General features: G+C 47.6%; 35 protein-coding genes and 1 tRNA gene (1 of these 36 cut by a window edge). 21 read left to right on the top strand and 15 right to left on the bottom strand.

The genetic code is table 11. The features are described 5' to 3' along the window. Both F3I09_RS14320 and F3I09_RS14315 read right to left on the bottom strand, forming a co-directional pair. Positions 1–258, bottom strand: a 258-nt coding sequence (locus tag F3I09_RS14320) for a transposase (protein ID WP_149695705.1), incomplete at its 3' end; no start/stop codon positions are given. Between the two features lie 118 nt (positions 259–376). Next, a tRNA-Arg gene (locus F3I09_RS14315) sits at positions 377–450 on the bottom strand. 100 nt (positions 451–550) lie between these two features. On the opposite strand from F3I09_RS14315, the gene ung reads away from it, so the two are divergent. Next, positions 551–1,225 (top strand): uracil-DNA glycosylase, encoded by a 675-nt coding sequence (gene ung, locus F3I09_RS14310; protein WP_149695704.1) that lies wholly within the window; start codon positions 551–553, stop codon positions 1,223–1,225. A gap of 62 nt (positions 1,226–1,287) precedes the next feature. On the opposite strand, the gene F3I09_RS14305 is transcribed toward ung, so the two are convergent. From F3I09_RS14305 to F3I09_RS14295, 3 genes are all read right to left on the bottom strand, one after another. Continuing rightward, positions 1,288–2,415, bottom strand: coding sequence for an efflux RND transporter periplasmic adaptor subunit (locus tag F3I09_RS14305; RefSeq protein ID WP_149695703.1), 1,128 nt, complete (start codon positions 2,413–2,415; stop codon positions 1,288–1,290). 11 nt (positions 2,416–2,426) lie between these two features. Next, complete coding sequence (locus F3I09_RS14300) at positions 2,427–6,776, bottom strand: CusA/CzcA family heavy metal efflux RND transporter (protein WP_149695702.1); 4,350 nt, start codon at positions 6,774–6,776, stop codon at positions 2,427–2,429. A gap of 103 nt (positions 6,777–6,879) precedes the next feature. After that, entirely contained in the window at positions 6,880–7,221 is a 342-nt protein-coding gene (locus F3I09_RS14295) for a hypothetical protein (protein ID WP_149695701.1), read from the bottom strand. Positions 7,222–7,438: 217 nt separating this feature from the next. Here F3I09_RS14295 and F3I09_RS14290 point away from each other — a divergent pair, with 217 nt between their 5' ends. The 7 genes from F3I09_RS14290 to F3I09_RS14260 all read left to right on the top strand — a co-directional run bounded on the left by F3I09_RS14290 (position 7,439) and on the right by F3I09_RS14260 (position 20,485). Continuing rightward, complete coding sequence (locus tag F3I09_RS14290; protein WP_149695700.1) at positions 7,439–10,210, top strand: glycoside hydrolase family 2 TIM barrel-domain containing protein; 2,772 nt, start codon at positions 7,439–7,441, stop codon at positions 10,208–10,210. Positions 10,211–10,271: 61 nt separating this feature from the next. Continuing rightward, positions 10,272–11,666 carry a S9 family peptidase gene (locus F3I09_RS14285; RefSeq protein ID WP_149695699.1) on the top strand — a complete coding sequence of 465 codons (1,395 nt, stop codon included), beginning with the start codon at positions 10,272–10,274 and terminating at the stop codon, positions 11,664–11,666. Next, positions 11,663–11,851, top strand: a complete 189-nt coding sequence (locus F3I09_RS14280) for a hypothetical protein (protein WP_149695698.1) — start codon at positions 11,663–11,665, stop codon at positions 11,849–11,851. The genes F3I09_RS14285 and F3I09_RS14280 overlap by 4 nt, the downstream gene beginning before the upstream one ends. Positions 11,852–11,895: 44 nt before the next feature. Further along, positions 11,896–12,096 (top strand): hypothetical protein, encoded by a 201-nt coding sequence (locus F3I09_RS14275; RefSeq protein ID WP_149695697.1) that lies wholly within the window; start codon positions 11,896–11,898, stop codon positions 12,094–12,096. After that, positions 12,093–14,273 (top strand): alpha-L-rhamnosidase C-terminal domain-containing protein, encoded by a 2,181-nt coding sequence (locus tag F3I09_RS14270; protein ID WP_149695696.1) that lies wholly within the window; start codon positions 12,093–12,095, stop codon positions 14,271–14,273. The genes F3I09_RS14275 and F3I09_RS14270 overlap by 4 nt, the downstream gene beginning before the upstream one ends. Before the next feature lie 7 nt (positions 14,274–14,280). Further along, positions 14,281–16,380, top strand: coding sequence for a glycoside hydrolase family 127 protein (locus F3I09_RS14265; protein WP_223233241.1), 2,100 nt, complete (start codon positions 14,281–14,283; stop codon positions 16,378–16,380). An 880-nt stretch (positions 16,381–17,260) separates the two neighbouring features. Continuing rightward, positions 17,261–20,485 (top strand): carboxypeptidase regulatory-like domain-containing protein, encoded by a 3,225-nt coding sequence (locus F3I09_RS14260; RefSeq protein WP_149695695.1) that lies wholly within the window; start codon positions 17,261–17,263, stop codon positions 20,483–20,485. A gap of 99 nt (positions 20,486–20,584) precedes the next feature. Here F3I09_RS14260 and F3I09_RS34055 read toward each other — a convergent pair whose 3' ends face one another. Genes F3I09_RS34055 through F3I09_RS14245 form a run of 4 tightly spaced genes read right to left on the bottom strand, consistent with a single transcriptional unit; the run spans position 20,585 to position 24,609 of the window. After that, positions 20,585–20,758, bottom strand: coding sequence for a hypothetical protein (locus tag F3I09_RS34055; RefSeq protein ID WP_188133807.1), 174 nt, complete (start codon positions 20,756–20,758; stop codon positions 20,585–20,587). A 15-nt stretch (positions 20,759–20,773) separates the two neighbouring features. Then, complete coding sequence (locus F3I09_RS14255) at positions 20,774–21,202, bottom strand: helix-turn-helix domain-containing protein (RefSeq protein ID WP_149695694.1); 429 nt, start codon at positions 21,200–21,202, stop codon at positions 20,774–20,776. A 46-nt stretch (positions 21,203–21,248) separates the two neighbouring features. Beyond that, on the bottom strand, positions 21,249–22,238 hold the full coding sequence (locus F3I09_RS14250; RefSeq protein ID WP_149695693.1) for a hypothetical protein: 990 nt from the start codon (positions 22,236–22,238) through the stop codon (positions 21,249–21,251). Positions 22,239–22,260: 22 nt separating this feature from the next. Beyond that, a complete protein-coding gene (locus F3I09_RS14245; protein WP_149695692.1) occupies positions 22,261–24,609 on the bottom strand; it encodes an ABC transporter permease in 2,349 nt (782 codons plus the stop codon). 651 nt (positions 24,610–25,260) lie between these two features. Here F3I09_RS14245 and F3I09_RS14240 point away from each other — a divergent pair. Together F3I09_RS14240 and F3I09_RS14235 are read left to right on the top strand one after the other, a co-directional pair. Continuing rightward, positions 25,261–26,709, top strand: a complete 1,449-nt coding sequence (locus F3I09_RS14240; protein WP_149695691.1) for an amino acid permease — start codon at positions 25,261–25,263, stop codon at positions 26,707–26,709. A gap of 93 nt (positions 26,710–26,802) precedes the next feature. Then, positions 26,803–30,042: a S41 family peptidase gene (locus F3I09_RS14235; protein WP_149695690.1), complete on the top strand. Its 3,240-nt coding sequence runs from the start codon at positions 26,803–26,805 to the stop codon at positions 30,040–30,042. A 148-nt stretch (positions 30,043–30,190) separates the two neighbouring features. On the opposite strand, the gene F3I09_RS14230 is transcribed toward F3I09_RS14235, so the two are convergent. The 5 genes from F3I09_RS14230 to F3I09_RS14210 all read right to left on the bottom strand — a co-directional run bounded on the left by F3I09_RS14230 (position 30,191) and on the right by F3I09_RS14210 (position 35,587). Then, entirely contained in the window at positions 30,191–31,060 is an 870-nt protein-coding gene (locus tag F3I09_RS14230; RefSeq protein WP_149695689.1) for a hypothetical protein, read from the bottom strand. A 255-nt stretch (positions 31,061–31,315) separates the two neighbouring features. Beyond that, the gene (locus tag F3I09_RS14225) at positions 31,316–33,121 is read right to left on the bottom strand and encodes a M56 family metallopeptidase (RefSeq protein ID WP_149695688.1); all 1,806 of its coding nucleotides are present in this window, start codon (positions 33,119–33,121) and stop codon (positions 31,316–31,318) included. A gap of 15 nt (positions 33,122–33,136) precedes the next feature. Next, entirely contained in the window at positions 33,137–33,538 is a 402-nt protein-coding gene (locus F3I09_RS14220; protein WP_149695687.1) for a BlaI/MecI/CopY family transcriptional regulator, read from the bottom strand. 131 nt (positions 33,539–33,669) lie between these two features. Further along, positions 33,670–34,737: an alginate lyase family protein gene (locus tag F3I09_RS14215; protein WP_223233240.1), complete on the bottom strand. Its 1,068-nt coding sequence runs from the start codon at positions 34,735–34,737 to the stop codon at positions 33,670–33,672. A 460-nt stretch (positions 34,738–35,197) separates the two neighbouring features. Further along, positions 35,198–35,587 (bottom strand): VOC family protein, encoded by a 390-nt coding sequence (locus F3I09_RS14210; RefSeq protein WP_149695685.1) that lies wholly within the window; start codon positions 35,585–35,587, stop codon positions 35,198–35,200. Between the two features lie 136 nt (positions 35,588–35,723). Here F3I09_RS14210 and F3I09_RS14205 point away from each other — a divergent pair, with 136 nt between their 5' ends. From F3I09_RS14205 to F3I09_RS14170, 8 genes are all read left to right on the top strand, one after another. After that, positions 35,724–36,728 carry a GlxA family transcriptional regulator gene (locus tag F3I09_RS14205; protein WP_149695684.1) on the top strand — a complete coding sequence of 335 codons (1,005 nt, stop codon included), beginning with the start codon at positions 35,724–35,726 and terminating at the stop codon, positions 36,726–36,728. 102 nt (positions 36,729–36,830) lie between these two features. After that, positions 36,831–38,159: an ethanolamine permease gene (eat, locus tag F3I09_RS14200; protein ID WP_149695683.1), complete on the top strand. Its 1,329-nt coding sequence runs from the start codon at positions 36,831–36,833 to the stop codon at positions 38,157–38,159. A gap of 73 nt (positions 38,160–38,232) precedes the next feature. Next, positions 38,233–39,609 carry an ethanolamine ammonia-lyase subunit EutB gene (locus F3I09_RS14195; protein WP_149695682.1) on the top strand — a complete coding sequence of 459 codons (1,377 nt, stop codon included), beginning with the start codon at positions 38,233–38,235 and terminating at the stop codon, positions 39,607–39,609. Between the two features lie 286 nt (positions 39,610–39,895). Next, entirely contained in the window at positions 39,896–40,681 is a 786-nt protein-coding gene (gene eutC / locus F3I09_RS14190; RefSeq protein ID WP_149695681.1) for an ethanolamine ammonia-lyase subunit EutC, read from the top strand. Between the two features lie 126 nt (positions 40,682–40,807). Further along, positions 40,808–41,368 (top strand): RNA polymerase sigma-70 factor, encoded by a 561-nt coding sequence (locus tag F3I09_RS14185; RefSeq protein ID WP_149695680.1) that lies wholly within the window; start codon positions 40,808–40,810, stop codon positions 41,366–41,368. A gap of 44 nt (positions 41,369–41,412) precedes the next feature. After that, positions 41,413–42,327: a FecR domain-containing protein gene (locus tag F3I09_RS14180; RefSeq protein ID WP_149695679.1), complete on the top strand. Its 915-nt coding sequence runs from the start codon at positions 41,413–41,415 to the stop codon at positions 42,325–42,327. Positions 42,328–42,382: 55 nt separating this feature from the next. Beyond that, the gene (locus tag F3I09_RS14175) at positions 42,383–45,547 is read left to right on the top strand and encodes a SusC/RagA family TonB-linked outer membrane protein (RefSeq protein ID WP_188133806.1); all 3,165 of its coding nucleotides are present in this window, start codon (positions 42,383–42,385) and stop codon (positions 45,545–45,547) included. A 9-nt stretch (positions 45,548–45,556) separates the two neighbouring features. Beyond that, the gene (locus F3I09_RS14170; protein WP_188133805.1) at positions 45,557–47,083 is read left to right on the top strand and encodes a SusD/RagB family nutrient-binding outer membrane lipoprotein; all 1,527 of its coding nucleotides are present in this window, start codon (positions 45,557–45,559) and stop codon (positions 47,081–47,083) included. A 5-nt stretch (positions 47,084–47,088) separates the two neighbouring features. Here F3I09_RS14170 and F3I09_RS14165 read toward each other — a convergent pair whose 3' ends face one another. Further along, a complete protein-coding gene (locus tag F3I09_RS14165; protein ID WP_223233239.1) occupies positions 47,089–47,490 on the bottom strand; it encodes a hypothetical protein in 402 nt (133 codons plus the stop codon). Between the two features lie 92 nt (positions 47,491–47,582). On the opposite strand from F3I09_RS14165, the gene F3I09_RS14160 reads away from it, so the two are divergent. The 3 genes from F3I09_RS14160 to F3I09_RS14150 all read left to right on the top strand — a co-directional run. Then, the gene (locus F3I09_RS14160) at positions 47,583–47,786 is read left to right on the top strand and encodes a hypothetical protein (RefSeq protein ID WP_149695676.1); all 204 of its coding nucleotides are present in this window, start codon (positions 47,583–47,585) and stop codon (positions 47,784–47,786) included. 394 nt (positions 47,787–48,180) lie between these two features. Beyond that, the gene (locus F3I09_RS14155) at positions 48,181–52,593 is read left to right on the top strand and encodes a hypothetical protein (RefSeq protein ID WP_149695675.1); all 4,413 of its coding nucleotides are present in this window, start codon (positions 48,181–48,183) and stop codon (positions 52,591–52,593) included. A 5-nt stretch (positions 52,594–52,598) separates the two neighbouring features. Further along, a protein-coding gene (locus F3I09_RS14150) for a fibronectin type III domain-containing protein (RefSeq protein WP_149695674.1) crosses the window boundary here: on the top strand, positions 52,599–53,717 show its 5' portion. The gene runs 954 nt beyond the window's last position; the window shows 1,119 of its 2,073 coding nt (coding positions 1–1,119); it begins with the start codon at positions 52,599–52,601; its stop codon lies off the right edge, out of view.

Below are 53,717 nucleotides of genomic sequence, written 5' to 3'. Positions count from 1 at the left end.
TATTTTACGACTGCTATATATATTATTAATGTAGGAATAGACCAGGACCTTTAACAACATACGTGGGTGATAGCTACTGGTTCCCCCTGGCTTATATTGTTGGATTAACTTTGTGATATCAACTTTATCCAAAATATCGTTGACTGTTCTGACTGGATGATTAGCTGTAATCAGATCATTCAAATCTGGTGGTAACAGCATCCCCTGGTTCTGGTGATTGCTCTTAAATACAACTGATAATGTTTTGCCTCTTGCCATACTCCCTATAACACAATAAACATTATATGGTTAACAAAACGGCTCCTTTTATTTAAAAAACTGTATAAAAAGAAGAAGCCGTCCCAAATTACTTTTGAGACGGCTTCTTTGGCTTTCGTGAACCGGATTGGATTCGAACCAATGACCTGCTGCTTAGAAGGCAGCTGCTCTATCCAGCTGAGCTACCGGTCCGTTTTCCCAAATTTCCCCTATATTTAACGTTTAATTTGGGAGTGCAAATCTATGGAAAATTCCCTTAATAATTCAAAATAAATCAAAAAAAATAGACGCTATGGAGGTTAAAATCGAGCCTAGCTGGAGAGAAATCTTAAAAGATGAGTTTCAGAAAGCCTATTTCGAACAGGTTGTCATGGCCCTCAAACATGAAAAAGCTGTCGGAAATACCATCTATCCTCCCGGAAACCTGATCTTCAACGCCTTTGATAAAACCCCGTTCGACAAAGTCAAGGTCGTATTATTGGGCCAGGACCCTTATCATGGCGTCGGACAGGCCCATGGATTGTGTTTTTCCGTGCAGGACGGCATAAAGCCCCCACCTTCCCTGGTCAATATCTACAAGGAAATGAAGCAGGACCTGGGATTGCCCATCCCACAGGGGGGCAACCTGACAAAATGGGCGGATCATGGGGTATTATTACTCAACGCCATGCTGACGGTGAGGGCTAACGAGCCGGCTTCTCATAGCAAAATAGGCTGGGAGAACTTCACCGATGCCGTGATCCGGAAGGTATCCGAACTGAAAAAGGACGTGGTGTTCATATTATGGGGCCGCTTTGCCCAGGACAAGCAGGTCCTGATCGACGCCACGAAACATCACATATTGAAAGCTGCCCATCCCTCGCCGTTCAGTGCGGACAAGGGCTTCTTCGGTTGCAAACATTTCTCAAAAACTAACGAATTACTGGCCAAAGCTGGCATCGAACCTGTCGACTGGAGCCTGCAATAAGAAATAGCAAAGGCCCTGAAAAAGGGCCTTTGACGTCTGTTTACGATCTGGTATAGTTAGGCTTATTCCTCTTCAGCGCTGTTTTTCATCTTCATCAGCAGCGCATAAGCATTTTTAGTCACTAGTTTAGTACCCGTATCCACCCCCGGCGCAGAAAACTGCTCCTGCCCGTTATTCACATTCCCTGGAGTAACCCGCATCATCCGGAAACTATTCCCCCCTTTATCGGCAAACACATAAAAATTATTCTGCCAGCGAACGATCGCCGCTTCATTGACAGTTAATGCTGTCGTATTGTTGACCGCCACTTCTGCATTCATAAACATCCCCGGCAGGAGGGAGGCATCAAACTGGTGGAAATGACAATGTACCGTCGCCATCCGGTCCTCATTCAGGTTTTTACTGATCAGCAGGATCTCGGCATTATATTTCTTCTCCGGATGCTCGTTGTTATAGGCCACCACCTTCTGCCCAACAGACAGCTGATTCACATCCCTCTCAAATACACTTAAGGCCAGGTGAATATCACTCGGATTCACCAGCTCAAACAGTACATCAGTGGGAGAGGTGTACTTCCCGATATTCACATTCACCTTAGACACAAACCCACTAATAGGCGATAGAATATTAACACTCTTGGAAATATTACCCGCATTCAGGCGCTCAGGATTAATCCCGATCAGCTCTAACTTTCGCGCTAAAGCCTGCATGGTAATATGCTGACTTTCCATTTCCGCCTTACTCTGCTGCAGGACCTTGTCACTACTGGCCTTACTGGCATTCAGCTCCTGCTGGCGTTTGTATTCCGTATCCGCAAAGGTGAATTTCTCTTTTGCCAGCAGATAATCCTGTTGCAGCTGGATGAACTGCATATCTTCCAGTACCCCCAGCACCTGTCCTCTGTTGACATGAGCACCTGGCAGGAGGTCAGTTCTTTTCAGGTAACCGCCCAGCGGAAAACTCACGCTCACGGTACTCTGCGGCGGTACGTCGATGGTACCTTGCAAACGCAGGGCACCGCTGACCGCCATAGTAGCCGGATATCCGGTTTCGATACCGGCATTTTTGATCTGATCGCTGGTAAGTGTTACCATGCTGCTGTCTGCGGATGGCGCTGCCGCCGGCTCCTGGGCAGGAGTATGGCTCTTACAGGCAACGAACAGAAGATATAAAAAAAGATATTGTCGCATGAATGATTGAATTAAAGGTTTTGCAATTTCAGTACCTGGATGGCGGCCTGATTGTAATTGTTCAACATATCAAGGTATTCGTTCCTGATACCTATCGCCTGATCAACCAGGATGACCCATTGCAGGTAGTCGATCTCTCCGCCAACAAACTGTTTGTCGGCAGTAAAGATGATCGCCGCAGCATTTTCCAGTCCTTTTCCCTGGTAATATTGCAGGCTGGCAGCATACTTCTGCACCTGTGTCAATGCATTCTGCCATTCTGTACGCGTTTGCAGCAGTGCATAATCCGCCCGCTGCTGTGATAGTTGCCAATCCAGCTGTGCGGCCGAAGCCCTGGAACGTTGTGCACCAAAGAACAACGGAATACTGATCCCTGCATTCACATAGTTGAACCGTTTGCTGTTGCTGAAGTAAGTCTCCTGCCCATCCACATTCTGCATCCCTGAAATACTCTGGTTATTATACCCAATAAAGAAGTCAGGCAATAATTTGGACTTCTCCGTACGCCAGCGCCAATGGGCAGCGGCCGACTCATGCTGCAGTGAACGTATCTGTGGCAGTTGTCCCAGCGTAGTATCCAGCGTGGAATAAGCAATACGGATACTGTCCGTCTGCGGCTGATAAAAGACGCTGTCCCCCAGTAAAACATTAAACTGCTTCAGCATGATCAGCATATCCGCAGAAAGCATCTCCAGCTGATTGGTAATCTGCTGCCGGTGAGATTCCGCAGTGGTCTTCTCCAGTATATTGGTTTCCCCGGTCTTGAAACGGAGATTGGTCTTTTCTTCGAATAACCGGTAGATGCTGTCAGCGTACTGCAACAGCCGCTGCTTCTCGTGCAGCCAGACCCAGTCATAGAACATGCGCCGTACATTCGTCCTGATATCCTGCTCCATCAGCTGCGTTTTAGCCTGCGCTGCCAGATAGTTCTCCTGTAATACCTTTTTCTGATGACTATACACCGTCGGAAAACTTAGTGACTGCGTAACACCAAAGCGGTTATCCTTCCGGATACTGTTGATCTGTCCATAGTCGGCGCTGAACTGCGTTTTCGGAATATCAAACCCTGTCTTCTGCCGCAGGTTTTCCGCCCGCTCATTCAGCCGGGCGCTTGTAGCCTGCAGGTTATGACTCAAGGCAATATTGATAGCCTGGTTGAGATTTACAGGGCTGTTCTGGGCTTTAAGGGAAGAAATGGAGATGAATACTAATCCCGCGATCATTACCGCTTTATTCGGTCTTATTGTAGCCTTTCCGTCGAATAAAAGATAAAGAGCCGGCAACACAAATAAAGTCAGCAGGGTAGCTGTTAATAATCCACCAATTACAACGGTCGCCAGCGGGCGTTGTACTTCCGCGCCGGCGCCGTTGCTTAGGGCCATAGGTAGGAATCCCAGTGATGCCACCGCAGCTGTCATCAATACCGGCCGCAGACGGTTACGCGTACCCATCATTACCAGTTGCAGCGCATCAGTTATTTTTCCTTCTTTTTTGATACGATTGAATTCAGAAATAAGTACAATACCATTCAATACCGCCACACCAAACAACGCAATAAACCCTACACCGGCTGAGATACTGAATGGCATGCCACGCAGTGCTAATGCAAAGACGCCACCTATGGCAGATAAAGGGATCGCAGTGTAAATGAGCGCTCCCTCTTTCACAGAGGAAAAGGCAAAATACAACATGACAAAAATGAGCAGTAAGGCCACAGGCACCGCAATGCTCAACCGTTTCTTCGCCTGCTGCAGGTTCTCGAACGTACCGCCATATGTGATGGTATAACCCGGTTCGAGTTTTATTTTCCGGTGAATCTTTTGCTGCAATTCCTCGACGATCGACTGCACATCGCGCCCTCTCACATTGAAGCCGACAGTGATCCTGCGTTTGGCGTCCTCACGTTGTATCTGATTCGGACCTTCTATTTCATCAATAGCCGCCACCTGGTATAGTGGTATCTGGCTACCGGTAGAAGTGGCGATCATCAGGTTGCGCACATCTTCAATATTCCTCCTGCCTTCATTCCCCACTCTCACCACCAGGTCAAAGCGTTTCTCTCCCTCATATACCTTCCCCGCAGCAGCACCGGCAAATGCGGCATTAACAGTACGGTTGATCTCATCAATGTTAAGCCCGTATTTCGCTATTTCATTCCTGTTATAACGGATCACCACCTGCGGCATCCCCGTCATCTTTTCCACATACCAGTCGGCCGTACCGGATACCGTTTTGCTGATAGCGCCAATCTGTTCCGCATATTTCGCCAGCAGATCCAGGTCTTCACCAAATATCTTACATACCACATCCTGCTTGGCGCCCGTCATCAGTTCATTGAAACGCATCTGCACCGGGAACTGGAAACTTAATGTTACACCAGGTATCGCATGCTGCACCACTTCCGACATCTTCGACGCCAGCTCCTCAAAACTTTCCCCACTCGTCCATTCCGATTTATCTTTCAACACAATGATCATATCGCCCGCATCTATCGGCATAGGATCTGTCGGGATCTCCGAACTGCCAATACGGGATACGATCCGCTCCACTTCAGGGAACTTGTCTTTTAAAATCCCCGAGATCTGCTGAAAAGTGGCGACCGTCGTACTGAGGTTCGTTCCCATCAGCAATCTTGTCTCCACGGCAAAGTCGCCTTCCTCCAATTGCGGAATAAACTCTCCGCCCATCCTGCTGAAGATGAAAATCGCCAGGGCAAACAATCCGAATGCAACAGCTACCACGCTCTTACGGAAACGTAATGCCCGCCCCAGCACCCGCTGATAAAACCCTTCGATCCTGTCCATGACACGATCGGAAATATTCGGTTGATGTGTGATCTTTTTGCTGATGAATAATGAACTCACCATCGGCACATAAGTGAGGGAAAGTATAAATGCACCCATGATCGCAAAGGCTACCGTCTGCGCCATCGGCCTGAACATCTTGCCTTCTATACCCTGCAGTGAAAGAATAGGTAGATACACGATCAGGATGATGATCTGTCCAAATACGGCGGCGTTCATCATACGGGAAGAAGATCCCGCTACCTCCGCGTTCATATCCTCCTGCGAAAGCCTGTCTTTCTGTTGATACTCCCTGGAGTAATGCAAATGATGCAGGATCGCCTCCACGATGATCACCGCGCCATCTACGATCAGGCCAAAGTCGAGCGCACCAAGGCTCATCAGGTTGCCACTTACGCCGAAGGTATTCATCATGATAACGGCGAAAAGCATAGATAGCGGAATCACAGAAGCCACGATCAGCCCCGCACGCAGGTTCCCCAGGAAGATCACCAGCACAAACACTACTATCAGCGCACCTTCCAGCAGATTATGCTCTACCGTACCAATAGCGTTGTTTACCATTTTGGTACGGTCAAGGAATGGCTCTATCAGCAGGCCTTCCGGCAATGTTTTTTGAATCTCCGCGATTCGCGCTTTTATATTCTTAATAACCTGGGAAGAGTTTTCCCCTTTCAGCATCAATACAATAGCTCCCGCCACTTCACCGGTATTGTTATAGTTCAGGGCGCCATAGCGGGTAGCCGCGCCCATCCTGACACTGGCTACATGCCGGATCAATACAGGAATACCTCCCGCTGTATTTTTGACAACAATATTTTCTATATCGGCAATACTACCCGCCAGCCCTTCACTGCGGATGTACATAACAGTCGGACCTTTTTCAATATAAGCCCCGCCCGTATTCTGATTGTTATTATGTAAGGCAGTGAAAACATCACCGATTGTTAATCCCAACGACTTCAACTGGTACGGATTAATAGCCACCTCATACTGCTTCAGCTCTCCGCCGAAAGTAGATACCTCCGCAACACCTTTGGTGCCCAGTAGTTGCCGCCGCACGATCCAATCCTGTATAGTGCGCAGATCGGCCAGACTATACCTGTCTTCATATCCCTTTACAGGCCTGAGCACATACTGGTATATCTCCCCGAGACCAGTAGATACGGCGGCCAGTTCAGGCTTACTGGCATTTTCACTGATCTCCACCTGTTGCAGCCGCTCACTTACCTGCTGGCGGGCCCAATAGATATCGGCATCATCTTCAAACACGACCGTGATGATAGACAATCCGAACCGCGACAAACTCCGGCTCTCCTTCAGATGCGGAATATTACTGAGGGCCTGTTCAACGGGAAAAGTGATCAGCCGCTCTACATCCTGTGCTCCTAATGCCGGTGCTGTCGTAATAATTTGAACCTGGTTGTTGGTGATGTCCGGCACCGCATCAATTGGCAGACGGGTTACTTCGAAGATGCCGTAAATAACCCATAGCAACATGAAGAGGCCAATCACCAGTTTATTCCTAACTGAGAATTGAATGATCTTATCAAGCATGATTTGCTGTTAAATGAATTGCAGGATAGATCTATGAAATGACATATGTGCAATGGAATGCCATTGCATTGTCAGCACAGATCAATAAATAACAAGGTGCAATTCACACACAGGGGGGCCTGAAAGGAGAGGTAAGATTAGGGTCGGGATGATATTGATCCTTATAAATGGTAAAAGTCTGTAATACAGTCTGTTCAGTGGCAATGATGCGGGGGGCCTGGGTAAATCGTGCAAAAAGGATATAGTGAGTATTGATATTCACCTTCTTAAAGGGAAGCTGCATATCCCGGTCATTATCAGTGTCGTCCATATCCTGCCCCCAGTAGTGCATGGATATGAATTCCAGCAAGTCCACATTCGGGTTCTTGAGCTGGTGTTCTTTGAAATGTTCAAATAACACAGGCAGCTTTAATAACTGATCGAATGAGGTACTCTCTGCCCACATAAAAATAACCAATATGTAAAGGCATACTTTTCTCACAAGGCAAAAATAAGCTATAAGCTGGTTTAAGCAAGCCGCTATGGAAAAAAATATAACTCACAGATAGGTGTCGTGCCTACATTTATTGTGCCTGATATCCTTTGTGGTAAGCAAAAAGGTTTTAAATATCAGGATACATTTATGTAACTTACTCCCGCTTGGCATCCAAAAGCGTACCCGGATGATGAAACGAATTCCACTGAAATGTCTTACCGCACTGCTGGTATTAATCACATTTATATATACAGCCTCTGCTCAGTCTACTGAAATTAGTTATCTGTCAGGTACCGGTGGCGATCACACTGTGAACTGGCAGTTCTATTGCACTGGTGGCAGCCAGTCAGGTAAATGGACCACCATTCCCGTACCATCCTGCTGGGAACTGCAGGGCTTTGGTAAATATGACTACGGATTTGCGAAAGACAGTCTCCGCGGTAAAGAAAGTGGCCTGTACAGGCATCCTTTTCAGGTACCGGCCAGCTGGAAAGGCAAAATGGTGAACATCGTTTTCGAGGGAGCGATGACCGACGCCACTGTAAAGATCAACGGCCAGTCCGCCGGCCCCATACACCAGGGCGCCTTCTATACCTTTAAATATGACATCTCCGCCTTATTAAAATATGGAAGCAGGAACCTGCTGGAAGTAACCGTGGCTAAACATTCTGCTAATTTCTCTGTAAATGAAGCTGAACGTAAGGCTGACTTCTGGCTCTTCGGCGGCATCTTCCGGCCCGTATTCCTGGAAACCCTGCCTGCAGAACACATCGCCAGTGTAGCTATCAATGCCCGGGCCGATGGTGCTTTTCGTGCCATTGTAAAGGTGAATGCAGCACAACACCGGGAGGTAACCCTGCAACTCTACGACAAAGATCACCAGCAAGTAGGCGAACCAATTATAAGAACGGTCGATACGCCTGAAATTCATATAGATACGCTCTATCAACATATGCAGTTATGGTCATCCGAATTTCCTAATCTCTACTATGCCGAAATATCCCTGCGGAATAAGGGCCAGGTGTTACATACCCTCCAACAGCGCATTGGCTTCCGTACTGTGGAAGTGAAACAGCGTGATGGTATTTATGTGAACGGTGTAAAGATGAAATTCAAAGGCGTGAACCGTCATTCTTTCCGCCCGGAAACAGGACGTACCACCAGTAAAGCTATCAGCATAGAAGATGTACTGCTCATCAAAGAGATGAACATGAATGCGGTGCGTATGTCGCATTACCCACCCGACGGCCACTTCCTGGATGTCTGTGATTCCCTGGGATTATACGTAATGGATGAACTGGCCGGCTGGCACGGCAATTACAATACGGAAACAGGTACCCGCCTGGTAAAGGAAATGCTGGAACACGATGTAAATCATCCCAGCATCATCTTCTGGGCGAATGGCAATGAAGGCGGTCATAACAAAGAACTGGATCATCTCTTCCCTGAACTGGACCCTCAACAGCGCCCTGTGGTTCATCCCTGGCAGTTATTCAATGGTATTGAAACCCAACACTACCGGGAGTATAACTATGGTATCGGCAACTACGAAAACGGTAGGGAAATCGTTATGCCAACTGAGTTCCTGCACGGGCAGTTCGACGGTGGTCATGGCGCCGGACTGGAAGACTACTGGGACAAGATGTGGCACAACCCGCTCAGCGCTGGTGGCTTCCTCTGGGACTTTGCAGACCAGGGTGTAGTAAGAAAGGACATGCACGAGTCTCTCGATACTGATCACCACAGAGCGGCCGACGGTATAGTAGGTCCGCATCACGAAAAAGAAGGCAGCTTCTTTACAATTAAAGAAGTATGGAGTCCCATCTATGTTGAACGCAGAGAAATAACACCCGCTTTCGACGGCACATTCAACATAGAGAACCGCTACGCCTTTACCAACACCGGCCAATGCCAGTTTACCTGGCAGCTGAAAAAATTGACAACAGCAGCCACGTACAACGGCTCAGCCCCTGCACCTCATCTGAAGCCTCTTGAGAAAGGTATGCTAAAACTGCTTCTTCCGGCCAACTGGCAAACCTACGACGTACTTTACCTGGCTGCAAAAGATCCCCAGGGACGGGAACTCTTTACCTGGAGCTTTCCCCTCACAAGGCCCGCAGCAGTAAGGGCAAAAATGATTGATACAGTAAGTGCCGGTAAGGTAACTATACGTGAACAGGACTCTCTATGGTTGGTATCAGCTGCCGATATACACCTGGTTTTCAATAACAGAGATGGCCTGCTAAAAGAGGTAAAACACGGTAATACGCTCATCCCTTTTAACAATGGCCCCATACTCCAGGAAGGAGAAAACAACTTTGCCGGCTTTTCTTATCATGAAGCGGGTAATAAACTAATCATCACCTCCACCTTCGACAGAAAGAAAAGCTACAACACCTTACAATGGACGATCTATCCATCCGGCATAGTAAAGATGGCAGTACAATATTTCCCTGCCGCTTATTTTACCTCCTTTGTCGGCGTAAACTTTGCTTTCCCTGAACAGGAAATGCGCGCCATACAATACATGGGTAGCGGGCCATACCGCGTATGGAAGAATCGGCTGAAAGGCACAAGCTTTGGCATCTGGCATAAAGAATACAACAACACAGAAACAGGGGAGAGTTGGAACTATCCTGAGTTTAAAGGCTACCATGCTAATATGTATTGGTGTAAGTTCATCACGACGGGGCAGCCATTCACCGTATACACAGACAGTGAAAGCCTGTTCCTTCGCCTGTTTACACCTGCCTGGAAAACTGATCACTGGCATAACTATGAACCTGTTTTCCCCGCGGGAGATTTGTCCTTTATGCAGGGTATCAGCAGTATAGGTACGAAGACGCAACGCAATGAAACCACTGGCCCCATGGGCATGAAGAATATCTTTTACGACTATGAGAAAGAGCGGGAAAGGGCATTGCAAATAATACTTTATTTCGATTTTTCAGGGAAGTAGACAGCATAGGATGATCAACCTGTGATTTTGCGCTAGATTCCCGCCTGTTTAATGCCATGTTATGAAAAGAACGACCCGATTCCCCGTTCCCTTATTGGGGTGCCTGCTACTATTGAATACCCTAAGCCTGTATGCACAGCAAACATCCGACAGCGCTTATAAACGTCCGCTGAAAACAGTATTGGAAGATGTTGAAAAGCGGTATAACATCCGTATAAAATATACCGACAAACAGGTAGCCGGTAAATATGTCGCCTATGCGGACTGGCGCTACAGGCCCACCCTGGAAGCCACATTGGATAACATCCTGACTCCGCTCGATCTGAAAGTAAGGAAAGATAAAGACACGTATAAGCTGGGTGAATATGAATATTATCGCTGGCAGGTAGCAGATGGCTGGGCTGAACTGGACCGTATTGCCGCACAGTATAGCAACCTGCAGGAATGGGAGCAACGTAAGGCCCAACTAAAACCTTGCCTGCGGGAAGCCCTGCAACTGGATCACCTGCCTGCTGCTCCTGCGTCCAAACCAATCATTACTGAAGAAAGAAAGTTTGATGGGTATACTGTCAGGAACATTGCTATTGAGATACTTCCCGGACTATACATCAACGGCTCTTTATACAAGCCTGCAAAATACAAAGGCAGGATCCCGGTCATCCTCAATCCTGACGGACACTGGCAACTGCAACGTTACCGACCCGATTGTCAATACCGCTGTGCAACATTGGCCCGTATGGGCGCTATGGCCTTCAGTTATGACCTGTTTGCCTGGGGGGAATCGCTGTTACAATTCGAAGAAGCAGATCACCGCAGAAGTCTTGCTATGACAATACAGGCCCTGGGTGCAATCCGCATCCTCGATTACCTCTTATCACTCAAAGACGCAGATACTGCAAGAGTAGGGATTACAGGCGGTTCCGGAGGAGGCAGTCATACGGTATTGATGGCCGCGATCGACGACCGTATTAAGGTCAGCGCTCCTGTAGTGGCTATCAGCTCTTATTTCTATGGCGGCTGTCCCTGTGAAAGTGGTATGCCTATCCACGCTTGTGGTAACAGGACCGATAACGTAGAAATAGCCGCCCTGGCCGCTCCTCATCCACAATTACTTGTTAGTGATGGTGGCGACTGGACAGATAAAATGCCGGAACATGATCTTCCCTATCTACAGAAAGTATATTCATACTATAACCAGAAAGATAAGGTCAGCAACGTACACCTGCCTGCAGAAAGCCATGACTTCGGCATTAACAAACGGCAGGCTGTCTATGACTTCATGGCAAAGTATCTTAACCTGAACATCAGTGCTGCTGATGAATCAAAGATTATCATTGAAAACGCACCTGCCCTGTATGTATTCGGCGAAAAGGGAGAACAGCTGCCTGCCCATGCTATTCACGGCTTCACACAGCTGGAACAGGTTTGGAAAACTGCCATAAAGAGTGCCGAATGAGGAAGGTGTTATGGATGACCGGATATATCTGTTTATGTCTGCAGTATACATATGCCGGAGATATCTATGTGGCCCCTTCGGGGAATGATCTGAATGCCGGTACCACTGCTCAGCCAAAGGCCACGCTGGCCGCTGCGATGAGGCAGGCGAGGGAATGGAGAAGGCTAAATAAATCCTGCTGTTAAAGGTGGTATTCATATCATCATCAAAGGGGGTACATATATTCTCTATGAACCTATATTCATTCGTCCGGAAGATGCAGGTACAGCTGAAAGTCCTAGATAATATCTGGCAGAATAACGGTCCGCAGGTAGCTGATAGCATCAAACAGGCCGCCGGTCTGCAAGCACCTTACAAATATCTCTTGTTAGAAAAAGCTCCAGCACATCAGTCTCAACCTATCAATCAATATAACGGAAACGGATCATGAAAAACATTGCTTTAAAAGTTTGCTCACTGCTGATTGTTTTGCTCTCTCTGTACCAGTATACACTGGCTCAATCAAAACCTACCTGGATCTGGTATCCCGGCGATTTTGAGATCTGGCTGAGTAATCAGATGCAGAACCGCCGTACAGACAGAGGCACATTCTTTCCTGTCTTCTGGAAGTTTGATAGCCATTATCCGTTAATAGATTTTCATAAAGACTTTGCACTGACATCTCCTGAAGAAGTAGGCATTTATACTGAAGGGATTTATAACGTGAAAGTAGATGGTCAGCCCCTGGAAGGAATGCCGGCTAAAATAACCGTACCTGCCGGTAAGCACCGGATCAATATAAAAGTCTTCAACCAGGCAAGTGTGCCAGCTGTCTATGTTGCAGGGGAAACGGTTTTCTCTGATGCCAGCTGGCTGGTGACTTATGAAGATAAAGAATGGATAGATGAAAGTGGTAAAACTTCTGATATCTCCGCTACCAAATGGCTCAATGCCGGTAGCTGGAATTTTGATGATGTAGCCAATCCTCCCTCAGTCTGCAAACTACCAGTTACACCACTAAGCGCTGTCAGCGTGGCAAAGAATAATACTGCTACACTGATTGATTTCGGTAAAGAAACTTTTGGCTTCATTCGTCTGCACGGTATAAAAGGTAATGGTAACATTACGCTGTACTATGGCGAAAGCAAAGAAGAAGCCCTAAGCGAAAAGGGCGCTATCACCCTGGACAGGCTTTCTTTTCAACAAGGGGTGAAGAAAGATTCTATTATGCCCCTGTCTAAAGCATTCCGCTACGTGAACATGGTAACAGACGGCAGCATACAGGTAGACTCAGTATCTATGCTATACGAACATGCAGATGTAAAGGAGAAAGGCAGTTTCCGCTGTTCTGATGAAGAGGTCAACAGAATATATGACGTAGCGAAGTATACTTTCCATCTGAATACAAGAGAATTCTTTATAGACGGTATCAAACGTGACCGCTGGGTCTGGAGTGGCGATGCTTACCAGAGTTACCTGATGAACTACTACCTGTTTTTCGACAGCAACACAGTATCCAGAACAATGCTGGCATTGAGGGGGAAAGATCCGGTGACAAGCCATATCAATACCATCATGGACTATACCTTTTACTGGTTCCTGGGCATTTACGATTACTACCTCTACACTGGCGACCAGACCTTCATCAGGCAGTTCTACCCGCGTATGCAGACAATGATGGAATACTGCCTTGGCAGGAGAAATAAGGAGGGGCTAATGGGGGGTATGCCGGGCGACTGGATATTCATTGACTGGGCAGAAGGGCTCAGCAAAAAAGGCGCTGTAAGCATTGAGCAACTATTGCTTTGCCGCAGCCTGGAAACAATGGCCTTGTGTGCAGACATTGCCAATGAGAAGGCAGATGCCGCTAAATACAAGCAATACGCCTCGGAATTGAAGAAGAAACTCTTTGATTTCTACTGGAACGAAACCAAACAGGCGCTTGTACACAGCAGGGTAGAAGGGAAGCAGACAGAAAATGTAACCCGCTACGCGAACATGTTTGCCATCTTTTATGACTACTTCAACCAACAACAGAAAGATGCCGTGAAGAAGTCAGTGTTGCTGAATGACAATATCCAGCATATCACCACACCTTATATGCGCTTCTATGAACTGGAAGCATTGTGCGCCATGGGTGAACAGCCATATGTACTGAAGGAAATGAAAGACTACTGGGGTGGGATGTTAAAACTTGGCGCAACCAGCTTCTGGGAAGAATACAATCCTGCAAAGAAAGGTGCTGAACACTATGCCATGTATGGAAGGGAATTCGGTAAAAGCCTTTGCCATGCCTGGGGCGCCAGCCCTATTTACCTCCTGGGAAAATATTACCTGGGCGTTAAACCTACGGCTCCCGGCTACGCTACATATATCATCCAGCCTGTATTAGGTGGTTTGGAATGGATGGAAGGCCGTGTACCAACTCCTAAAGGAAACATCTCCATCCGTTGCAGCACGCAGGAAATGAATATTACAACTGCGGAAGGTATAGGCACATTACGCTTTCGCAGCCAGGTAAAGCCGGTTTGTAAATCTGCTGGAATAGAAAGCAAAGGAGGAGATTGGTATGAGATGACCCTGCAGGCAGGAAAGAATTACGTTATCAATTATCAGGCGCTTAAATAGTAAAGTGATGCAGAGACTTAAAAACATACTCCTGATGGCCGGTTTCTTCATTCTGGCCATCGATGCTTCTCCAAAGAAAGGTCTGCAAAGACTTAAAAACATATTGTTGATTGTAGGCTTCCTCATTATAGCCATAAACGCTTCCGCACAGAAAGGACTGCTCAATACAAGCTCCAGCCCATATGCCCGCCTGCACAGTGTAGATATGGGAAGTGTACAGTTTACAAAAGGATTCTGGGCAGAACGCTTTGAGGTATGTAAGAACACCATGGTACCTCACTTATGGAACACTTATCATGACGCGGAGCTTTGTCATTCGTTCAAGAATTTTGAAATAGCTGCCGGACTTGATACCGGTTCTTTCAAAGGCCCTTCCTTTCACGATGGTGATTTTTACAAGACGCTGGAAGCAGTTGCCGGATTATATGCGGTAACCAAAGACACCGCCCTGGATCGTATGATGGACGAGGCAATCGCTGTCATCGCAAAGGCGCAGCGGAAGGACGGTTACGTGTACACCAAATCCATCATTGAACAAAGACAAACCGGCAGACAAAAGATATTTGACGACAAGCTAAGCTTCGAAGCATATAACTTCGGCCACCTGATGACAGCTGCCTGTGTACATTACAGGGCCACCGGTAAAACGGCTTTGCTGGAAGTAGCAAAACAGGCTACGGATTTCCTGATCGGATTTTATAATACCGCCACACCGGAGCAGGCGCGTAATGCCATTTGTCCTTCGCATTATATGGGCATTATTGAACTGTACAGAACTACCGGAGACAAGAAGTACCTGTCCCTTGCTAAAAAACTGATCGACATCAGGGGCATGACGGAAGGTACGGATGACAACTCCGACAGAGTACCGTTCCGCGATATGAAGAGGGTAGTGGGGCATGCAGTGAGAGCAAACTACCTGTTTGCCGGCGTAGCAGATGTGTATGCTGAAACCGGCGATACCTCCCTCTTACACACATTGAACATCATGTGGGATGATGTCATAAACAAAAAGATGTACATCACCGGTGGATGTGGTGCTTTGTATGATGGTGTATCCGTAGATGGCATCTCCTACAATCCTGATACCGTACAGAAGGTTCACCAGGCATACGGAAAGAATTACCAGTTGCCTAATCTGTCAGCACATAATGAAACCTGTGCCAATATCGGCAACCTCCTATGGAACCGCAGAATGCTGGAGCTAACCGGTGATGCACGTTATGCAGATATCGTGGAATTGGCCCTGTACAATAGCATCCTGAGCGGCGTCAGTATGGACGGCAGTAAATTCTTTTATACCAATCCGCTGGCCGCGTCGCGCAACTATCCTTACCAACTGCGCTGGACCGGTGGAAGGCAACCTTATATCGCATTATCTAACTGTTGCCCGCCGAACACAGTGCGCACTATCGCTGAAGTCAGCAACTACATGTACAGTATAAATGACGAGGGAATTTATGTTGACATGTACGCAGGTAATACTCTCCGCACAAAACTGAACGACGGCGCCGTAATAAAGCTGGAACAGCAGACAGATTATCCCTGGGACGGAAATATTAGCATCACGTTACAGGAGGTACCCGCCAGAGACCTGGCGCTCTTGCTACGCATTCCCGGCTGGTGCCGGCAGGCAACTGTGACAGTGAATGGCAGGCCGGTAACGGAAATACCCGTTGCAGGAACTTATCTTAAAGTAAAACGCCGTTGGAAAGCAGGGGACAGGATCTCCCTCACCCTCGACATGCCTGCCACATTGGTAGAATCAAACCCACTGGTCGAAGAAACCCGTAACCAGGTAGCGGTGAAACGCGGTCCCCTGGTCTACTGTATAGAATCAACGGACCTGCCGCAGGATCAGGCATTAACAGATATTATCATTCCAGCTAATATCAGCCTGCAATCACGGCCTATGCAACTGGCAAACGGTCATATAGTGGCCCTGGAAGGAGAGGCCAGGTTGTTGCAGCACACCAATTGGAGCAATACCCTTTACAGGCCTCTGAACGCCCTCTCAAAACCTGTTAAGGTCAGATTGATTCCTTACTATGCCTGGGCCAACCGGGGCAGCAGCGATATGAGTGTATGGCTGCCTGTAAGCAGGTAAATGATTGATTTTTAGGTTTTAAAAATTGAAATATAATGCCGGGTAACTGCCTGGACTTCCCGTATTACTTTCGTTTAGACAAGGTCTTAACAATGTTTCTCCTATGTCTATCTTACGTTCATCCTAGGTTCATGAACGTAAGATGAACGTAAGTTAGACATAGGAGAAACGAGGTTAAAGCGAAGCTTGTACGTAGATAATTCCCGGAATGCCTGGAAATGGCATTTTAAGCCTGATATAGGCCGTTGCATTTCCAGATAACAAACCAGTCCTCATTGGATCGTTTGTGTCCGAAATCGGCCTGTTTTGAGCCATTATTAATGATAAAGACTCCGTCAGGAGTCCCCGTGTTTGTAGCCCGGGGTTTCAACCCCGGGACACGTGTTTGCAGCGGGTTTCAACCCCAGGCTATATACGCCCCCTATGTATCAGGTCTGCGGCGGTTACATGTTCATAGCCTGGGTTTTTGTAATCAGGGGTCTGTATTCGCTTGATCTATACGTGAGATCCGTTGGAGCCTATAGCCTATAGGCACTCTACTATAGCATTATAGGCACTGTTCTATAGCCAACGCTATACAAAAGCTATTATAATGCAGGACTAGAGCGCCTGTATATAGGGAAACTGATCCTTGTTCGTTAGAGATTCGTTTGAGATACAAGCATAAACCCCTTCCTACACTTTCTGCTCCATAACCCTGTACTTTACACTTTAAATTTACTTACATGTGTCACTTTTAAACCCTCTCAATTGAAATTTTTGCAGCTTCACCCCATGAATTACGCAAAATTTTGAGTAAATTGTATAGTGTTGTTGGGGATGATAGGGATGCTTTTTACATTCAGAGATTGTAGCAATTACTTACCCAATTTATACCAAGATGCATCAACCAAATCTAACTAAGCTATTAGGAAGCTTATTCATTGCCTGTTTTCTACTCATTAATGCCCAAGCCCAGGTGACTACTGCCACATTAAGCGGTATTGTCAAAAATCAGGCAGGACAGCCCCTGCCCGGTGCAACCGTCAGGGTGGCCTTCGCCGATGCCGGTATCAATAAAGGATTGGTCACCAAATCGGATGGTAGCTTTGTTGTGCCCAACCTTCGTGTAGGTGGCCCCTATACCGTGACGGTTTCGTTTACCGGTTTCGCTACGGAGACGGCTACCGGCATTTTCCTCACCCTGGGACAAAACACGGCTCTCGACCTCCGCCTGATCGAACAGGCCGGGAAACTCAATGAAGTGGTGATCGCCGGCCGGTCCACCATCTTCAATGACCAGCGTACAGGAGCGTCGACAAACATCAGTAGTGTGCAGATCCGGCAACTGCCGACTATCTCCCGCTCTGCGGATGATTATCTGCGTATCACCCCTTCCGCATCGCCTACCTACAATGGTATCTCCTTTGCCGGAAGGAATGGGCAGTATAACAACTTCTCACTGGACGGAGCTGTGTTTAATAACCCCTTCGGATTGGATGCACCGGCTCCCGGCGGACAAACAAACGCACAGCCGATCTCATTGGATGCGATAGACCAGATCCAGATCAATATCGCTCCATATGATGTTACCCAGTCAGGGTTTACCGGCGCCGGTATTAATACGGTTACCAAAAGCGGTAGCAATAAATTCGGTGGTACCGTATATGCGTTTTACCGTAATGATGCTATCTCCGGCGATAAAGTAGACGGACAGAAACTGAAAGTGCCTACACTCGATCACTTCCAGGGAGGCTTTTCACTGGGAGGAGCTGTCAAGAAGAATAAACTGTTCTATTTTGTCAACTTTGAAACTGAACAACGTAAAGACGGCGCCAGCGCCTATGTGGCCAGAAATAATGACAACGCCGGTGATGTGACAACTTCCCGCGTACTCGAGTCAGATCTGAAGGCTGTCAGTGCTGCGTTGGCTCAACGCTATGGTTATGTAACCGGTCCTTACCAGGATTTTGACCTGGAACGCAAGAACTATAAATGGCTGGCAAAAATAGACTGGGTGATCAACAGTAAACATAACCTGTCCTTTACTTACAATGGTCTGGATGCTTCGCAGGAAAAAACTGCACACCCTAATGCTATCAACCGCCGCGGCCCGGATGCTATCACCCTGCAATTCCGGAACTCAGGCTATAAGATGATCAACAAACTGCACTCCTTCGGACTGGAGTTGAAGTCTAACTTCAACGATACCTATTCCAACAAGTTCCGTGCAGTGTTCACCAGTTTCAGGGATAAGCGCGATCCATTTTCTTCGCCTTTCCCCGTGCTGAACATCACAAAATATAATGTGCCTTACATAGCAGTAGGATTCGAGCCTTTCTCCATTAATAACCGTCTCAATCAGGATGCATTGCAGTTAACAGACAACTTCAATATCATCCTCCCCAAACATACCCTTACCATTGGAGCATCCTACGAACAGTTCAAATTCGGTAACTCCTTTAACCTGACAGGTTTTGGCTTTACCGTATTCTCTGGTGTGGACATCAATACTTTCCTGACCAACGTCGCAGCAGGGACTTACGACGCCAACGTAACGTATGCAAAGAACCGCGCGGCGGCCGATCAGTGGTTATGGTACTATCTGACCGTAGGCCAGCTTTCCGCTTATCTGCAGGATGAGTTTAGTGTAACCGATCGTTTCAAGGTGACTTATGGCGTGCGTTTTGACAAGGCGCTGTATTTCACAGACAAGGCCAGTTACAGCAGTCCTAATGTTAATCAGGATGGTACCTTTGCAGGTACTTTCACAACCGGTTCGCCTACTGTTCCTAACACCGATAACCTGAAGCTGTTCGATGAAAACGGCAACCCGGTAAAGAATGGCCCTGGCCAGGAAATAGACAATACCCGTATGCCAAGCGGTAAAGTACTGGTATCTCCACGTATAGGTTTTAACTGGGATATCAGAGGTGATAAGACCTTACAACTACGTGGTGGTACAGGTTTGTTCACAGGCCGCTTTCCCTTTGTATGGCTGGGTAACGCCATCGGTAATCCGTTCACAGGCTTTTACGACGTAACAGCCCATAACTTCAAATGGCCGCAGATCTGGCGTTCCAACATCGGTCTGGATTATAAACTGCCTACAGGTACTATCCTGAGTGGAGATATCGCCTATTCAAAAGATATTAACGCGATGATGGTGCGTGACTATGGTTTAGGTACGCCTACAGGTATGCTTAACTCTGGAACAGGCGATAACCGCGCTATATACCAGGCAGCTGACAAAGGGAATACAGGTACCTATGTATTCACCAATGTAAAGGTAGGATACTCTTTCAACGGTACTTTCCAGGCACAGCAAACTTTCGGTAAAGGATATTTCCTGATGCTGGGATATAACTACCTGGTGGCAAAAGATGCCAGCTCCATCTCTGCAGAGATCTCCAGCGATGCGTTTGACCGTAACCCCGTTCTCGGTAACGCTAACAAGGCAGTGAACTCTCACTCTCTGTATGGCAACACCCACCGTATCACATTCGCTGGTATCAAGAAATTTGAATATGGTAAAGGTAATTATGCAACTACTATTTCATTCTTCAGTAACTGGACAAGTGGTAACCGCTTCTCCTATGTATACGGAGGTGATTTGAATAGTGACGGCTCTGCTGCCAATGATCTGATGTATGTGCCTACAGCAGGAGAGATCAGGAACATGAACTTTGCCCCGCTCCTGGATGCTGATGGTAATACCCAGAACGCTGCTGCACAGGGTGCAGCACTGGAAGCATTTATCAATCAGGATAAATACCTGAGCAAACACCGTGGTCAGTTTACAAAGAAATACGCTGGTACTACACCGTGGTTCAGCCAGATAGATATGCGCGTACTGCAGGACTTTAACTTCCGCGGTAAAGAAAAGACCAGCACCATACAGGTAAGTCTCGATGTAGTGAACCTCGGTAACATGATCAGCAGCAAATGGGGACTACGTAAATATGCAAGTACCACCGGTTATTATCAACCTGTTGGTTTTGCAGGCAAGGATGGCGCGGGTAAAGCTATCTATCAGTTCGATCCTTCACAGAAAGAAACATTCACCACCAGCCCTGACCTGATATCAAGATGGCAGTTGCAGTTTGGTGTAAGATATATTTTCTGACGATCTGTTATGATGACAAAGAGGGCGTCTTTCCTGAGTGAAAGGCGCCCTCTTTCATTTTTGTTACAAACAACGGGCTGTAGTAGAACGATCTACTGCTTACTCAATGGGTCTATTTCCCGGAAACATGTTTGTATCTGGCTGGCGGTAAGGAGATGCAGTTGTTTGATAGCAGGAAGCGCTGTATTGTATCACTGTCAGCGTCAGATTGAAATGTTCCAGTTCAATCCGGTGAACGGTATTACCATAGAATTTTCCATCGGTTAACAACATACGATAGTGCGGTGTTTAAGATGTTGCCTGTGTAGCTTCCTTCATCCTGTTTTTGATATTAGCTCTGTGCATAGTACCCCATGCACGTAATGAGCGCAGTACATCCGAGAGGGTATCACTATAGTCTGTCAGTTTGTATTCCACTATCACCGGAGATCCAACCTGCACCGTACGGACAACAAAACCATTCAGTTCGAGATCTTTCAGTTCATTAGACAATACCCTGGCGGAAATGCCATCTACCCGGCGTTGCAGTTCATTGAACCTGGTAAATCCTTCAGAGAGGGCAATGATGATCCTTAATTTCCATTTCCCGCCTATTACATACAGGGCATCGCCTACTGCAGTTAAGGCAGCAGAGCATTCCGAAGAGCCCAGCTTGATTTTAGCACCTGCGTTGTTCTCCGTCTCGCATTTAAATTCAGCAAAACTTGCCTCATCCATTGTATCAAATTTAAGTGCTCCAAAGGTACTAACTTTTTATTAGTGGCTAGCATTTTATATCGTACAGCATCCTGCCGGGGCGTCCGTTCCTTTTGCGTATGAAATGTAATTCCACCTCATTGCCGGCCTGTACTTTGGTACCCAGGTTCTCAATCGGCCGGACGAGGTATAACCTGTCACCAACCCTGTAATAGATATCGCCGGTGCCCCGGTTGGGCCGCATGGTGGAGATGATCTCGGTTACCTTGCCGCGTATGATGATCTTACTCTCTGCCTGGGAATAGCTGTTATAGACGTAATAGGCAGGAGTAGCCAGTAAAAAGAAGACGAGATATATGACGGCAATGACTATGTACAGGTTGGAATAATATCCTTTGGCAATGCCACCCAGCAGTAATATCAGGGCAAGACCCGTACAGCTGGTAAGGAAGAGTTTCACCAGTGTGGACTGTTTCTCTTTCATTAGTTGAAGGTCATCATTGGAGATCCTGGCGGTAGTTTCCCGAAAGGGGGTATGCGGATATTCTGCTTTCAGCAGGATATTGCCTGCAGTGCTGATGTGCAGCACTACCTCCTGACCAGCCATTCCCTGGATGTTCCTGACGATAGCAGGATGGTAGCTGCTTCTTTGCTCATAAAAGAAGGTTTTGTCGGGCAGCGTGGCTTTTACATCAATGACGTCGTTGGTAGCACTGATATACTGGAGATCTCCTTTGGGAGAGGCGTGGAGAAGTTTTATCCGTATGCGGAGCAGGCGTTTTTTTCCTGTATGCAGGCCGGCCCTGATCATGCTCCGCTGTTTCAGGGCGCTTCGCCACATAAATAAGCAGATAGCGAGAAACACGCCCCAGGCAGCAGAAACAGGAATATAAAGCGTTGCATGCCTTCCGCAGGCTGCCATTAACAATAGAGTTGCCAGGACCAGTGTGATAGCGGTGAACAGTAATATCAGTAACCACCGTATGCCTGTAATCCTACCTGCAGTTTTGAGGAGCCGGATGTCTTCATTGGTAAGAGGGGTTTCTTCCTGTATCATGTATCTAAGGTAGAGAAAAACGTTATTCCGCCCGCAAACTGTCTACAGGATCGGTCAACGCGGCTTTTATACCCTGGTAGCTGATGGTGAAAAGCGCCACCAGTAGCACCAACACCCCGGCCAGCGCAAAGATCCACCAGGACAGACTGATGTGGTAATCAAAGGAGGTGAGTAGCAGGTGCATTGCCCAGCCTGCCAGCGGGGCCGCTATGAGAAAGGCGATCAGTACAGGTTTCAGGAAATCCTGCGACAGCATCAGCCAGATCTTTGTTACATTGGCGCCAAATACCTTACGGATGCCAATTTCCTTGTTACGACGTTCTGCCAGGAAAGCTGAGAGGCCAAACAATCCCATACAGGATATAAAGATGGCCAGTATACCGGTGAGGCTCACCATCTGACCGGTGGAGCGGATACCTTTGAATTGCTTTTGGTAAATATCTTTTGTGAAATGAAACTCAAACGGATAATTCGGGTTATGCTTTTTAACAATCTGCTCTATCTGCGCCAGCCTTTTCTGCCAGCCGGCATCATTCCGGAGGCGGATAAAGAAATGGTTCATGGCCCCCGGACTCAGATAAACGATTAAAGGCCCTGGAGCATTAAACGCATCATTGAAGGAGAAATCTGCTACCACACCCACGATGGTCCTATCGCCCAGTTTAATGCCTACAACAGGCTCTTTAAGGCCCATTTTCTGCATTGCCGCCTGATTGATTATGCAGGCAGTGGAATCAGCGCCAAAAGCCGTGTTAAAATCCCTCCCTTCGACCAGTTGTAATCCTGCGGTTTTCGCCCAGTCATATTCCACATTGGAAACATTAATATAGAAATCCTGATCAGCTGTTTTTCCAGGCCAGTCAATGCCATTCGTAGCACCGCCAAACCGTACCAGATCATCAGTGCCGGCAGATACTGCCACCACGCCGGGAAGTTGTACCAGGTCATCTTTCAGTACCCGGAACTTTGAGCTCATCTCGCCCCTGGCGGGAATGTCTATAAGATTGGTCTGCTCATAGCCAATAGGGCGCTGCTGGATATACGACTGTTGTCTGGATATAACGATAGTCGTAATGATCAGGAAAATGGAAATAACGAACTGAAAAGTTACAAGCCCCTTACGTAGTAAGCCACTGCTTTTTTTGTTCATGATCACTCCTTTCAATACGCGTACTGGCTGAAATGCGCTCATGAAGAAAGCTGGATAACTGCCGGCGATCAGCCCGGTGAGCAGTGTCATGCCTGTCACTGTCAGCCAGAGCCGCCAGTCCGATAAACTGATAGTAATATTCTTTCCCGTGAAATAGTTGATGGATGGTAGCACCAGTATAGCCAGTATAACGGCAATGAACAATGCAAGGGTGGTCATCATTAAAGCTTCACCCAGGAACTGGAAAATGACCTGTTTTTTCGTAGCCCCCAGCGTTTTTCTGACGCCTACCTCGCGGGAGCGCATTGCAGAACGGGCGGTGGCCAGATTCATAAAATTGATACAGGCAACCAGCAATATGGATACGCCAATGACCGCGAACAACAATACGATCTCTATCCTTCCACCGTTTGGCTTACCATTCTTGAAACTACTATAGAGGTACCTGTCTTTAAAAGGATAGACAAATATTCCGGTCTTAATATCTGTTGGTGGTTTGGGAAACAATGCGTTTATCTTCTTATTCACGGCGGCGAGATCTGCACCTGGTTTCAGTTCTGCATAAGTAGCCAGTACATAGGCATCCCAGTTTCTAAACGTTCCTGCATTTTCCTGTTCCCAGATCCGGAAGGGAAGCGCTACGTGAAAGCTGACAGAGCTATTCGCCGGCAGGTCCTGCATTATGGCGCTTACCTTCAGGTCATGCTGGTTATTGTGCCGGATGATCTTGCCCATCGGGTCTTCGTCACCAAAAAGTTTTTTTGCGGTCGATACACTGAGCACAATAGATCCTGCATCTCCCAAAGCGGTAATGGGATTGCCCTGCACTGCCGGGAAGTGCATGATGTTCAGCAGATCAGGTTCTACATACATGCCATCCTCATAAATGCTCTTTGTGCCATAGGTCAGTAACTGTTGTGAGTTCCCCGTGCAGTGGGCCGCATAATTTACTTCCGGTATGCTGTTGCGTATAGCTGCTGTCAGCTGCGCAGGCGTTGAACTACCAGTTATGATACTGCCTTCCTGCCTGGAGTTCGCCAGCAATATGTAGATATTATCGATGTTCCTGTGAAACCGGTCTTGCTCAAATTCACCTTTGATCAGGAGTATGATCAGAACGCCTGCGGCCAAGCCTATGGCCAGTCCGCAGATATTGATCAATGCGGCGAGTTTATTCTTAACAAAGCTTCTCGAAGTGATCTTTAAGTAATGCAGGAGCATGTGGGCAATTTGCAATAGAGACCACCAATGAAATGCCAGTATTGTATAAGATTGATATTTTGATGTTTATGCGTGGGGGTGATTGGTAAAGTGTTCGTTTTTGGGACAGGAGATGTTCAATTGCGGGCGGCACCACCGGCCTTTCTCAAAACTTCCGTTATTACCCCATGCACTTCTCCGCATAATACGCAATACAAAACCGCACCTTTAACGGTCACTTCTCAAATCACCTCATCACACATCATTTTCCCGCTTCCCGGAAAATGAAAGTATAATACTCATCCCCACGTGCGCTCCGTAAAGACACCTTACATTTAATCACTGTTACTGGTAATTTTGCTGATCTCAGTCCCCGCGGGCATTCTGTCGGTTATATCCTAAGCTGGCACAGTCGTTTTATCCCTCTAAATTCGTGCTAAATCCACGCTGAAAGTATATCTAAAAAATAAGCCGCCCTATAAAGAGCAGCTGTCTGATATCCCTATACCTATGAAATATATTGTCTAAGTTATAAAAGAGGATGATTGTTCTCGTTAATGAGATGTTAACAGAAGCAAAATAGTTGAGCGCCACCCGGTGAAAATATAAAACCTATTAATTTTGTAGGGTAATAGGAAGAGGCTTACCTTTGCAGCCAAACCAACTTTACCTGTGATAAAAAAATCAATTGAAAGTCTCCAGCAGGAGGCTGCTCAGAGTGGGGCCAACACATTAAGACGTAATCTCGGGGGTATCAATCTCATTGCTATAGGCATCGGCGTGATCATAGGCGCCGGTCTTTTCTCCCTGACAGGCATTGCCGCCGCCAATAATGCCGGTCCTGCCGTTATATTGTCCTTCATTCTGGCAGCCGTTGGTTGCGCCTTTAGTGCACTGTGTTACGCAGAAATGGCTTCTATGGTACCCGTTGCCGGTAGTGCATATACTTACGCTTATGCCACCCTGGGTGAGTTCTTTGCCTGGATCATTGGCTGGGACCTGGTGCTGGAATACTCCGTAGGTGCTGCTACCGTGGGTATCAGCTGGTCTAAATACCTCGTTACCTTCCTTGATAAGTTCAATATCCACCTGCCGGCACAACTGGTCAGCTCTCCGTTTGAACTGATCAAACTGGCAGATGGCTCACAGATACACGGTTATATCAACCTGCCTGCAGTATTGATCATCGTCTTTATCACTTCCATTATCATCTTCGGTACAAAAGGTTCCGCATTGTTCAATGCCATCGTTGTAGCGTTGAAGATCAGCGTAGTATTGGTCTTTATCGCCCTCGGCTGGCATTATATCAACCCGGAGAACTATAAGCCCTTCATTCCGAAGAATACAGGCGAATTCGGGCATTTCGGCGTAAGTGGTATCCTGAGAGGCGCCGGGGTGGTGTTCTTTGTATTCATTGGTTTTGATATCGTTGCTACGATGGCACAGGAAACAAAGAATCCTAAAAAGAATATGCCGGTGGGCATCCTTGGGTCCCTCGTCATATGTACTATTCTTTTTGTGCTGTTTGGTTATGTCATGACAGGACTGGCACACTATACCGAGTTCAAAGACAATGCCGCTCCTGTGGCCGTAGCCATCGCACATACGCCGTACGAGTGGTTGTTCCTGGCAGTAATAGCCGCTATCCTGATAGGGTACACCTCCGTGATCCTCGTGGACCTGCTGGGACAGTCAAGGGTGTTCTATTCCATGAGTAAAGACGGCTTGCTGCCACAGGTATTTTCCGTCTTACATCCCCGCTTCGCTACTCCTTACAAGTCAAATATCGTACTCTGTATCTTCATCAGCCTTTTCGCCGGACTGGTACCCATTCATGTAGTGGGAGAGATGACCAGCATCGGTACCCTGCTGGCCTTTGTAATGGTGTGCCTGGGTGTCATTATCCTGCGTATCAAACAGCCGGATATCCCAAGGGCATTCAAAACGCCCTTTGTGCCGGTAGTACCGATACTCGGTATCCTTACCTGCCTGCTGATGATGTTCTCTTTACCACTCGACACCTGGATAAGGCTGATCGTATGGCTGCTCATCGGTTTTGCTATTTACTTCGGATATGGCCGTAAGCATAGTAAACTGCGGAATAGCCTAACAAAGGGATAGCACCATCAGGAAAGAACGCCACTTATCATTTCCGCAATAAAGACGTTATTGCATTTACTATCTTGGATAGTGAATCTAACAGCCACCTTTATTATGAGAAAACTATTACTCGTTCTTACGATGTGCTATGCTGCTACAACAGGCTATGCACAGGAAAATGCCTTATGGCTGCGATACCCCGCAATTTCCCCTGATGGTAAGACCATCGCATTCGGTTACAAAGGAGACATCTACAGGGTGGATGTCAATGGTGGTGTGGCCGTTCCCATCACCATTCATGAAGCCCATGACATGATGCCCGTATGGAGCCACGACGGCAAATCTATCGCTTTCGCCAGTGACCGCTACGGTAACTTCGACGTATTTGTAATGCCGGCCACAGGCGGTACGCCCGTACGCCTGACCTACAACAGTGCTGCCGACATTCCGTATGATTTTTCGCCCGACAATAAACAGGTGCTTTTCGGCAGCGCCCGCAACGCGCCTGCCAGTAGCATACGTTTTAGCTCGGGCCTGTTCGACAACCTGTATAATGTGCCCGTTACCGGTGGCCGCTCCATCCTGGTCAGCGCAGCTGGTGCAGAGTCTGCGCACTACAACGGGAAAGGCACACAGATCGTCTTCCAGGACATAAAAGGGTATGAGGATTCCTGGCGTAAACATCATGTGTCGGCTGTGACCCGCGATATCTGGGTATATGACCTGTCAACCAAAACCTACAAGCAGGTATCCGGCTATGAAGGTGAAGACAGGGAGCCCTTATTTGCAGATAATGACCAGGTATTTTACCTGAGTGAGAAAGGAGGTATTTCCCAGAACATCTTCAAAGGATCCTTAACGGATAAGAATAAACTGCAACAACTTACCCGCTTTGAAAAGCATCCCGTACGTCATCTGTCCAGATCTGATGACAACCAGCTTTGCTTTACCTGGAACGGAGAGATCTATACCTTGAAAGAAGGCCAACAGCCAAAGAAGGTGCCTGTTCAGATCTTTAATGACGGCCGTTCTTCTGTGGCTAAACCATTGCCAATAAGCGGCAATGTGACGGAGTTTGCCATGAGCCCCAACGGAAAAGAAATGGCCTTCGTGGCCCGTGGTGAGATCTTTGTCACCAGCGTGGAAGGTAATATGACCAAACGTATCACCAATACGCCCCAGCAGGAAAGGTCCGTAGACTGGGCGCCCGACGGGAAACATATCGTTTATGCAGCTGAAAGGAATGGCAACTGGGATATCTACCAGGCTTCCATCGTTCGTTCTGAAGAGCCTTATTTCTTCGCATCTACCATCCTGAAGGAAGAACCGCTCATCGCTACAGAAGCGGAGGAATTTAAACCCCTGTTCTCTCCCGATGGAAAGGAGATAGCCTATGTGGAGGACCGGAATGTATTGCGTGTATACAATATCGCTTCCAAAAAGAGCCGTACACTACTGCCTGCCGGCCGTAACTTTTCATACTCTGACGGCGACTGGCAGTTCGTGTGGAGCCCCGATGGGAAGTGGATCGTGACAGACGACCATCAGGGTTATTTCAATGTGAGCAATGCGGCTATCATCGCTGCCGATGGCAAAGGACAGACCATCTATCCTGTAATGAGCGGCTTCGGGGAAGGCAATAACAAATGGGCTGCAGACGGGAAGGTGATGACCTGGCTGAGCGACCGCAATGGCCGCCGCGGACTGGCAAGGCAGGGTAGCATTGAAGTGGACATCTTCAGCGTATTCTTTGACCAGGAAGCATATGACAGGTATAAACTGTCTAAGGATGAATTCAACCTCCTGAAAGAAAAAGAAGATAACGCAAAGAAATCCGGTAAGGATTCCACTACCGCGAAGAAAGATACCGCTGCTGCGCCTAAAAAGCCCTTTAAGCCGGACTTCGACAATCTTGACAGCCGGATCATCCGCATGACTATCAATAGCGCCTCTATCAGTGATTATGTGCTGAACAACGATGCCAGCAAGGTATACTATATGGCTGCTTTTGAAAAAGGTTATGATCTATGGGTGACAGAACCGAGAACAGGGGAGACGAAGATACTGGCCAAATTAGGCGGTAGCCCCGGTAGTATTGAGCTGAGCAAAGATGGTAATAGCATCTTTGTCAACAACCGCGGCAGTGTAGTGAAAGTAGACGCTGCTTCCGGAAAGATCACGCCTGTAAGCATTAGTACAGAGTTTCTATTGGATCAGGAAGCAGAGCGCCGTTATATCTATGAGCATGCCTGGAAACAGGTGGAAGACAAATTCTATGATCCGGCTACACTGAAAAAGATAGACTGGGAAGCGTATGCGACGAACTACGCACGTTTCCTGCCGCATATCAGCAATAACTATGACTTCCAGGAACTGCTCAGTGAACTGCTGGGAGAGCTGAACGCATCCCATACCGGTGGCCGTTACAATGCATATCGTGCAGATGGCGATAACACCGCCGCACTGGGTTTACTCTATGATGAAACATATACCGGCAATGGCCTGAAAGTGGATGAAGTTATAGCAGGTGGCCCTTTCGACAAAGCTTTCAGCAAACTGAAAAAAGGCAATATCATCGAGCGTATAGATGGAGATGAGATCACCGCACAACAGGATTGGGCGACACTGCTGAATCGCAAAACAGGCAACAACATCCTGGTAAGCATCTATGACCCGGCTACACAGAAACGCTGGGATGAATCCGTAAAACCTATCTCCGGTAATGAGGAAGGGAATCTCATGTACAAACGCTGGGTAACCAACATGCGCAATATGGTGGATAAACTGAGCGGTGGTAAAGTGGGATATGTGCATGTACAGGGCATGAATGACGCCAGCTTCCGTTCTGTATACGATGAAGTAATGGGTAAGAACAGGGAGAAACAGGCGTTGATCGTAGACACCCGTTTCAATGGCGGTGGATGGCTGCATGATGACCTGTATAACTTCCTGGGCGGAAAAACATATATGAACTTCGCGCCACAGGGGCACAGAACAAAAGCATGGGAACCACAGACCCGTTGGACAAGACCCAGCTGCGTACTGATGGGAGAGAGCAACTACAGCGATGCCCATATCTTCCCTTTCATTTACAAACAGGACAACCTGGGTAAACTGATCGGCATGCCGGTACCTGGAACAGGTACGGCGGTTTGGTGGGAACGGCAGATAGATCCTACACTTGTTTTTGGTATTCCGATGGTAGGCGTAATTGGCAGAACAGGTGATCACCCGCTGGAGAATATGCAGCTGGAGCCGGATATCCGTGTACCACTGCGCTATGAAGATGCTTTAACCGGTAAGGATGACCAGCTGGAAGCAGCAGTGACAGAGATGTTGAAAGAGATCAAGTAAATCAGCATAAAAAAATATAAGATGGGATGTGTCAGAGCTGATACATCCCATCTTTATTGTATGCAGATCCACGGGGAAAAAGAAGGCCGTCTCAAAACTGAGACGGCTTTTCTCATAGTGGAAAGTAACTACTAATAAGCAGGTCCTTTTAGTTATCTCTACGCATCTGTACACGTTTACCATTGCTATCAGACATGTATGCGAAATTGCCTTTGGCAAAACGGCTGTATTTATCCTGGTACTTTTTGTGGACAGCATCAGGTTGTTTAATACCATTCACTGTCATTTCAGTGGGAGACATTGTCAGCATACGCAGGTCATCTGCACTGGTGATCAGTTTATCGCTTACCAGATCGGCGGTCAAATCAGCCAATAGCTTCCTGTCAGCCTCCGCCTGTGCGCGATCCTTTTCAGCCTGTGCGCGATCTCTGACAGCTTGTTCCCTGTCTTTCTCTGCCTGTGCGCGGTCTCTGACAGCCTGTTCTCTGTCTTTGTCTGCTTGTGCACGGTCTCTGACAGCCTGATCGCGGTCCTTTTCCGCCTCTAAATGGTCACGGTCTGCCTGTTGCTTGTCCCTGACAGATTGCTGCCGGTCCAATTCGGCCTGTGCACGATCCTTCTGAGCCTGCAGGCGGTCACGGTCTGCCTGTTCTCTGTCCTTATCTGCCTGTATACGATCCAGACGGCCCTGTTCTCTGTCCTTATCTGCCTGTATACGGTCCAGTCTTGCCTGTTCCCTATCTTTTTTCATCTGCTCACGGATCTCGTCAATAATGGTTTTATAATCGCTCCATTTTTCCTCAGGGATGCTCACACCATTTACAGACAAAAAGGTCATCTTGCCATCTGCAAACTCCAGCTGATAGGTCTTATCACCCCGGTCGGTAATGACGCGTTCCTTCCCATTTTTCTGATCAGACTTAGTATATTGGGAAGTGATCTGCTGTGCGTTTATGGAAACGGTCAATACCAGGAATGTTGCAAGCAGTATATTGCTTTTGAAATAATGTGTTCTCATTTTCTGATGAATTTTAAGTTTGTAAATAGCGCCTGGGATGTACAGGCAATAAACATCCTGTTACAGCCGTAGCTGTAAAAAATATGCATCGTTGTAAATAAATGCCCGGGAATGAACGGGAAATAAAGGTCCTGTCGCAGTAGAACTGCGAAAAATTCTTACGTCATATTGTTGTTTTTAGAATAGTAGTGGCAATACAATGCCATCCGTGATGTTGCACGGCTTTTTTAGACGGTGAATTGTTATATAAATGGATTATTGTGTCGGCTGTCTTCTTTCCACCTCAACCCTTGCCCGGTCTTTATCTGCCTGTATGCGGTCGAGGTTTGCCTGCATCCTGTCTTTTTCCGCTTGTAAACGGTCCAGTCTTGCCTGCTCTCTGTCCTTGTCTGCCTGTATATGATCTTTGACGGCCTGCTCACGATCCCTGTCCGCCTGCTGGCGGTCTTTTTCTGCCTGTGCGCGGTCACGGTCTGCCTGTGCACGATCCCTGCCTGCCTGCTGCTTGTCGCTCTCAGCTTGTATGCGGGCCAGTCTTGCGTCTTCTTTTTGGCGTTCCTGTACTGTTTCAGATGCTATCAGCTGAACCACTCTGTCATTTGCAATGAGGCGAAGCTCAGATGATCTGTCCGGCCGGAGCTTGTTCTCCGGCGTATATTGTTGTCTGTTATAGTCGTACCTGTATTCTCTTTTGGCATTCCTTACCATATACAGTGGTCTGACAGGCTTCATCTCATCCCGGCGTCTGTCATCTTCCGGTTGTTCCGGCTGCATATCATCAGCCAGTAATTTTTCCGCATAATACTCGTCTGTAGATTCCCTGGCTATCGTTACCTGGCGCGTAATGACAGGACGGTTGAGCTTTGTATTGTTTATCCGGCCGTCCTGCTGCTGGAACGCCGTATCAGATGGCTTTATATGTGTTATACTATCTTTCCGGGTTATATTTGAAACCTGCCCTTGCTTAGGTGGAATATAATTCCTGGCAGTATTAGGCTGTCTGCTGAATACATCGTGCTTCATACTCCGCAGTTGCGTAATAGCGGCTGTCGATAAGATAGCCGTCAACAGCAGGATGCCTGCCATGAAGAACACTTTTTCTCCTGTTCCCAGCGGTTGATTTTTATTATTGATAATACGGCTGACCCTTTGTAACAACTGGTTCTTTTTACCTGGAAATGCTACAGCAGATGAAGGACTGTAGATGGCATGTTCCTTGAAACTGATCAGTGCCTGTATAAACTCTTTCTTGTTGCCGGTTTGTCCGAGGGCAATATCATCGCAACAATGTTCCCGCTCATCGCGCAGTAATCCGGAGATCCATAAGAGGCCGGGATTAAAGAAGTAAACGGTTTCACAAACAACCTGCAGCAGGTTCACGATGTAATCATGCCGCCGTATATGGGCCAGTTCATGCAGTAATACGGCTTCCACCTGTTCCACCGGGAGACCGGTTAATAAACCTGCAGGCATCAGTATCACCGGTTTCAGATGTCCTATTACCATCGGCACTTTCACGCGGGCCGATTCCAGCAGCCGGATGCGCTTGTTAATATGCAGCTTTCTGCAAAGCAGCATGAGCCGTTCCTGCCAGTCGGCCGCTGCATAAGTGTATTGATGTCTCGCCCTTTGCAGGTAGATCAGTCCCTGCACCATCCTGAAAGAACGGAAGGTGAAAAAGATGGCCCATACCAGTACCAGCAGTGATGCATGATCAGAAATATATGCGGCGCATGCACCGGCAAACTGCTGTATGTTAAGGACATTGATATTCAGCAGTTGGGAAGCGTTCTGCCCGAAAGTATCGCTCAGCGGTACAATGCTTGCAGAAGGTCCGCTCATACCGCGTAAGAAGGTCCATATACACGCCAGTATAAACAATACAAACTGGATGGATATAATATTGTACCTCAGTCGCGCAGGCGCTCTTTTGGTGAATTGCAGTAACATGGCCGTCATAACGGCCAGTAGCAATCCCTGCCAGAGGGAATGGACCAGCATCCAGCTGAAAGCCTGTAGAAACTGTTCGCCACCTGAATCTAAGTTGAGGTACGGGTGCATGGGTGTAGAATTTGGTTATTTACCATCCATAGTTTTCAATAACTCCTTGATCTTCTTTAACTCTTCCGGTGAGGTCTTATCGTTGCCCAGCAATGCCACCATCAGGTCACTCGGAGAGCCGTTGTACATAGCGTCCATAAAACGGCTCAGTAGGGTCCCCTTTACCTTTTTCTCCTCTACGGCAGCGCTGTACACGTGCTTCATACTGCTTTCGTCACGGTCCAGCATCCCTTTTTCTTTCATTACCTGCATCAGTTTCAACGTGCTGGTATAGATCACCGCCTCCTTCTGCTCATTCAGTTTATCGTGTACAAAACGCACAGTTGAAGGGCCATACTGCCAGAGTATCTGCAACACGTCCATTTCAGTTTTCGTCGGCACCATCTCAGGAGATGTATCTTTCTTAAATAAGCTCATGAATCAAAGGTATGTATTAAAAACGTACGTTGCAATAGGTAATGAAGTTTTTTTAAAAAAAAGACCGCCCTGGAGTATCCGGGACGGTCTTTTATCCGCTATAGCCTGTAGTATCTGTTTACTTGCTGTAATTACAGGCTTGGTACATTAAAGTGTGTATAGGAGGTAAAGCCTAAGAACGTTCTGTCATTAGGCACATACAGCGGATCCTGCAGTTCCCGCAGGTACTTCAGGTTGGCTGTTTTATAATAATTGTATGCCACTTCAGTGCCCGGGAATACAGGGCTGGAAGTAGAACAGGTAGTACAGGAGGTGGTCCTGTTGTAGGCAGCTTTCATATAATCATAGCCTTTGCTGAGCAGGCTGGAATTGAATGCCCACAGGGAGTTGTCGCCCTGTATCCTGGCCAGCTCGGCTGAATATGCAAATGCTGTCAGTGAATACTGGTAATGCACACAGTCATTCCTGTCGCAATATTCAGGAATGGTACCATCAGACTTGATAATAATAGGCAGATGCTGCGTAATGATATTATAACCATTCTGGTACACAGTAGTGCTGTTCAGGAAAATGCCGATGGCCATTTTAGCATAACCGGCAGAAGCATTCCAGTTGTTGTTGTATGCCGGTGTGTTGTTGATATAGTTGTTCTTCACCAGGTTCAGGTAGTTATTGAACTGGTTGATATCAGCATCTGACCAGCCAGCTGATTGTCCGAAGGCTTTGTAATAACGGATGATCTCAGCAGCTGCAACGAAGCTGGGAGTTGTCCAGGAAGCCTCCAGTGATGGTTGGTACTGGTTGGAGCCCGACAGCACTGCGTACTGTTTGAAAGTGTAGGACCAGCCGTTCAGAATAGCGATACACTGCTGTGCGTATGTGGCAGTACCGGTCTTTGCCCAGCGCAGCGCCAGTGCATACGCCAGTATAGCGTCTTTTCTGATCTGGCTTTTGGATTCTGTAGTGGCCCCGTTGGAACCTACGGTTACTGTTTCCCAGAATTTTGTTGGAAGAGCATTGTTATTAACATAGTCCAGCACTTTCTGGTAAGCGGCAGCACGTACCGGTTCTCCACCATTTACCTGTGAACCGACAAGGTCCAGGCTTTCCTGTGTGTTCAACACACCAGGATGTACAAACGTAACAATCTGTGGTGCAGCAGCAGCGGCTACCAGACTTTTGCCCGATAGTGGCTTCATACTGTTTGCGTCTTGTTTTTTGCACATCAGCAATAAGGTTGCCATGGCAAACATAGTCATGCAAAGGAGAAGGGAATTGACGGTTTTCTTCATGTTTTTAAGAGGGATTTTGTCAGGCTATAGCGGAATGCCTTGTAGTCTATATATAGCTGTTTACATCAGGTAAAGGATGATGGTTTGAAACATGTATGTGTTACATCAGGTATAAAGGATTATGGCTTGAAATAAATCTGTTTTACACCAGGCTGAAAGAATGGTGATCTGACAGCGCTGCTTACCTATACATAGGTGTATAGGATACATCCCCGATGGAACTCTAAACGTGGAAAAAGCACTATTATTTCACTAAAAGTACGATTACTTGTAATATTTAAAATCTTTTTTATTGGTGTTATAACAGACATAAACATCCCTTCCCGCAACTAACTGCAGGTCTGACTAAATAATAAAAAAGAATGATCTATGCCTGTTCCCACAACATTAGGTAAGCCCCTGCCGGGTCCTGTATCAGGCAATACCAGCCGTGGTTTTCCATTTGGCGTTTATCGCCGATGACCTTTCCGCCCAATGCCTGTGTACGCTCCAGGCTTTTGTCCAGGTTGTCTACAGCTACATGGGCCAGCCAGTGGGGAGGGATATAGGCATTCGGGCCTTTCGCATGACAGATGCCTACCGTTTCAGGTGCATCAGGATTGGCGTCTTTGGCCTGCATAACATAATCCTCATAATCCCCCATACTGAGCCCGGACTTTTCCCATCCAACTACCTGCTGATAAAAATCGCTTACGGTATTTGCATCAGATACGGTGAGATCGTGCCAGAGGACGGTGCCTGCTTTCTTTTTTTCCATAAATGCGGTTTAATGGTGACTGGCCCCGAAGATACATACTTGTAATCTTTTCTTGAATAACTGATAAAGAAGCTGATAGGGCGCATTTGGGCCAAATGTCGTAACTTGACCGGCACTTTGTTTAAAACCTGAAATCATGATGAACCTGGCACTGTTGCTCACCTACAACCATCGGCTTATAAGCACGGCCGCCATTCTGGATGTATTCGAATCGGTAAACAATATGTATACTACCAACCAGCAGGCCCCAATTTTCAATATACAGCTGGTGCTGGCCGATCAGAAGGAAGTGGACATGTTACCTCATTACGGCCGTTATACCACGGTAGCGCTAAAGGAAGCTGCGAAACCGGATCTGGTGCTGATCCCAGCTTTTATTGCAGGAGATGTGGATATCGCTATTGCCGCCAACAGCACCTTTATTCCCTGGCTACGGCAACAACATCACGCAGGAACGGAAATAGCCAGTTTCTGCACCGGCGCTTTTCTGCTGGCAGCTACAGGATTGCTGGATGGTAAGCCTGCTACCACGCATATGAACGCCTGCCGCGCTTTTGCAGGTCATTTCCCCGATGTATTGCTGCTACCCGACAGAGTGCTGACTTCCGCATCAGGTATCTATACCAGTGGAGGCGCTACCAGCACCTTCCACCTGCTATTGCACCTGGTAGAGAAATACTGCGGACAGGATATGTCTGTAAAGGCCGCGAAACTATTTGCTATCGATATGGACCGTGAAACACAATCCTACTTCGGTATGTTCCTGCCGGAAAAGAAACATGCAGACCCGCTGATCTCTGAAGTACAGCAACGCATGGAATCCTGTTTCCAGGAAGCGCGCAATGTGGAATCGTTCATGGAGAATATTCCAGCCAGTCGCCGCAACTTCGTACGCCGTTTCAAACAGGCCACGGGTATCACACCCATAGAATACCTGCAGAAGACCCGTATCGAGGCAGCCAAAAAGATGCTGGAACAGACCGGCAACAGCATCCTCACGGTAATGCTCGACTGTGGTTACAACGACATCAAGGCCTTCCGCAAAGTATTCAGAAAGGAAGTAGGTCTGACTCCAACAGAATACAGGCTGAAATTTGCGGGCAGCCGTAATGCTAATACCTCACTGGCGCTTGAGATGTGATCTTTTTGTGTATCTTGACAACATTTCGCGGAGGGAAACGGGAATATACTTTATCAACCAATGGTAGTGATTCAGGCATTACCAGCAATCCCGTATATATTTATGTCTGCTCAGGAAACAGTTTTAAAAAAAGTGATCAGGCCCATACATCTCTGGGCCATTGGCGTCGGATTAGTCATCTCCGGTGAATATTTCGGCTGGAATTACGGTTGGGGGGTAGCTGGTACCATCGGCTTCCTTGCGGCCACGCTCATTATCACCTTGTTGTACATTACGTTCATCTTCAGTTTTACGGAGCTGACCACCTCCATTCCACAGGCGGGCGGTCCCTTTACTTATACGCACCGGGCAATGGGTCCTATCGGCGGACTAATTGCAGGGTATGCCACCGCTGTGGAATTCCTGCTGGCTACTCCCGCCATTGCTTTCGCCCTGGGCAACTACCTGCATTTCCTGCACCCCTCGCTCCCCGTACTGGGAAGCGGTATTGCTTTTTATGTGTTGCTCACTGGCATCAATCTGCTGGGCATTAAAGAGTCAGCACTTTTCTCGCTTATCATCACCTTACTGGCAGTAGTTGAACTGCTGATATATATGGGTATTGTAGGGCCTTCTTTCAAAACGGCCAATTTCATGCACAATGCCATGCCTGCGGGTTGGCTCGGGGTATTTGCCGCCCTGCCTTTTGCTATCTGGCTGTATGTCTGTATTGAGGGGATTGCTATGGTAGCGGAGGAAGTGAAAGATCCTTCCCGGAATATTCCCAAAGGATATATCTCTGCCATGCTCACGTTGACATTACTGGCAATAGGCGTGATGGTGTTAACAGGAGGTGTCACCGACTGGAAAGCATTATCCAACATTGACTATCCCTTGCCGGAAGCTATAGGTGTTGTATTGGGTAAACAGAGTGGTATCACGAAGATCTTCGCGGGAATTGGTCTCTTCGGATTGATCGCTTCCTTCAATGGTATCATTATCAGCTATTCCCGCCAGCTATTCGCATTGGCCCGTAGTGGTTATCTGCCCGGCGGGCTGGCGCTGCTCAGTCCTAAAAGGCAGGTGCCTTACGTAGCACTAATCGCCGGCGGACTGCTCGGAGTGATTGCTCTATACCTCGGTAAAACAGATCAGTTGGTGATCTTATCTGTAATGGGCGCTGTAGTGATGTATATCTTCAGCATGATCAGCCTGTTCATACTCAGAAAAAAAGAACCCGGATTAGAACGTCCTTTTAAAGCTCCGTTTTATCCCTGGTTCCCTGGTATTGCATTGGTGTTATCTATCGTATCATTAATAGCGATTGTCTACTACAATCAACTACTGGCGCTCTTGTTCTTTTCAGGATTGGCCATCGCACTGGTTATTTTCGTAGCGATGGGAAAACACCGGGAACCGGCTCCCATCGCCCAACAAAAAATGGTCCTCTAACCAAAAACAATAGGACTTCGCCAGGAATTCCGTAAACAACGAGGAGCACGATATAAACAATTCATAACAATTCATGGCATACCAGCACACCATACAACACAAAACATACACCTTCGCCGACCTCCGCACTTTACTGGCGAAGGCCACGCCCTTCCGCTCAGGGGATGCCTTGTCCGGACTGGCTGCCGATAGCTATGAAGAACGTGTTGCTGCGCAGATGACCCTGGCAGATGTGCCTTTAAAAACATTCCTGCAGGAAGCTATCATCCCTTACGAAAAAGATGAGATCACCCGCCTGATCATCGACACTCATAATCAAACTGCTTTCGCGCCTATCAGTCATTTCACGGTGGGAGAGCTGCGGGACTGGCTGCTGAGCGATGAAGCAGATACCCTGACCCTGCAAGGCTTATCTCCCGGTCTTACGCCCGAGATGGTGGCAGCGGTCTCAAAATTGATGCGCAACCAGGACCTCATCAGTGTGGCGCAGAAATGTGAAGTTGTCACCCGCTTCCGCAATACGATAGGTCTGAAAGGTCACTTATCCGTACGCCTGCAACCCAATCATAACACAGACGATCCGAAAGGTATTGCTGCCAGTATCATAGATGGTTTGCTATATGGCAGCGGAGATGCCGTGATCGGCATCAATCCTGCTACAGATAGTCCGCAGGCAGTTGTGCAATTATTGCACATGTTGGATCAGTTACGTACACAGTTTGATATTCCTACCCAGTCCTGCATTCTATGTCATGTCACTACTGCGATGGAGATCATTCAACGCGCGCCTGTCGATCTGGTATTCCAGTCTATTGGTGGTACAGAGAAGACCAACAGCAGTTTTGGTATTCACCTGGCCTTACTGGAAGAAGCCCATGAAGCAGCGCTGTCATTGAAGAGAGGAACTATTGGCAACAACGTGATGTATTTCGAGACAGGGCAGGGGAGTGCTTTGTCTGCCAACGCGCACGAAGGAGTAGATCAACAGACCTGCGAGGTCCGGTCTTATGCGGTGGCCCGGCAATTCTCTCCTTTATTGGTGAACACTGTTGTTGGATTCATCGGGCCTGAATACCTCTTTGACGGTAAACAGATCATCCGTGCAGCACTGGAAGATCACTGTTGTGGCAAACTGCTGGGGCTACCAATGGGTGTGGACATCTGTTATACAAATCATGCAGAGGCCGACCAGGACGATATGGACAACCTGCTTACGCTATTAGGTGTAGCCGGATGTAATTTCATTATGGGAGTACCGGGCGCAGACGATATCATGCTGAATTATCAATCCACTTCCTTTCACGACGCGTTGTATGCCCGTAAGGTACTGGGACTGAAGGCCGCGCCTGAATTTGAAGCCTGGCTGCAACGCCAGGGTATCATGAACAACAAAGGCCAGTTGCAGCAGGTAGGAAAAGCGCATCAACTGTTAGGTTATAGTGCAGGATGAAATGCTGTCACGCAGCAGGTATGAAAGGCGCATCAGCTGCGTAGGTTATAACGCAGAATGAAATGCTGTCACGCAGCAGGTATGAAAGATGCATCAGCTGCGTAGGTTATAACGCAGGATGAAATGCTGTCACGTAGCAGGTATGAAAGATACATCAGCTGCGTAGGTTATAACGCAGGATGAAATGCTATCACATGAAAAAGATGCATCAGCAGCTAAGCTATAATGAAGCATAGAATACCAGCCAGTTTATCTTTAATAACACAGATTGAATTTGTCACACAGGATGAATAAGGAATTACCGCACAGGAACCCGATACAGGAAGACCCCTGGTCTTCGTTAAAGGCTTTTACTACAGCGCGTATCGCACTGGGGAGAACAGGCACTGCCATTCCTTTGAGGGAAGTGTTGTCTTTTAAGCTGGCGCATGCACATGCACGGGATGCTGTTTATTCAAAGCTGGACATAACGTTGTTAATGGAACAGCTGCAACCTTTTCATACCGGCACATTGTTGCTGCATAGCAGTGCGGCAGACAGGCAGGAATACCTGCAACGTCCCGATAAAGGCAGGAGACTGGACGCAGAGAGCATTAAAACCCTGCGTACATTACCAGCTGCATTACTGCAGAAAGACGTAGCAATTATTATCGCAGATGGGCTCTCTGCAACAGCGATGAATATACATACCTTACCGTTATTGACGCAGTTATTGCCCATGTTGAAAACAGCAGGTATATCAGCGGGTCCCATCTGCCTGGCAGAGCAGGGCAGGGTTGCTATCGGCGATGAGATAGGTGAGCTGTTAAAGACAAAAATGACCATAGTGCTGATAGGCGAACGTCCCGGGCTCAGTGCGGCAGATAGTATGGGGGCTTATCTCACTTTTAATCCCCGCATAGGAAATACGGATGAATCGAGAAACTGCATCTCCAACATCCGCCGGGAAGGACTGCAATATGCGCCTGCCGCAGGGAAGATCTGTTATCTTCTGCAGGAGGCCATCAAACTACAGTTGTCTGGTGTAGGATTAAAAGACAATTATGAAGAAACCCGGCAACTGAAAAGTTAGCAGGACTTATCATTATACTATTTCAGCGTTGCACCATCTTTTTTAGTCAGTGTATTTTTAACGGTTATCTCCGAAATTTCCCTTGATTATTTAAAAAAAATAATACTTTGTGCGGCATTCAAATTGATGATGACGCAAGACGGATACCATATCTCTGCTGAAGAAGCTACTGAGGCCCTCCGTAGTCGTAATGCCGGTGTCTTCCAGAAAATTTACACAGCATACAGTGAGGAATTGTTCCTGTTAGCTTATCGCTGGGTCAAAGATAATGACCTGGCCAAAGAGGTCGTGCAAAGCCTGTTCGCACACTTATGGGAAAAAGGACAACAGATTGAGATTACCGGGAATGTACGCCACTACCTATATCGTTCTGTGACAAACAGAAGTATCAATGAGTTAAAACGGCAATCGAGGAATGTAAGTGAAGAGGTGCTGCAATGGCGGGCAGACGATGCTTCATTGCATGAGATCACAGATCATCTGCTGTTGCAGAGGGAGATCGTGCGCCTGACACAGGGGCTGGCCCCACGCTGCCGGGAAATCTTCCTGCTCAGCCGTTTTGAAGGACAGGAACCGGCTGAGATAGCGGAACGGTTGGGTATCACTGTCAACACGGTGTATTTCCAGCTGGCGGTAGCCCTGAAATATCTACGCACTCACTTATTGGACGGAAAAAAATTGCAGTAGCATCAAAGTATCGGGGTGCTGAATTGTCGTAATACTATAAAGCAATGAACAACAACGACATAACCGGGTTCATCATAGATTGTCTAACAGACCCCGGTAACAGGGACAAACAGGCTGCATTAAACAAGTGGTTAGAGGAATCAGAAGAGAACCGCCAACTGTATGCAGAACTGAAGCAGCTTTGGGAAGCCGCCGCAGATGTTCCTCCTATGCCCTTTAATGTACAGGAAGGGTGGCAGGAACTGTCTCAGCAGATGGCGCCGGCCGCCAGGGTAAGGCGTATGTTCCCCTGGAAGCCCGTTGCTGCAGCTGTGATCCTGTTGTTGTTGGTCGCAGGCGGCTGGTGGTGGCAAACCTCCCGCAATGCCTGGATAACTTATGCAACTCCGACTTCCGATATAGACAGTCTCACTCTCCCCGATGGCTCTACGATACATATGAAGGCCGGTACATCACTGTCTTACAGGAAGTTATTTAAAGAGCGTGAAGTAAGGTTGCTGCAGGGGGAAGCCTATTTTGATGTGGTGAAAGATCCACAACGGCAGTTCCTCGTCGTGGCAGATAAATCTACCGTAAAAGTACTTGGAACGGCATTCAACGTGCGCATAGAAAGTACCTTCACAGAAGTGATTGTCTTTGAAGGCAGCATAAGCCTGCACAGCGGAGGAAAGAAGCTGGTTCTGAGCAGTGGAAGCGGCAACCTGGCAACTGTCAGCCGGAATGATGATGAGATAAGACATCCCATAGGTAACTATAGTAATCAATGCGCCTGGGCCACGAAAGAGCTGGTATTCGAGAATGAAGAAGCAGAAAATGTGGCGAGAGTATTAGCAGCTCACTACCATATATCAGAAATAAAAGTTGTTGAGAATTTGCGGCATAAACGAATTACCTTGCGCCTGCATAATACACCCCAGGACGAAGCCATGGCAATATTTGGCGCTGTCCTGGATCAATAACTGCTCCATTACCCTTATGAAGGTCCTGGCCACTTTAGGTACTCTAACCCTCTTAATGTGTGCAGTCCTGACCGGTACCGCACAACAGTCTCCACTACTGCAGCAGCATCTGGATATCCGGGTGAAGAAGATGCCTGTTTCCGTTTTCCTGAAATGGATAGGCGAACAGACCGGTGTTTCCTTTGCTTATCCCAACGAAATCATCAACGGACGTGCACCCGTTACCATGAATGAAACGCAGATCTCCATACAGGCCGCATTGGAGAGTGTTTTTCCTCCTGCTCGGTATGAGATCCGGACTATCGGCCATCAGATCATTATCCGGTTTCAGAAAATAGTTGCTCCCGCCCTGGATACACTCCCGGCCACCCGTATCATGCAGATGAACACTGTTGTGGTGACAGCTCTCGGCATCAATAGGGAACAATACTCACTGGGATATGCACACGCAGAAATAAAAGGGAAAGACCTGACCAGCGTTAGGGACGTACATCCCATGAATATACTCAGCGGAAAGATCGCCGGACTGGATGTAAGCCCGGTGAACAGCGGAGCGGCAGGGTCTACAAAACTGACTCTCCGGGGAATGCGCCTGCTGGGAGGAAACAATCAGCCGCTGCTCGTCATAGACGGTATCCCGGTGAATAATACTTCCCCCGGTCAGGCAGAAAAATATGGCGGTTATGACCTGGGAGATGGTACCGTGATCATTAACCCGGATGATGTGGAGACGCTTTCAGTGCTCAAAGGAGGGGCTTCCGCAGCCTTATACGGCAGCCGGGCAACAAACGGAGTTATATTGATCACAACGAAGAAAGGTGTCCGTAAAGGGCTGGAAATAGAGTTTATGTCGAATGCTGTGCTGGAAAAATTCAACAGTCAATATGATTTCCAGGATACCTACGGCAGTGGTCGTGAGGGGCTGTTGCCCGGGAATGCAGCCGAAGCCCGCTGGGATGCACAATACAGTTGGGGGCCAAAAATGAACGCCGACAGCATGGTATGGCTCTGGAATGGAATGAAGGTGCCTTATGTGAAAGCCCGTAATCCCGTTACGAAGTTCTTCCGGCAGGGATTTACCCTGATCAATACACTGGCCGTATCCACAGGGAATGAAAGAACACAGCTGCGGGCGTCTTATACCAATACACGCAACAACGATATAGTGCCCACCAGCGGATTACAAAGACATCACTTCTCTGCCAGGATCACAACCCGGCTTACAAAGCATCTGGAACTGGATACCCGTTTGGCCTGGCTGGATGAGGAAGTGCTGAACCGGCCTGCATTGTCCGACAATCCTAATAATGTAGGCTATGTGCTGAGCGGCATTGCGCCAAATATTGACCTCAACTGGCTGAAGAATTACAAGGACCCTGTAACGGGTAATTATATCAACTGGAATAACAACACTTACCAGGTCAATCCTTACTGGGCAATCTATGAGCAACCTAACAATAGTGACCAGGATCGTTTCAATGGCTTTATCCGCCTGAAATATAAACTCTGTCCTGGCTTCTCTATGCATATACGTTCGGGGGCAGACTACTCGGCATTTTTCTTTAATGAGCTGATGAACTATTCCACGCCTGTGAATCCCCTGGGGGCCATGTTCCTCAAAGACAGAAGATTATGGGAAATAAACAGCGATCTGCTGCTCACCTATACCCGCCAGCTGAACAGGTTCCGGTTCACAATGAATGTAGGAACCACCCGTATGGACTACAAAGAAACGATCCGCAATACTACCGGCCGTGAAATGAATATCCGCGGAGATAGGGGCATCGATAATTTTGGGACACGTATGCGGCATGAAATGATCCTCCGGAAGAGGATCAACGCGGTGTACGCCTCACTGGATATTGATTACAGGCGGCTGTTCTTCTTTTCGCTGACGGGGCGTAAAGACTGGTCATCTACTTTGCCGCGCGATCACAATGCTTATTTCTATCCCTCCGCATCAGCCGCGTTCCAGTTTACAGAGCTGATCAGAAATAAACAGGTCCTGACTTCCGGTAAGTTCCGTTTATCCGTGGCGCAAACAGGTACCGATGCTGTACAGCCTTACCTCTTGCGGCTCACCTACGGCTACAATCCTGATATTCCTGTCATAAAAGGATATTCCATTGGTGGTGTAGCGGTGGATAATGTACCTTTCGCCGATCTGCGCCCGGGAGTTAACTATGCTTATGAAGCAGGGGTAGACCTGACTTTCTTCGATAACCGTTTACACCTGGATGCTACCTGGTATCATTCCAGAACGAAAGACCAGGTGCTGAATGCCCCCGTTTCTACTACCAGCGGATACACCAGTGCCGTGATCAATTCCGGCAATATCCGTAATGAAGGCGTGGAAATAGCCCTGGGAGGAATGCCGGTGGTACATAAAAATTTCAGCTGGGAGGCCGGTTTGATCTTTTCCCGTAACATGAACAGGATACAGTCGCTCAACTCGCTGATGTCTCCCTATTATCCGGTAGCAGTGGCGCGTTGGGGAAGTGTTTCTGTTGTAGCGAAGAAAGATGCGGAGTATGGTATGCTGACCGGCAGGCATTTCCTGCGCGATTACAAAGGACGTTTGGTACTGGATGGGAATAATCTGCCGAAATCTACAACGACCGACAGTCGCCTGGGCAGTAATCAATATGCATGGACAGGTAGCATTACCAACCGTTTCTCTTATAAGCGCCTGTCGCTGACAGTGCTCGTGGATATAAAATACGGCGGCAATATCTTCTCCATGACCAACCTGCTGGCATATACAAACGGCAATCAGAAAGGCACGCTGGAAGGACGGGAAGGATGGGCGCGTTCCGAACAGGAAAGAGTTAGTGCAGGAAAGACGCCGGAGGAATGGGCACCTACAGGCGGACTGCCCATCAGGGGCATACAGGCCGCCACTGACAATGAAGTAACGGCGTATGTGAATCCGCAGTCCTACTGGAAAAGGTTAGGAGAGAGTATTCCCGAGGCATTCGTATACGATGCTACTTTTGTAAAGCTCAGGGAGCTGCATCTTGATTATGATTTGCCCTTATTCAACAAGGTATTCCGTGAGGCCACTGTTTCCCTGGTCACGCGTAATCCGTTCACCCTTTACAAAGCTGTACCGAATATAGATCCTGAATCAAGTTACAACAACACGACCGCGCAGGGGCTGGAATATGGCTCTCTGCCAACGCGGAAGTCCTATGGTGTTAAACTCTTCGTCAAGTTTTAAGTGATGCCAATGAAAAGACATAGATGGAACATGCTGATGATTTTATTCCTGTCTTCCTGCACTGCCGGTTTTGACGAGATCAATACAGATCCGAAGACGAAAGACGGTATTCCTCCCGGAGAGCAGCTGACAGCTGCCGCTTATTTCATGGACGGCGGCCGTGAGATGGGATATCCCAATCTTTACCTCTTTCAGCCCATGGTGCAGTACCTTACGGGAGCGGAAGACATGAGCAGGGGAGGAAAGTATATCCGTGATGAATTCTATAACAACTGCATGTGGGAAAATCTGTATGGAAAGAGCTTAAAGCAACTGGTGGACCTGCTGGAAAATCATAAGAACGATACAGCCCTTGTCAATTACCTGGCAGCTGCCCGTATATTGCGGGTGTACGTATTTTCCCTGCTGACAGATACCTATGGCGATGTTCCTTATTCACAGGCGGGTCTGGCTTATTACAATAAAGTCTACACCCCTCAGTACGATAAACAGTCTGACATCTATGCCGACTTTTTCAAGGAACTGGCAGAAGCTACCGCACAGTTCAATCCCAGCAAAGAGGGCATCTCAAATGATATTGTTTACAATGGCGACCTCGGAAAATGGAAACGGCTGGCAGGCTCTCTGAGACTGCGGTTGGCCATGCGGCTAACAAAAGTGAACGCCATTACTGCAAGGCAACAGGTAACAGCTGCATTAGCTGCGGGCGTGATGCAAAGCCCGGAAGACAATTTCCGTATGCTGCATGATGACTATGCCTATCCCGACCTGCGGGGTAACGGTTATGCACAGGCCCTGCTGGAAGATAATGTACGTCAGTGGGTGAGGGGATGCCGCACATTTGTAGCGTTTCTGAAGGCCGAAAAGGATCCCCGTTTGCCTACCTTTTTTACCAATAAAGACGCCAATGGAAATGATATTACTGCTATTACGAACTACCTGTCTATGGCGCCGGGATTGTACTATTGGGATGACCAGGAAGATTATGTCAGCCCGGAAGGCGTGGTAGTAGCTGCTGCGGATAAGTACTGCGTGCTAAACCAACCTTTTTATAAGCCGGAAGCCCCTTTCCTGCATATGGGATACGCGGAAGTGGCCTTCCTGCAGGCCGAAGCAGCAGCCAGGGGATGGATTCCCGATGATGCCAATACCTGGTATCAGACCGGGATCCGCGCGGCTATGGAACAGTTGAAATTATACCCGGAAATAGGTTATATCTCTGAAGATACAGCGACGGCATTTGTTCGTGCGCACAAGCTGACACCCGGAAAGGAGATTGAACAGATCAATATGCAGAAATGGGTAGCGCTCTTCCCCAATGGGTTTGAAGCATATGCCAACCAGCGCCGCAGTGGCTTTCCTGTACTGGCGCCCATTGTCGATATGGGCAATGAAACCCAGACAGACGGCATTCCACCCAGGCGCTTATTCTATCCCGCTACCGAAGCATTCAGCAACACCCTCCACTACCAGGAAGCGCTGGACAGAATGGGCGGAACAGACGACTGGTTACAGCATGTATGGTGGGACTATTGATATGACTACATGGTCTCTTCTTCTTCCGGATGTTTTGGTTTATAACAGACATAATAATATCCCAGTATGAATACCCCCGTTAAGAATGGTATCAATGCCAGGTGCTTATAAGTGATCCATCCGGTAATGACTTCCGCATCAAAATGCAGGAACTCGCTGATCATCCAGTAAGAGTTAGCCGTGATCCAAACGGCGATGGCCAGGTTGTGGCATAACTCAGACATGAATTGCCGTGTACGGTAAGCAATAACAATAGCGACTATCAGCGTAGGGAAAATCATCGCAATGCCCAGCGGCTTCCAGATCAGGCACCAGCCGATATCTTTCAGCAGCCAGAAAACGATATGCAGATTTTCCATTTTCCGGTATTTCAACGGGATACTGTAAACAGGTGTGGTTTCGGGCATGTTTGGTCTTAATTGTGCCGGCAAAAATATAAAATCTGTCATCAATTGGTATAACTCTTGTATTAACCTATACATACCAAAATGAACAAGTTATGAAAAAAGCAATGATAGCCGCTTCAATTGTCGGCGCGGCAGCAGCTGGAATGATCATATATCTGAGCCGGAAAAATGGAGGTATGAAAGGCCTTCTGCAAAAGGCAGAATCCGCCGCAAATAATGCCCGCGAGATGGCTAACCGTCATTTGCGTAAATCCCAACAGAAAGTTAATACCATGGTCAATGAGACTATGGCGTAATGAATGCAGGCATTTTACCGGGGTGGCAAGCATTGTTCCCATATATGCCCCGGTAGGATGACTGCTGATCGGTCCAACTTAAGTCCACCCCAAAGGCATGCATAAGGCATGTATAAGGCATGTATAAAGCGTACTTGATGCCTCACTCCAGGGGGCATATCTACCCATATTAGCAATATTACCTCATAATGGAATCATTTGCTGCAATCAGCCCGCCTATGGCGGGCTGCGTGTTTGTAGCGCGGGGTGTAGTCCTGATATGGGGTGAAAACCAATCTATTGCAATGAATATCATATTGAATTAAGTTGATACTGAATAAAAAATTGTAATATGGACAATAAATATTTACATTTGTTTTATTGTTAATATTAAGGGACTCCCACCCGTTGACCGATGAAGCACCACCCTGTACCCGTCCTACGACTGGCAGTATTTTCACTGTTAATGTTCTTGCTGTGGCCTGTTTACGCAAACGCCACAAATTCCACAGCCGCTCTTCCACAAGACACGGCCAAAGAAAGCCTTGTAGATCATGCAATTAGTGTGTTCAACAAAATCAAGGAAAAGAACAAGTTTATCAATTTCCTGACCGACGAATCACTGGGCACACTGCCCGTAGGGCTTGTCCGTGAAATAAACGGTAAGGTCTACGTCATAGCCATAGACAGTATTCGCATGACGCCTCAGGGAGCCTACCTGAGCGCCTATTTCCGGTTTACTTTCCCCGGTACCAGCCGCGAGCTGATATTTGGCGGAAAGGACATCACCTTTACACCGGGAGGTATAGGAGTAGGCAACTCTACCAAGCTGATGTTGCTGAACGAACAGCATATCAACTTTAATGAGCACGTAGAGGTCAAATTCCCCGGTGATGGTACCAATTACGTGGAATGGGACTGTAACGGCTTCAAATCGGCCAATCTGAGTGGCGTGTTTGAGTTTGATAAAGGATGGATCGAACCGGATGATCCGGGTAAGGAGACCGTACAGGCATCCCTGGCTATAAATGCAGCGAAAGATCTCAGCAACATCATGGCTGATATCAATATTCCTCCCTTCCGTATCAAAGGCCTGAAGGACTTTAACTTTAAAGTAAAGCACGCTGTCATAGATATGAGTGACCTGGCCAATCCATCCGGATTGAACGTTACTGCAGATATGCTGGAAGATCCTTCCAGTCCGCTGTTGTGGCGTGGCTTCTACCTCCAGGAATTGGAAGTAGGATTGCCGGAGCAGGTGGCTTCAGGAAAAGGACGGCCTAAAGTGACCGTGTCCAATTTCATCATCGACGATCAGGGGGTGAGCGGTAGCGTTGAGGCAGAGAACATCGTAAAACTGGGTGATGCCAGTGCTGGCGGCTGGCCACTGTCCATCGACAAAGTAGGACTGAGCTTCAGCAAGAATAAATTGAACGGCGGCTCCCTGGGTGGAGAGATGAGAATAGGTTTCCTGGGCGATGATCCGCTGGCTTACGACGCCTCCGTGAGTATGCGCGGCAACGATACGTACTATTCGTTCGCACTCGCCACCACCAAGGATAAAACTTACTCCTTCTTTGCAGGTAAAATTACCCTGAACAAGGATTGCCGTATAGAAGTAACCAAAACACCTAAGGACTTCATTCCGAAAGCAACACTGACCGGTAAGGTAGAGCTTAATAAGAGTGTACTGAATATTAAAGACATCTCTTTCGAAGACCTGACCCTTTCCACACAGAAACCTTATGTACATAGTGGTACATTCGAAATAGCAACAGCAGGTGATGCGAAAATGAGTGGTTTCCCTATCGCTTTCGACGAGCTGAGTTTAGGTATTTCCGAAGGAAAAGTAGCTGTAGGTGCTACCGTGATGCTGAACTTTATGGGCTCCGGCGATAAAGGTTTCAGTGGCAGCACTTCATTTACCATTACAGCAGCACAGGAAGAGATCAAAGAAACCGTGATGGTGGACAACCAGCCTGTTGAGAAGGTGGATACACGTTGGAAGCTGGATAAAGTAACGATCAGTGATATCGATCTGAACGTGAAGGTGATGGCTTTCCAGATGCATGGTATCATCACGCTGTTTGATAACCATCCTGTATACGGGAACGGCTTCAGAGGAAAACTTGACTTCGCCCTGCCGGGACCTATTCCTAAAGCCTCTGCAACTGCTTATTTCGGCTCCAAGGATGACTTCCGTTACTGGCATGTGGATGCATATATAGGCGTCAGGGTGCCGATACCACCGATGTTACAGATCACTGGTATGATGGGTGGTATGTCTTATCATATGGAACGCCCTTCAGATTTTGATCCTTACGATTCGAGGAACGCTATAGATGAAAAAGGGGGCTTGAAAGACGTCAACGAAATCTTCCAATATGTACCATCAAAAGATGCCGGCCTTGGTTTCATGGGCGGTGTGACAATGGCACTTTCCACAGATGTGGTGATCAATGCCAACGTAGCGCTGGAAGTACAGTTTGGCACAAACGGTGGTTTCCGTTATGCACAGTTTGATGGCGCCGGATATGTCATGCACCAGGTGGTGAAAGCCAAAAGCAAAAATGACGCGAAGGAAGATGAATCTGCCCCGGTGTGGGTACAGTTTAAGATGCGATACGACAACGTCAATAGTTCGTTTGATGCCAGCATAAAGACATATGTCAACATCGCCGGAGTAGTAAAAGGTCTCCATGATCGTGGATTGGTGGGCGAATCAGTATTGCACGTGGGTAAGGATGACTGGTACCTCTATATAGGCCGTCCTTCGCAGATGAATGCACTCTCCATTGTGGGAATAGCGGAGGTGAGCAGCTACTTCATGATGGGTTCAAAAGTGGAAGATATGCCACCGGTGCCTGCAGAAGTAAGTGAAGTGTTTGATGATGTCAATACCAATTTCATGGCCATGGAAAATACCATGAGCACAGGTAAAGGGTTTGGTTTTGGCGCACACTTCAAAGCGGGTTTCTCATTTGACTATGGCATATATGGTGAATTTGCAATAGGCGCAGGCGCTGACATCCTGTTGCGTAACTACGGAGAGGCAAGATGTAAGGGCAGCAACAGCATCATCGGTTTCAACGGATGGTATGCATCCGGACAGGCATACGCTTATCTCAAAGGGAATGTCGGTATCCGTGTAAAAGTACTGGGAAAGAAGAGGTCATTTGATATCGCCAAATTATCCGCAGCCATACTGGTACAGGCGAAATTGCCTAATCCATCCTGGTTCAGAGGTATGGCTGGTGTGAAATATTCCGTGCTGGGTGGTTTGGTGAAAGGATCTGCTAATATTAAAGTAGAACTGGGCTCTCAGTGTGAAATAGTAGGTGCGAAGGAAATAAATGTAGAAGTGATCAGCGACATTAAACCTGATGATCAGGGTAATGATGTCAGTGTGTTCTCTTCTCCGCAGGTGGCCTTCAACCTGGCGATAGAGAAGCCTTTCTCTATGATGAACGAATTAGACCAGGTGGCTACTTACCGTGTGAAACTGGATGAAGTAACACTGATGAACAATAAGACGCCTATCACAGGTGCTATTGTTGTAAACCCTGATGGCATGTCGGCTACCCTCAATCAGCGCGATATCCTGCCGGGATTAACTAAGCTGACAGCTGGTGCCAAAGTCCATTTTGAGAAACAGAATGGAGCCAGCTGGGATGCACTGAAGAGCGATGGCAGGAACATCGACTCTGAAACAAAATCCAGCACATTCACTACTGGTGAAGAACCTAAGACCATCAGCTGGGAAAACGTAGTGTATGCTTATCCTGTAAGGAACCAGTACAACTTCTTCCCGGGTGAATACAATAAAGGATATCTCAAATTGAAATATGGTCAGCCTAAGCTGTTCCAGAAAACAGATGACAAGGGTGAAAGCTACAGCATAACAGCGGCCTTCACTTCAGCACAGAAACAGGTAGCCGCCACGAATGTATCTTATGATGAAGCTGCCGCACAGGTTAACTTTGATATCCCTGCAGATCTGTCAAAGGAAATGATCTATACCTATAATATTGTCCGTTCTTCACTGTCCTTAGAAAATGCGGCTAACAACGTAACGAAGAACGCCAAGACTACTGTAGGAGAGGATGGCGATAGCACCACTGTTACACAAACCGCCCTGAAAGGCAACGCTAACTCTGATGCAGATAAAGAGGTCATCTCATACAATTTCCGCACCAGCAAGTACGGCACATTTGCTGAGAAGATGAATAACGTCACCGGTTCTCAGGATCTCTTTGATATCGCAATCGGCTATGTAACTGTGATCGGTACCAGCTTCAATACTGCAGAAACATTTGACAGGTTTGATGTAAGTGGCGATGCCACCTTCTCCACCAAACCGCTCATACTGCTGAAAGCCGGCACCAACAATGAATGGCTGCAGAACAAAATAATGCCATTGCTCTATAATGGCTATCCGTTTGCACCATCCATGACCCTCGCCCGCGATGCAGCGACTACCGGAGGATTGCCACCATTGGAAGCCGTACGCCTGTACAACAACGATAATAACTATTACCAGCTGGAAAGCAATAACGTAAGCGATGGAGTAGCGCCGGTTAGACCTGGAGTATGCCGTTTCATGTACTACGTGCCTTACGTAGCGCATGAGGATTATATGGACCTGAGCGCGAAAGCGGGCAGACTGTACACCAACGGTACTACCTCTACACCGGCAGGTAACCTGTTGCTGCATACCTTCCCGGATCTGCAGGGTAATATTTATTATCCCGTAGAACTGCAGTATCGTTTACCAGGTACGAACCAGATCACATCAACAGTTACAAAGAGTATCTACTATAAATTATAAGCTACATGCGTCGTATCCTCTTGACCCTTTTGACTTCAGTGACGTTGTTATGTTGCGGCACAGGTATTTCCTACGGACAGGATAATGAACATAAAATAGTGGGCGTGGCCGATCCTAAGAACGGGAAGGTACGCCTGCGCTGGTCGCCCGCCAGCTATATAGCCTGGGAGATTGGTAACAAATATGGTTATACGGTTGAACGTTTCACTGTTTCTGCAAATGGTGTACTGATCAATCAGCCTAAACCGGTCATGCTGACTCCCCAGCCATTAAAGCCATATACCCTGCAGCGTATGGAAGCCCTTGCAGAAAAGGACGACCGTATCGCCATGATCGCGGAGCTGATCTATGGAGAAGGTGCTAAAAAAGTAACGCCTGAACAGGGTATCGGTGCTTACATGGAAAGCCAGAACACCAATAACTGGCGGATGGGCATGGCTTTACTGAACTGCGACCTCTCAATCGCCGCGGCACAGAGCGCGGGCCTGTATATGGAAGACGGAGATGTAAAGAAAGGAGAACGTTATGTATACCGCATTGCACCGGCACAGCAACCACAGAACCTGGTAATAGATACCGCATATGTAGTAGCTTCCCTGGACGAACCTGTTGTGCTGGCAAAACCGCTTGAAATGGCTATTGTCTGCGCTGACAGTACCGCTACCTTAGGTTGGCTCGCCAAATTTAACCGCAGTATGTACAGTGCTTATATGGTGGAACGCGCTGCAGATGGTAAAAACTTTAAACCCGTATCAGAACTGCCTATCCTGCCTACTTCGCCGGATAAGAATGGGTTCTCTTACTACCAGGACTCCCTGCCTGATAACGATAACAAATATACCTACCGCGTGCGCGGTATTACTCCCTTTGGAGAATATGGACCTTATTCAACGACGGTAGAAGGTATCGGTGTACCATCAGTATCAGACAGACCCATTATGGATACCATGATTGTAGTGGACAACAAAAAGGTCACACTGCAATGGTCGCTGCCAGGCAAGTTATCCCGTCAGCTGGATAAACTGATCATCACCCGTGCAGAAAACAGCAAGGGACCATTCCTGCCTTTGGCAACATTAAAGGCATCTGCCGCTACATTCACAGACGAAAAGCCCTTGGTCTCC

Source organism: Chitinophaga sp. CF418, assembly GCF_900142925.1.
Classification (GTDB): Bacteria; Bacteroidota; Bacteroidia; order Chitinophagales; family Chitinophagaceae; genus Chitinophaga.
The sequence above is the reverse complement of the archived record's forward strand: the minus strand, read 5'-3'. Positions and strand labels throughout refer to the sequence as shown.

Coding starts and splice junctions, on each gene's coding strand:
- F3I09_RS14270 (WP_149695696.1), top strand. CDS start 12,093: ATGAAAAACATTGCTTTAAAAGTTTGCTCACTGCTGATTGTTTTGCTC.
- F3I09_RS14220 (WP_149695687.1), bottom strand. CDS start 33,538: ATGAGCTTATTTAAGAAAGATACATCTCCTGAGATGGTGCCGACGAAA.
- F3I09_RS14275 (WP_149695697.1), top strand. CDS start 11,896: ATGAACCTATATTCATTCGTCCGGAAGATGCAGGTACAGCTGAAAGTC.
- eat (WP_149695683.1), top strand. CDS start 36,831: ATGTCTGCTCAGGAAACAGTTTTAAAAAAAGTGATCAGGCCCATACAT.
- F3I09_RS14210 (WP_149695685.1), bottom strand. CDS start 35,587: ATGGAAAAAAAGAAAGCAGGCACCGTCCTCTGGCACGATCTCACCGTA.
- F3I09_RS14155 (WP_149695675.1), top strand. CDS start 48,181: ATGAAGCACCACCCTGTACCCGTCCTACGACTGGCAGTATTTTCACTG.
- F3I09_RS14290 (WP_149695700.1), top strand. CDS start 7,439: ATGATGAAACGAATTCCACTGAAATGTCTTACCGCACTGCTGGTATTA.
- F3I09_RS34055 (WP_188133807.1), bottom strand. CDS start 20,758: ATGTTGTTAACCGATGGAAAATTCTATGGTAATACCGTTCACCGGATT.
- F3I09_RS14185 (WP_149695680.1), top strand. CDS start 40,808: ATGATGACGCAAGACGGATACCATATCTCTGCTGAAGAAGCTACTGAG.
- F3I09_RS14250 (WP_149695693.1), bottom strand. CDS start 22,238: ATGATACAGGAAGAAACCCCTCTTACCAATGAAGACATCCGGCTCCTC.
- F3I09_RS14255 (WP_149695694.1), bottom strand. CDS start 21,202: ATGGATGAGGCAAGTTTTGCTGAATTTAAATGCGAGACGGAGAACAAC.
- F3I09_RS14175 (WP_188133806.1), top strand. CDS start 42,383: ATGTGTGCAGTCCTGACCGGTACCGCACAACAGTCTCCACTACTGCAG.
- F3I09_RS14195 (WP_149695682.1), top strand. CDS start 38,233: ATGGCATACCAGCACACCATACAACACAAAACATACACCTTCGCCGAC.
- F3I09_RS14230 (WP_149695689.1), bottom strand. CDS start 31,060: ATGAGAACACATTATTTCAAAAGCAATATACTGCTTGCAACATTCCTG.
- F3I09_RS14305 (WP_149695703.1), bottom strand. CDS start 2,415: ATGCGACAATATCTTTTTTTATATCTTCTGTTCGTTGCCTGTAAGAGC.
- ung (WP_149695704.1), top strand. CDS start 551: ATGGAGGTTAAAATCGAGCCTAGCTGGAGAGAAATCTTAAAAGATGAG.
- F3I09_RS14245 (WP_149695692.1), bottom strand. CDS start 24,609: ATGCTCCTGCATTACTTAAAGATCACTTCGAGAAGCTTTGTTAAGAAT.
- F3I09_RS14265 (WP_223233241.1), top strand. CDS start 14,281: ATGCAGAGACTTAAAAACATACTCCTGATGGCCGGTTTCTTCATTCTG.
- F3I09_RS14215 (WP_223233240.1), bottom strand. CDS start 34,737: ATGAAGCCACTATCGGGCAAAAGTCTGGTAGCCGCTGCTGCTGCACCA.
- F3I09_RS14205 (WP_149695684.1), top strand. CDS start 35,724: ATGATGAACCTGGCACTGTTGCTCACCTACAACCATCGGCTTATAAGC.
- F3I09_RS14285 (WP_149695699.1), top strand. CDS start 10,272: ATGAAAAGAACGACCCGATTCCCCGTTCCCTTATTGGGGTGCCTGCTA.
- F3I09_RS14300 (WP_149695702.1), bottom strand. CDS start 6,776: ATGCTTGATAAGATCATTCAATTCTCAGTTAGGAATAAACTGGTGATT.
- F3I09_RS14280 (WP_149695698.1), top strand. CDS start 11,663: ATGAGGAAGGTGTTATGGATGACCGGATATATCTGTTTATGTCTGCAG.
- F3I09_RS14235 (WP_149695690.1), top strand. CDS start 26,803: ATGAGAAAACTATTACTCGTTCTTACGATGTGCTATGCTGCTACAACA.
- F3I09_RS14225 (WP_149695688.1), bottom strand. CDS start 33,121: ATGCACCCGTACCTCAACTTAGATTCAGGTGGCGAACAGTTTCTACAG.
- F3I09_RS14165 (WP_223233239.1), bottom strand. CDS start 47,490: ATGCCCGAAACCACACCTGTTTACAGTATCCCGTTGAAATACCGGAAA.
- F3I09_RS14180 (WP_149695679.1), top strand. CDS start 41,413: ATGAACAACAACGACATAACCGGGTTCATCATAGATTGTCTAACAGAC.
- F3I09_RS14260 (WP_149695695.1), top strand. CDS start 17,261: ATGCATCAACCAAATCTAACTAAGCTATTAGGAAGCTTATTCATTGCC.
- F3I09_RS14160 (WP_149695676.1), top strand. CDS start 47,583: ATGAAAAAAGCAATGATAGCCGCTTCAATTGTCGGCGCGGCAGCAGCT.
- F3I09_RS14170 (WP_188133805.1), top strand. CDS start 45,557: ATGAAAAGACATAGATGGAACATGCTGATGATTTTATTCCTGTCTTCC.
- F3I09_RS14295 (WP_149695701.1), bottom strand. CDS start 7,221: ATGTGGGCAGAGAGTACCTCATTCGATCAGTTATTAAAGCTGCCTGTG.
- eutC (WP_149695681.1), top strand. CDS start 39,896: ATGAATAAGGAATTACCGCACAGGAACCCGATACAGGAAGACCCCTGG.